This window comes from Sinomonas sp. ASV486 (assembly GCF_030908215.1).
GTDB lineage: Bacteria > Actinomycetota > Actinomycetes > Actinomycetales > Micrococcaceae > Sinomonas > Sinomonas puerhi.
This window is the reverse complement of record NZ_JAVFJK010000009.1, coordinates 1-55,484: the sequence shown is the minus strand read 5'-3', so window position 1 is coordinate 55,484 and position 55,484 is coordinate 1. Positions and strand designations below refer to the sequence as shown.

Annotated in this window: 55 protein-coding genes and 1 pseudogene (1 of these 56 running past the window's edge); 15 read left to right on the top strand and 41 right to left on the bottom strand. The window is 69.8% G+C overall.

From position 1 onward, the window contains the following. The 9 genes and pseudogenes from RBS60_RS13570 to RBS60_RS13530 all read right to left on the bottom strand — a co-directional run. Window positions 1-1,139, bottom strand: partial view of a Gfo/Idh/MocA family oxidoreductase gene (locus tag RBS60_RS13570; protein ID WP_307958104.1) — the 5' portion only. 43 nt of this gene lie to the left of the window's left edge; only the first 1,139 of its 1,182 coding nucleotides appear in the window; it begins with the start codon at window positions 1,137-1,139; its stop codon lies beyond the left edge, outside the window. Between the two features lie 24 nt (window positions 1,140-1,163). Next, window positions 1,164-1,985, bottom strand: a complete 822-nt coding sequence (locus RBS60_RS13565; RefSeq protein ID WP_307958103.1) for a sugar phosphate isomerase/epimerase — start codon at window positions 1,983-1,985, stop codon at window positions 1,164-1,166. A gap of 12 nt (window positions 1,986-1,997) precedes the next feature. Then, window positions 1,998-3,119 (bottom strand): Gfo/Idh/MocA family oxidoreductase, encoded by a 1,122-nt coding sequence (locus RBS60_RS13560; protein ID WP_307958102.1) that lies wholly within the window; start codon window positions 3,117-3,119, stop codon window positions 1,998-2,000. Window positions 3,120-3,121: 2 nt separating this feature from the next. Further along, entirely contained in the window at window positions 3,122-4,108 is a 987-nt protein-coding gene (locus tag RBS60_RS13555; protein ID WP_307958101.1) for an ABC transporter permease, read from the bottom strand. Between the two features lies 1 nt (window position 4,109). Then, entirely contained in the window at window positions 4,110-5,615 is a 1,506-nt protein-coding gene (locus RBS60_RS13550; protein ID WP_307958100.1) for a sugar ABC transporter ATP-binding protein, read from the bottom strand. 63 nt (window positions 5,616-5,678) lie between these two features. Then, complete coding sequence (locus tag RBS60_RS13545) at window positions 5,679-6,833, bottom strand: substrate-binding domain-containing protein (protein WP_307958099.1); 1,155 nt, start codon at window positions 6,831-6,833, stop codon at window positions 5,679-5,681. A 114-nt stretch (window positions 6,834-6,947) separates the two neighbouring features. Then, window positions 6,948-7,439, bottom strand: a complete 492-nt coding sequence (locus RBS60_RS13540; protein ID WP_307958098.1) for a hypothetical protein — start codon at window positions 7,437-7,439, stop codon at window positions 6,948-6,950. Window positions 7,440-7,633: 194 nt separating this feature from the next. Continuing rightward, on the bottom strand, window positions 7,634-8,692 hold the full coding sequence (locus tag RBS60_RS13535; protein WP_307958097.1) for a LacI family DNA-binding transcriptional regulator: 1,059 nt from the start codon (window positions 8,690-8,692) through the stop codon (window positions 7,634-7,636). A 161-nt stretch (window positions 8,693-8,853) separates the two neighbouring features. Further along, window positions 8,854-9,125: pseudogene (locus tag RBS60_RS13530) on the bottom strand (IS3 family transposase); the annotation flags it as partial. A gap of 69 nt (window positions 9,126-9,194) precedes the next feature. On the opposite strand from RBS60_RS13530, the gene RBS60_RS13525 reads away from it, so the two are divergent. Beyond that, the gene (locus RBS60_RS13525; RefSeq protein WP_307958096.1) at window positions 9,195-9,371 is read left to right on the top strand and encodes a hypothetical protein; all 177 of its coding nucleotides are present in this window, start codon (window positions 9,195-9,197) and stop codon (window positions 9,369-9,371) included. A 202-nt stretch (window positions 9,372-9,573) separates the two neighbouring features. On the opposite strand, the gene RBS60_RS13520 is transcribed toward RBS60_RS13525, so the two are convergent. Then, a complete protein-coding gene (locus tag RBS60_RS13520) occupies window positions 9,574-9,864 on the bottom strand; it encodes a hypothetical protein (protein WP_307958095.1) in 291 nt (96 codons plus the stop codon). A gap of 171 nt (window positions 9,865-10,035) precedes the next feature. Here RBS60_RS13520 and RBS60_RS13515 point away from each other — a divergent pair, with 171 nt between their 5' ends. After that, window positions 10,036-10,389, top strand: a complete 354-nt coding sequence (locus tag RBS60_RS13515; protein WP_307958094.1) for a YceI family protein — start codon at window positions 10,036-10,038, stop codon at window positions 10,387-10,389. Between the two features lie 381 nt (window positions 10,390-10,770). Here the strand turns inward: RBS60_RS13515 and RBS60_RS13510 are convergent, their stop codons facing one another. Next, a complete protein-coding gene (locus RBS60_RS13510; protein ID WP_307958093.1) occupies window positions 10,771-11,733 on the bottom strand; it encodes a LysR family transcriptional regulator in 963 nt (320 codons plus the stop codon). Between the two features lie 127 nt (window positions 11,734-11,860). On the opposite strand from RBS60_RS13510, the gene RBS60_RS13505 reads away from it, so the two are divergent. Continuing rightward, window positions 11,861-12,928: an FUSC family protein gene (locus RBS60_RS13505; protein ID WP_307958092.1), complete on the top strand. Its 1,068-nt coding sequence runs from the start codon at window positions 11,861-11,863 to the stop codon at window positions 12,926-12,928. Between the two features lie 22 nt (window positions 12,929-12,950). Here RBS60_RS13505 and RBS60_RS13500 read toward each other — a convergent pair whose 3' ends face one another. The 14 genes from RBS60_RS13500 to RBS60_RS13435 form a co-directional block, all read right to left on the bottom strand. Continuing rightward, the gene (locus RBS60_RS13500; RefSeq protein ID WP_307958091.1) at window positions 12,951-14,450 is read right to left on the bottom strand and encodes a CoA-acylating methylmalonate-semialdehyde dehydrogenase; all 1,500 of its coding nucleotides are present in this window, start codon (window positions 14,448-14,450) and stop codon (window positions 12,951-12,953) included. A gap of 34 nt (window positions 14,451-14,484) precedes the next feature. Then, complete coding sequence (locus tag RBS60_RS13495) at window positions 14,485-15,492, bottom strand: Gfo/Idh/MocA family oxidoreductase (protein WP_307958090.1); 1,008 nt, start codon at window positions 15,490-15,492, stop codon at window positions 14,485-14,487. Then, on the bottom strand, window positions 15,489-16,445 hold the full coding sequence (locus tag RBS60_RS13490; protein WP_307958089.1) for a sugar phosphate isomerase/epimerase: 957 nt from the start codon (window positions 16,443-16,445) through the stop codon (window positions 15,489-15,491). Before RBS60_RS13490 ends, RBS60_RS13495 begins: the two co-directional genes overlap by 4 nt. Beyond that, window positions 16,442-17,224 carry an SDR family oxidoreductase gene (locus RBS60_RS13485; RefSeq protein WP_307958088.1) on the bottom strand — a complete coding sequence of 261 codons (783 nt, stop codon included), beginning with the start codon at window positions 17,222-17,224 and terminating at the stop codon, window positions 16,442-16,444. Before RBS60_RS13485 ends, RBS60_RS13490 begins: the two co-directional genes overlap by 4 nt. Window positions 17,225-17,226: 2 nt before the next feature. Then, the gene (gene iolG / locus RBS60_RS13480) at window positions 17,227-18,255 is read right to left on the bottom strand and encodes an inositol 2-dehydrogenase (RefSeq protein ID WP_307958087.1); all 1,029 of its coding nucleotides are present in this window, start codon (window positions 18,253-18,255) and stop codon (window positions 17,227-17,229) included. A 51-nt stretch (window positions 18,256-18,306) separates the two neighbouring features. Next, window positions 18,307-19,281, bottom strand: coding sequence for a hydroxyacid dehydrogenase (locus RBS60_RS13475; RefSeq protein WP_307958086.1), 975 nt, complete (start codon window positions 19,279-19,281; stop codon window positions 18,307-18,309). A 101-nt stretch (window positions 19,282-19,382) separates the two neighbouring features. Beyond that, entirely contained in the window at window positions 19,383-20,366 is a 984-nt protein-coding gene (locus RBS60_RS13470) for a LacI family DNA-binding transcriptional regulator (protein WP_307958085.1), read from the bottom strand. A gap of 41 nt (window positions 20,367-20,407) precedes the next feature. Then, entirely contained in the window at window positions 20,408-21,625 is a 1,218-nt protein-coding gene (locus RBS60_RS13465) for a Gfo/Idh/MocA family oxidoreductase (protein WP_307958084.1), read from the bottom strand. Further along, the gene (locus RBS60_RS13460) at window positions 21,622-22,425 is read right to left on the bottom strand and encodes an aldolase/citrate lyase family protein (RefSeq protein WP_307958083.1); all 804 of its coding nucleotides are present in this window, start codon (window positions 22,423-22,425) and stop codon (window positions 21,622-21,624) included. Before RBS60_RS13460 ends, RBS60_RS13465 begins: the two co-directional genes overlap by 4 nt. Continuing rightward, window positions 22,422-24,392 carry a 3D-(3,5/4)-trihydroxycyclohexane-1,2-dione acylhydrolase (decyclizing) gene (gene iolD, locus RBS60_RS13455; RefSeq protein ID WP_307958082.1) on the bottom strand — a complete coding sequence of 657 codons (1,971 nt, stop codon included), beginning with the start codon at window positions 24,390-24,392 and terminating at the stop codon, window positions 22,422-22,424. The genes RBS60_RS13460 and iolD overlap by 4 nt, the downstream gene beginning before the upstream one ends. A gap of 28 nt (window positions 24,393-24,420) precedes the next feature. Beyond that, window positions 24,421-25,869 (bottom strand): aldehyde dehydrogenase family protein, encoded by a 1,449-nt coding sequence (locus RBS60_RS13450; RefSeq protein ID WP_307958081.1) that lies wholly within the window; start codon window positions 25,867-25,869, stop codon window positions 24,421-24,423. 17 nt (window positions 25,870-25,886) lie between these two features. Next, window positions 25,887-26,798, bottom strand: coding sequence for an ATP-binding cassette domain-containing protein (locus RBS60_RS13445; protein ID WP_307958080.1), 912 nt, complete (start codon window positions 26,796-26,798; stop codon window positions 25,887-25,889). Between the two features lie 27 nt (window positions 26,799-26,825). Then, window positions 26,826-27,893 carry an ABC transporter permease gene (locus RBS60_RS13440; RefSeq protein ID WP_307958079.1) on the bottom strand — a complete coding sequence of 356 codons (1,068 nt, stop codon included), beginning with the start codon at window positions 27,891-27,893 and terminating at the stop codon, window positions 26,826-26,828. Window positions 27,894-27,956: 63 nt separating this feature from the next. Beyond that, window positions 27,957-28,946 carry a substrate-binding domain-containing protein gene (locus tag RBS60_RS13435; protein WP_307958078.1) on the bottom strand — a complete coding sequence of 330 codons (990 nt, stop codon included), beginning with the start codon at window positions 28,944-28,946 and terminating at the stop codon, window positions 27,957-27,959. A 225-nt stretch (window positions 28,947-29,171) separates the two neighbouring features. On the opposite strand from RBS60_RS13435, the gene RBS60_RS13430 reads away from it, so the two are divergent. Beyond that, window positions 29,172-30,029, top strand: coding sequence for a sugar phosphate isomerase/epimerase family protein (locus tag RBS60_RS13430; RefSeq protein WP_307958077.1), 858 nt, complete (start codon window positions 29,172-29,174; stop codon window positions 30,027-30,029). Between the two features lie 97 nt (window positions 30,030-30,126). Further along, window positions 30,127-31,158 carry an acetylxylan esterase gene (locus RBS60_RS13425; protein WP_307958076.1) on the top strand — a complete coding sequence of 344 codons (1,032 nt, stop codon included), beginning with the start codon at window positions 30,127-30,129 and terminating at the stop codon, window positions 31,156-31,158. Window positions 31,159-31,266: 108 nt separating this feature from the next. On the opposite strand, the gene RBS60_RS13420 is transcribed toward RBS60_RS13425, so the two are convergent. The 3 genes from RBS60_RS13420 to RBS60_RS13410 form a co-directional block, all read right to left on the bottom strand. Further along, entirely contained in the window at window positions 31,267-32,154 is an 888-nt protein-coding gene (locus RBS60_RS13420) for a hypothetical protein (protein ID WP_307958075.1), read from the bottom strand. A 116-nt stretch (window positions 32,155-32,270) separates the two neighbouring features. Further along, entirely contained in the window at window positions 32,271-33,728 is a 1,458-nt protein-coding gene (locus RBS60_RS13415) for an MFS transporter (protein WP_307958074.1), read from the bottom strand. After that, window positions 33,725-34,216 carry an SRPBCC family protein gene (locus RBS60_RS13410; RefSeq protein ID WP_307958073.1) on the bottom strand — a complete coding sequence of 164 codons (492 nt, stop codon included), beginning with the start codon at window positions 34,214-34,216 and terminating at the stop codon, window positions 33,725-33,727. Before RBS60_RS13410 ends, RBS60_RS13415 begins: the two co-directional genes overlap by 4 nt. Window positions 34,217-34,425: 209 nt before the next feature. Between RBS60_RS13410 and RBS60_RS13405 the strand changes: the two genes are divergently transcribed. From RBS60_RS13405 to RBS60_RS13395, 3 genes are all read left to right on the top strand, one after another. Then, window positions 34,426-35,847 carry an aldehyde dehydrogenase family protein gene (locus tag RBS60_RS13405; RefSeq protein WP_374049282.1) on the top strand — a complete coding sequence of 474 codons (1,422 nt, stop codon included), beginning with the start codon at window positions 34,426-34,428 and terminating at the stop codon, window positions 35,845-35,847. A gap of 174 nt (window positions 35,848-36,021) precedes the next feature. Then, on the top strand, window positions 36,022-37,362 hold the full coding sequence (locus RBS60_RS13400) for a protein kinase domain-containing protein (RefSeq protein ID WP_307958072.1): 1,341 nt from the start codon (window positions 36,022-36,024) through the stop codon (window positions 37,360-37,362). Further along, window positions 37,359-37,772: a hypothetical protein gene (locus RBS60_RS13395; protein ID WP_307958071.1), complete on the top strand. Its 414-nt coding sequence runs from the start codon at window positions 37,359-37,361 to the stop codon at window positions 37,770-37,772. Before RBS60_RS13400 ends, RBS60_RS13395 begins: the two co-directional genes overlap by 4 nt. A gap of 18 nt (window positions 37,773-37,790) precedes the next feature. On the opposite strand, the gene RBS60_RS13390 is transcribed toward RBS60_RS13395, so the two are convergent. Further along, window positions 37,791-38,339, bottom strand: a complete 549-nt coding sequence (locus RBS60_RS13390) for an SRPBCC domain-containing protein (RefSeq protein WP_307958070.1) — start codon at window positions 38,337-38,339, stop codon at window positions 37,791-37,793. A 229-nt stretch (window positions 38,340-38,568) separates the two neighbouring features. Next, window positions 38,569-39,258 carry a GntR family transcriptional regulator gene (locus RBS60_RS13385; protein WP_307958069.1) on the bottom strand — a complete coding sequence of 230 codons (690 nt, stop codon included), beginning with the start codon at window positions 39,256-39,258 and terminating at the stop codon, window positions 38,569-38,571. 388 nt (window positions 39,259-39,646) lie between these two features. On the opposite strand from RBS60_RS13385, the gene RBS60_RS13380 reads away from it, so the two are divergent. The 4 genes from RBS60_RS13380 (at window position 39,647) to proC (ending at window position 43,458) form a co-directional block, all read left to right on the top strand. After that, window positions 39,647-40,609, top strand: a complete 963-nt coding sequence (locus tag RBS60_RS13380; RefSeq protein WP_307958068.1) for an amino acid ABC transporter permease — start codon at window positions 39,647-39,649, stop codon at window positions 40,607-40,609. Next, window positions 40,609-41,415, top strand: a complete 807-nt coding sequence (locus RBS60_RS13375) for an amino acid ABC transporter ATP-binding protein (RefSeq protein WP_307958067.1) — start codon at window positions 40,609-40,611, stop codon at window positions 41,413-41,415. The genes RBS60_RS13380 and RBS60_RS13375 overlap by 1 nt, the downstream gene beginning before the upstream one ends. 117 nt (window positions 41,416-41,532) lie before the next feature. After that, window positions 41,533-42,504, top strand: a complete 972-nt coding sequence (locus RBS60_RS13370; protein ID WP_307958066.1) for an ABC transporter substrate-binding protein — start codon at window positions 41,533-41,535, stop codon at window positions 42,502-42,504. A gap of 126 nt (window positions 42,505-42,630) precedes the next feature. Beyond that, window positions 42,631-43,458 (top strand): pyrroline-5-carboxylate reductase, encoded by an 828-nt coding sequence (gene proC, locus RBS60_RS13365; RefSeq protein ID WP_307958065.1) that lies wholly within the window; start codon window positions 42,631-42,633, stop codon window positions 43,456-43,458. 17 nt (window positions 43,459-43,475) lie between these two features. On the opposite strand, the gene RBS60_RS13360 is transcribed toward proC, so the two are convergent. From RBS60_RS13360 to RBS60_RS13345, 4 genes are all read right to left on the bottom strand, one after another. Beyond that, window positions 43,476-44,297: an oxidoreductase gene (locus RBS60_RS13360; protein ID WP_307958064.1), complete on the bottom strand. Its 822-nt coding sequence runs from the start codon at window positions 44,295-44,297 to the stop codon at window positions 43,476-43,478. A 179-nt stretch (window positions 44,298-44,476) separates the two neighbouring features. Continuing rightward, window positions 44,477-44,803: a rhodanese-like domain-containing protein gene (locus tag RBS60_RS13355; RefSeq protein WP_307958063.1), complete on the bottom strand. Its 327-nt coding sequence runs from the start codon at window positions 44,801-44,803 to the stop codon at window positions 44,477-44,479. A 65-nt stretch (window positions 44,804-44,868) separates the two neighbouring features. Further along, window positions 44,869-45,666 (bottom strand): sulfite exporter TauE/SafE family protein, encoded by a 798-nt coding sequence (locus RBS60_RS13350; RefSeq protein ID WP_307958062.1) that lies wholly within the window; start codon window positions 45,664-45,666, stop codon window positions 44,869-44,871. Beyond that, on the bottom strand, window positions 45,663-45,968 hold the full coding sequence (locus RBS60_RS13345; RefSeq protein ID WP_307958061.1) for a rhodanese-like domain-containing protein: 306 nt from the start codon (window positions 45,966-45,968) through the stop codon (window positions 45,663-45,665). The genes RBS60_RS13350 and RBS60_RS13345 overlap by 4 nt, the downstream gene beginning before the upstream one ends. Window positions 45,969-46,103: 135 nt before the next feature. Between RBS60_RS13345 and RBS60_RS13340 the strand changes: the two genes are divergently transcribed. Together RBS60_RS13340 and RBS60_RS13335 are read left to right on the top strand one after the other, a co-directional pair. Continuing rightward, window positions 46,104-46,361, top strand: coding sequence for a metal-sensitive transcriptional regulator (locus tag RBS60_RS13340; RefSeq protein ID WP_307958060.1), 258 nt, complete (start codon window positions 46,104-46,106; stop codon window positions 46,359-46,361). 123 nt (window positions 46,362-46,484) lie between these two features. Continuing rightward, window positions 46,485-47,768, top strand: a complete 1,284-nt coding sequence (locus tag RBS60_RS13335) for an aminotransferase class I/II-fold pyridoxal phosphate-dependent enzyme (protein WP_307958059.1) — start codon at window positions 46,485-46,487, stop codon at window positions 47,766-47,768. A gap of 104 nt (window positions 47,769-47,872) precedes the next feature. Here the strand turns inward: RBS60_RS13335 and RBS60_RS13330 are convergent, their stop codons facing one another. The 7 genes from RBS60_RS13330 to RBS60_RS13300 all read right to left on the bottom strand — a co-directional run bounded on the left by RBS60_RS13330 (window position 47,873) and on the right by RBS60_RS13300 (window position 55,236). Continuing rightward, window positions 47,873-49,333, bottom strand: coding sequence for a DUF5129 domain-containing protein (locus tag RBS60_RS13330; protein ID WP_307958058.1), 1,461 nt, complete (start codon window positions 49,331-49,333; stop codon window positions 47,873-47,875). 43 nt (window positions 49,334-49,376) lie between these two features. Further along, window positions 49,377-50,447 (bottom strand): aldo/keto reductase, encoded by a 1,071-nt coding sequence (locus RBS60_RS13325; protein ID WP_307958057.1) that lies wholly within the window; start codon window positions 50,445-50,447, stop codon window positions 49,377-49,379. 138 nt (window positions 50,448-50,585) lie between these two features. Beyond that, entirely contained in the window at window positions 50,586-51,350 is a 765-nt protein-coding gene (locus RBS60_RS13320; RefSeq protein ID WP_307958056.1) for a maleylpyruvate isomerase family mycothiol-dependent enzyme, read from the bottom strand. A 1-nt stretch (window position 51,351) separates the two neighbouring features. Next, complete coding sequence (locus tag RBS60_RS13315; protein WP_307958055.1) at window positions 51,352-52,248, bottom strand: fumarylacetoacetate hydrolase family protein; 897 nt, start codon at window positions 52,246-52,248, stop codon at window positions 51,352-51,354. Next, a complete protein-coding gene (locus RBS60_RS13310) occupies window positions 52,245-53,402 on the bottom strand; it encodes a cupin domain-containing protein (RefSeq protein ID WP_374049281.1) in 1,158 nt (385 codons plus the stop codon). Before RBS60_RS13310 ends, RBS60_RS13315 begins: the two co-directional genes overlap by 4 nt. A gap of 375 nt (window positions 53,403-53,777) precedes the next feature. Further along, entirely contained in the window at window positions 53,778-54,770 is a 993-nt protein-coding gene (locus tag RBS60_RS13305) for an NADPH:quinone reductase (RefSeq protein WP_307958054.1), read from the bottom strand. A gap of 64 nt (window positions 54,771-54,834) precedes the next feature. After that, window positions 54,835-55,236, bottom strand: coding sequence for an RNA-binding S4 domain-containing protein (locus tag RBS60_RS13300; protein ID WP_307958053.1), 402 nt, complete (start codon window positions 55,234-55,236; stop codon window positions 54,835-54,837). 64 nt (window positions 55,237-55,300) lie between these two features. On the opposite strand from RBS60_RS13300, the gene RBS60_RS13295 reads away from it, so the two are divergent. Next, complete coding sequence (locus RBS60_RS13295; RefSeq protein ID WP_307958052.1) at window positions 55,301-55,447, top strand: hypothetical protein; 147 nt, start codon at window positions 55,301-55,303, stop codon at window positions 55,445-55,447. The last annotated feature ends 37 nt before the right edge of the window (window positions 55,448-55,484 follow it).

Genomic DNA, 55,484 nt, shown 5'->3' with positions numbered 1-55,484 from the left:
TCCTTCTCGGCGGATGCGATGATCGCGTCATCGATGAGTGCGGTCTGGTAGCCATCCCCGAAGTTCGGGCTCACGCTGGTGCCCTCGGCGATGGCCTTGAAGAAGTCGTGCGCCTCGATGATCTTGGTTTCGCCATAGCCGATGCCCAGCGCCGGAATCGGCCACAGGCCCTCTCCATAGGGGTGGGCGGGCCCGGTGTAGACGGTCCGGAAGCCGCGGCGGTCGGCGCCGTCGTTCGCGAAGCAGACCTGGAGCTCATCCCGGCGTTCGTAGTTGAAGACGATGCTGCCTTCGGTGCCGTGGATTTCGAACGTGATGAAGTTGTTCCGCCCCCAGCCGTTGCGGGTGGCCTCGATGGAGCCGACGGCCCCGTTGGCGAAGCGGACCATAGTCATGACCTCGTCGTCGACGTCCACATCGCCGCGCGGCCCGTCGCCTCCCAGAACGTTCCCGAGCGCGTCTGCGCCGCCGGACTGCAGAGGTCGGTCAGGGATCCAGGTCGAGAGGATCGAGTTGACGGAGGCGAACTCGCCCACGAGGTAGCGGGCCATGTCGATGACGTGCGTCGCGATGTCGCCGAGCGCCCCGGAGCCGGCGACGGACTTCTGGAAGCGCCACGACAGCGGGGAGTTGGGGTCGGCGCTCCAGTCCTGGAGGTAGGTGCCGCGGAAGTTGAGGATGCGCCCGATCGCGCCTTCCTCGATGTACTTCTTGGCAAGGGCGACGGCGGGAGTGCGCCGGTAGTTGAAGGCCACCATGTGCACGATGCCGGCGTCCTTGACCGCGTCGTACATCGCCTTGGACTCCTCGCCGGTGCGGGCGAGAGGCTTCTCGCAGATGATGTGCTTGCCCGCCTGGGCTGCGGCGATCGCGATCTCGGCATGGAGGTGGTTCGGCGTCGCGATATCGACGACGTCGATCTCTGGGTCCTCGATGATCTGGCGCCAGTTCGAGGTCGACTGCTCGAAGCCGAAGCGCCGGGCGGCCTCGGCAGCGAGGCCTTCGTTCGCCTCGGCGATCGTCTTGCGGACAGGCATGGCCGGGGCCGGCCAGAAGAACATGGGCATCGCCGAGTATGCGAGCGAATGGGCCTTGCCCATGAAGCCGCCTCCGATGAGGCCGACGTTGAGATTCTTCATGACGTGTTCCTATTCGATGGGGGGTCAGGAATGGAGGAGGGAGTCCAAGTACTTCTTGCTGATCTCGGCGGCGGCGCGGGGGTCTCCGTCGTACTCGTCGAGCTCGACCATGAGCCAGCTGTCGTAGCCGCTCTCCTTGATGGCCTGGACGATGTCCGGGAGGTCGAGCTCGCCTTCACCGAGGGGCAGGAACGTGAACGGGTCCCTGCGGAGGTCTTTCAGGTGCACATGGCGGAGGCGCTCGGGGTATTTGCGGATCATGGCCGCGGGGTCGGCACCGCCGGCGGCCATGTGCGCGGTGTCCGGGCAGAAGCCGATCCTGGTGAGCGGCATGAGGCGCTCGAGCTCGTCCGGGCCTTCGACGATGGTGGTGAGGTGCGGGTGGTAGCTGGCGGAGAGGCCGGATCCTTCGGCGATGTCGGCGACCCGGTCGAGGGCTTCGCCGAGGCGCTGGTAGTCCTCGTCCCTGGTTCCCGCGGCGCGCCGCGCGCCGCCGCCGACGACGAGGCGTTCGGCTCCGAACATGGCCGCCAGTTCGGCGGACCGCTGGATGCGGTCCAGCTCGTCGGGGAGGATGTCGGCGTAGATGAAGTTCGCTCCGGTGTAGACGCTCACGAGCGAGACGCCCGCCTCCTGGAGGAGGCCGCGGAGCTCCTCGGGCCGGTCGGCGTACTCGGCGAGGTTGCCGTCGAACATCTCCACGCCCTCGTAGCCGACCGCGGCGATGTCCTTCACGGCCCGGTCCATGGACCCGTGGGTCATGTAGAAGAGGTCCTTGATGCTCGTCACCCCGACCGGGTGCCCGACGACCCCGCCCCAGGTGATGGTGCAGTATCCGAGTTTCATTGGCTGGCCCTTTCAGATGATGGTGGAAACCTTGTCGTAGGCGGGAACGCTGACCCATCCGCCGCCCTGCGCTGAGTCGATGAGCGCCTGGGTGAGCTGCGCCGCGCGTAGCCCGTCGGCGAAGGTGGGCAGCCCGTCGGGGGCCCCGCCGCGCACAGCGTCGTAGACGTCGGCGACGAAGGCGTTGAAGCTGTCCTGATAGCCCTGCGGGTGGCCGGCGGGGAGCCTGGCATACCGCCTCCCGGCCGGGGTTGTGAGGGTGTCCGGGCCCACGGCCACCCGGGTGGCGGCCGCTGTCCGTCCCAGCCAAAGCGTGTCCGGCTGCTCCTGGTCGAAGCTCAGGGAGGCCTCGGTCCCATCGAAGGAGAACCAGAGCCGGTTCTTCCGGCCAGGGGTGACCTGGCTGACCACGACGGACCCTGCGGCGCCTTGGTCGGTTTCGAACAGCACGCTCGCGCCGTCCTCGGTGGTGACTGGGCTGGGGCCTCCCTCGCCGGGCCGCTCGGGGAACGCCCGCGACGTCGATGCGACAAGCCGGGTGATCCGCTGCCCGGTGACGAATTCCATGAGGTCGCACCAGTGGACGCCGATGTCGGCGAAGGCCCGGGACGCCCCTCCCCTGGCCGGGTCGACGCGCCAGTTCGTTGCCTGGGGGCTGGCGAGCCAGTCCTGGAGGTAGGAACCGTGCAGGAGCCAGAGGCGGCCGGCGTCCCCGCGGCGCGCGAGGTCTCGCGCTTCGCGGACGGCAGGGTAGAACCGGTAGACGAACGGCACCGCGGCGACGCTTCGATGGCGCCTAGCCAGGTCTGCAAGCTCCGCGGCATCCTCAACCGAGGTCGCGAGTGGCTTCTCGCAGACGACCGCCTTGCCCGCGACGATAGCGAGCTTCGTGTAGTGGGCGTGCGTCGCGTTGGGGGTGCAGATGTGGACGACGTCGATATCGTCGCGCTCGATGAGGGCCTCCGGCGATGCTGCTGCGTGCATCGCCCCGAGTGCGGGAGCAGCGCGCTCGGCGCTCGCCGTCGTCCGGCCGGCGACGGCGCTCACCGTGCCGCCGGCTGCCCGCACCGCGTGCGCGTGGACCTCTCCGATGAATCCCGTGCCGATGATCCCGGAGCGGAGTGCGGCGCCCATGGCTACTTCTTCCGGGCCAGGGCGACGGCCAGGATGATGATCGCCCCGCGCACGACCTGCTGCTGGCTGCTGTCGAGCCCGGCGAGGATGAGGCCGTTGTTGATCAGGCCGATGAGCAGCGAGCCGAACAGCGTTCCGATCACCGTGCCAGAGCCGCCGAACAGGCTGGTCCCTCCGAGGATCACGGCGGCGATCGCCGAGAGCTCGTCCCCCGTGCCCCACTGGAAGCGTCCGGACTGGAGGCGACCTGCGTAAAGCATCCCGGCGATGCTCGCCACGATGCCGGAGATGAGCAGGACCTGGAACTTGATGCGCTTGGTGCTGATGCCGGTGAAGTCCGCTGCCGTGCGGTTGCCGCCCGTCGCGAGGACCTGCCGGCCGAACTTCGTGCGGGATAGGACGACGGCGCCCACCGCCACGAAGAGCGCGGACCACAGGACCAGGCCCGGGACAGGGCCGATGTTGCCGGAGCCGAAGATCGTGTTGAAGGTGTCGTCGAGGATCGGCTGAGGAGCCGACGCCGTGATCCACTGCGCGGCCCCGACCGCGATCCCCATCATGCCCAGGGTCACAAGGAACGAGGGGATGCCCAGGAGGCTCACGAGGCCGCCGTTGATGGCCCCGACGATGACGCCCATGGCCAGGCCGGCCAGGATACCCGGCAGGAGGCCCCAATGGGAGATCGCCATCGCGGTGGCGACGCTCGATAGGCCGGCGGTGGACCCGACGCTGAGGTCGATCTCGGCGCACGAGATGACGTAGGTCATCCCGACGGCGATCACTGTGATGGTCGCGGTCTGCCGGAAGATGTTCAGCAGGTTCACCGCGGACAGGAAGCCCTGGTCGCGCAGGAGGATCGCGAAGAACGCGAACACCACGACGAAGCCGATGTAGATGACGTAGCGACGCCAGTCGAGCTTCCTCAGCGTCTCGCCGAAGCTCGGCGATGTCGCCGTCTCGATGGGGGCTGCGGGGGCTGTCTTGCTCATGTCAGACTCCCTGGACTGCGAGTTGGAGTGATTCCTCGTCGGCTATCTCGCCGCGAGGCAGGTCTTGGATGATGGAGCCTTCCTTGAGGACGAGGACTCGGTCGCTCACCGCAAGGAGTTCGGGGTATTCGGAGGAGATGACGATCACCGCTTTGCCGGTGCTCGCCAGGTCCCGGATCATGTCGAGGATCTCGCTCTTCGTGCCGATGTCGACGCCGGCCGTCGGCTCGTCGAGGATGAGCACCTCAGGGTTGGTGCCCAACCACTTGGCGATGACCACCTTCTGCTGGTTTCCGCCGGAGAGGAGCCTGACGGGGCGGTTCGGGTGGGCGACCTTCACCGCGAGCTTCTCGATGAGCGACGACGAGAGCTTCTTGCCCTCACCGATGTCCAGGAGCGGGCCGCGGCTGATGTTCCCGAGGAGGGGGAGCAGGAGGTTGTCGCGCACGGAGTGGTCCAGGACGAGGCCCTGGGCGCGGCGGTCTTCCGGGATCAGGGCGAGTCCTGCCGCGATCGCCTGCTTGGGCGAGGAGATCGTGACCTTCTTGCCCCTGATGAGGATCTCGCCGCTCGTGGCCTTGTCGATACCGAACAGCGTGCGGGCCAGTTCGGTGCGCCCGCTGCCCATGAGGCCTGCGAGTCCGAGGATCTCCCCGGGCCGCAGCGCGAACGAGACGTCCCGGACCTTGGGTCCGGAGGTGAGCCCGCGGACCTCGAGGAGCGGGACGCCGTCGTGCGTCGCATGCTCACGCTCGCGGTAGGCGAGCTGCCCCTCGATCTTCTTGCCAACGATGCCCTCGACGATCTGCTCGGGCGTCACGCTGGACAGCGGCTCCGTGAGCAGCCGCCGGCCGTCGCGCAGGATCGTGATGCGGTCCGCGATCCGGTACACCTCGTCCATGCGGTGGGAGATGTAGATGATCGAGATGCCGCGGGCCTTGAGCCGATCGATGAGCTCGAAGAGCGCCTCGGTCTCGTGTCTGGCCAGGCTCGCAGTCGGCTCGTCCATGATGAGCACCTTCGCGTTCTGAGACAGCGCCTTGGCGATCTCCGTGAGCTGCCAGTACGCCGTTCCGAGGCGGGAGACCTCGGCCTTGGGATCGACGCGGACCTCCATCTCCTCGAAGCTCTGCTTGGCTCGGCGGACGGCCTCGCGGTCATTGATGAGGCCGCCGGCCAGCGGCTCGGAGGCGAGGAAGATGTTCTGCGCGACCGTCAGGCTCGGCACGAGGCTGAATTCCTGGAAGACCATTCCGATCCCGGCGGCCTTCGCCCCCTGGATGGAATTGATGGCTGTCGGCCTCCCGTCGATGAGGATCTCGCCGGCATCTGCCTGGTAGACGCCCTGCAGGATCTTCATGAGGGTGGACTTGCCGGCGCCGTTGCCCCCTGCAAGCGCATGGACCTCGCCTCTGCGGACTTCGAAGTCGACCTCCTTCAGGACCGGAACCCCGTTGAAGCCCTTGGAGATGGACCGCATCTCGACGGCATTGTCTGGCGTGTTCATGGGTTGTCCCTCCCGGGCGGGGGCATCAGCCCCCGCCCGACTGCTTCTGGTGCTTCTGGCCCGCTACTTCTTGTAGGAGCTCTGGAGGTCCGCGGGGGCGTCTGCGTGGTAGACCTGCTTCCACGCGTCCAGGACGTTCGAGTGGTCCACTGGCAGTGCGCTCAGCGCCACGTAGGCCGGCTCCTGCTTGCCGAGCAGGGCTCCGGCAGCGATCTGTGCCTCGGTCACGCCCTGGTCGAACGGAACCTGGGCGCCGAGGCCGACTACGAGGTCGTTCTTCGCGAGGGCGATGGCCACGTTCTTGCCAAGGTCCTCGGTCGCGATCTTGAGGTCCTGGCGCCCCGCAGCGCGCGCCGCCGCCATGACGCCCTCTGCCGGGACGTCCCACACGGCCCAGATGCCCGCGAGATCCGCGTGCTTGCTCAGCATCGCGTTCGCCCCGGCCTGGGCGTCGCCGGCGAAGTCAGGGCCGGCGATGCCCTTCTCCTCGACGATCTGGATGTCCGGGTAGTCCTTCGCGATGGTGTCCTTGAAGCCCTGGTGCCGCTGCTGGGTCACGAAGAAGTCGGCCTGGTGGAAGATGACCCCGATCTTTCCCTTGCCGCCGAGGGCCTTGGCCATCTCGTGGGCGGAGACGACGCCGTTGCCGTAGTTGTCCGCGGAGACATCGGAGACGTAGTCCTTGCCCGCAGTGAAGCCCTGCGGGACGTTGTCCATGAAGACCAGCTTGGCTCCGGCCTGCGCGGCCTTGCGGTAGGCCGACGCGGTGGCAACGGGGTCGGTGGGGATCGAAACGATGATGTTCGGCTTCTGGGTCATGACGGTCTCGAGATCGGAGACCTGCTTGTCCGGCTTGAAGTCGGCGTCCGTCGTGGCGATGACCTTGATGCCGAGCTTCTCGAACTCGCTCTTGAGGCCGGCGGTCTGGGCTGTCGCCCAGTCATTGCCGCCGTAGTGCATGACGATCGCGGCCGTGGCGCCCATGGCCTTGACCTTCGCGATCTCGTCGGATGTCAGGGTCGTGGCCGAGGCGGGCGAGGGTGTCTCGCCGTTCGGGCCCTTGCTGAGCACCTGCCCGGTGACCTGCCTGAGGGCGGTCTCGGCCTTCTGGGAGACGCCGGAGTCCGTTCCTCCGGCGGCGCTCGTTGATGAGCTGCACCCGGCAGCCGCGAGGGTGATTGCGGCGGCCGCCGCGAGGGACGCTGTTCTGCGGATCATGGGTGATCTCCAGTCCTGTCGGGAGGGGAAGGGTTGTGCTGGACCGCGACGCGCTTTGGGGGTCATCCCCCTGAGCGGTCTGGATCCGGTGGTAGGAGTTCGGTTCTGGGACGCTCAGGCGAGTGCAAGCGCCAGAGCGGGAGGGACCGGCGAGAGGATGAGCCCGCCGGCGGTCGAGGCTGCACGGATCGCCGCAGCCTTGTCAGAGGCGTTCAGGAACGCCTCGGCATGTGGCTTGCCGAAGAAGAGCCCGAGACTGCAGGGACCGTGGTGGGCGTGGACCCATGCGACCGCCTCCGAGGAGACGCTGGCCAAGTCACCGGGAGATTCGAGATCCCCCGGATCCACGGTCTTCACCGATGCGAGAGAGCCCGACCCGTCCGCTGTCAGGACCAGGCTCGCCCACAGGGCTCCGTCTTGGAGGACACCCACGACAGCCGAGGAATTGCGGGGGACGAACGCATCCACACCTCTGGCGATGTCGTTGTCCGAGCCGTGGGCCGCGAGCATCAGCTGCGCTGCGTTGGCCCACTGCCCGGCGTCGACTTCGCCGACCCGGACCCCGGATGGGAGCCCGAGGGACTGGACCGAGTTGTCGGCTTCCACCGTGGCTCCTCCTTTTCCTTGAGACCTACCGTGAACGTTCACGGTCCATCTATCGTGAACGTTCACGGGGTGGTGTGTCAAGGGTCACTTTTGACTCGTGATGATCGGAGCCATCGAAAGCAGGGGCCTAGACGCACGCTCCCCCGCTTACCCAGGGAGCAAAAGCGCCTCGTCCTGGTTTCGGTGCATTCGGCTCAAGGGCTGGTCTGGCGAAGACGCGCTGGGATGGTGCTCGCCCTCACGACAAGAGTTGGGACGCTCGGGGTCCTGTCGACCTCGCGCCCCTCGACAGCCGCCAGGAGCGCGTCGATGCTGGCCTGGGCGAGCGCCGGGAAGTCCTGGCGGACAGTTGTCAGCGGCGGAAGAAAGTAGTCTGAGCCCTCTACGTCGTCGAAGCCCACAATGCTCACATCCTCGGGAACCCGGACGCCGTTCTCAGCGAACGCCCGGATCAGGCCGAGCGCGGTGTGGTCACTCACAGCGAAGATCGCCTGTGGCACCCTTCCCTCGGAAACCAGGCGCAGCCCAGTCTCATAGGCGAACTTCGGGCTCCAGTCGCCCTCGACGCACAACCCGGGTTCCAAGCCGGCATCCCGCATCGATGCCTCCCAGCCGCGCTTACGGACACGGCCGTCGAACCATTCCATCGAACCTGCAATATGGGCGATGTCCTTGTGGCCGAGGTCGATGAGGTGCTGGGTCGCCATGCGGGCGCCCAGTTCCTGGTTCTCGGAGTAGGTGAAGACGTTCGGCGTGGAGGAGGCCCCGGCTGCGATCATCTCGACCGGCACCCGGACGTCGGCATTCCATACGGCGGCAGCCATGGCAAGGCGTGGCGCGATGACGATGATGCCGTCGACGCCCACGTCGTCCAAGGCGTCCAGTGCCTTCGGCACGCTCTCCTGGTACGGCTCGTCGACGGTCACAACTGTCGATGCGTAGCCGTTCTGCCGCGCCAGGCTCTCAAGTGCCATGAGCGTCCCTACCGGCCCGAAGCGCGGAGAGCCGTCTGTCAGGATCCCGATGACCGTCGAACGACTAGTGACGAGCGCCGTGGCCGTCCGATTGCGGCGGTAGCCGATCTCCTTGATCACGCCGAGCACCCGGTCCCGGGTCGCAGCACTCACGTCCGGGGCGTTGTTGATGACTCGGGAGACGGTCTGATAGGAGACACCGGCGATCCTGGCCACATCGTTGATGCTGGGCTTCCGCCGTCGCGGAACAGATGCTGGGCGCCCCGATTCCTGTGCCAACAGCCGCTCCTCTCCGAAGACGTACCACCAAAGGAAAGCCTGCCAACCCTACAGCTAGACGCTAGCAGAGCAATGCCGGGTCAGCGCCGACGCACCCCGGACACCCATGCTGCTTGCGGCCCCTTTGGCTGCTCCACAACCCTTGGCGCGCCACCTTCTGCTTCGCGGTTCTCCTGTTCCAGCTCCCTGATCCGCCGGGCGTCGGCGGTGCTCACACGCGGCCCCGCGCCGGTCGTCGATGTCCGGCCTGCCAGACCAGCACCGATTCGGGGCCGTGGCGCAGCTGGGCCGCGACCCGCTGCACCGTCCCGTGCTCGGTCCCCCAGCTCCGCGCGCATGTGTCCGCACCATCCGCACCGCGGCAGCCTTCTCCTCCGGGCGAATACCGACGTGCCATCGGTTTCCCAGACCCGACTCGTTGCCATGACTCCATCCTCGTTTCCAAGGTCAGGAGTCTCCATCAAGCCCAGAGCGCTTCACCGGCGACTCGCTGGAGATCACCGTGCCGAGCTCCGGCGGCTACGGCGACCCGATCAAGCGCGGCCCCGAGAAGGTCCTCTCGGACGTGCTCGACGGCTTCACCAACCTCGAGGCCGCCGAGCGCGACTACGGCGTGGCGGTCGACGCCGCGCGAACCGCCGCGCTCCGCGCGGGGCACGCCGTCACAGCAGGGCGCTAGCCCGCTCCGCGCGGACCCTCACGGGCCGCGCACCCTCGAACCGCATCGGATGGACGATGTTCACCGGACGGAGCCGGAAGGCATCCGGGGGCAGGCGCAAATGAGCCGGTCGAAGACATGTCTCTGGCGCTTGCCGACCCGCGCGACCAGAGCGTGCGGATGCGCGGGGAGCGAATCACATCTCATCCTGAACGCGGCCGGATCAGGACTGCCGTGTTGGGGCGAAGTCCGTGCCGACAACCGGACCGGCTCCAATGAACTCCGATGCCGCGGCCATGAGCGGGCTCAGCAGGCGCCCCACGTGGGGCCCGAGCACGGACACGCCCGCGTCGGCGTCCTCGGCGCTTTGCCAAACGTTCATGACGAATTCCCGGCCGCCGCCGAGATCGACGGTGATGCTCCCGATGAAGCCCGCTTGGGCCGCGTGGATCCTGTTGAATTCGCGCAGGTCATCCTGGGCCGCGCCCAGTTTCGCCGGATCGAATGTGTTCACCCTCAGTATCGCGTGCACCACGCACCTCCTGGGTCCAGCACCGCTGCTGCTGCCCCTTTAGCAGGGCAGCGGCGCTTCGGGTATCCACTCCCAAGCCTAGCCGCGGGTCGCGGCAGTTCGTCGTTCATCTCCCCGGCTCCGGGGACCACCAACCACGTCCTCTCTCCTCCGGTGGGCACCTTCGAGATCGACCCCATCCACACCTTCGTGACCTTCCGCGCCCAGCACCTCGTGGTGGGACGCGTGCGTGGTCGCTTCGAGGCGGTGCGCGGCACCATCGTCGTGGCCAAGGACCTGACGGAATCGAGTGTCGAAGTCACCGTCGCGACCGCCTCGGTCAGCACGATGAATCCCATGAGCGATGAGGACCTGCGCTGGCGCTTCAAACGTCCCGTGCGGCTGGTGAGGACAGATGATGCTCCTAGCCGACGGGATGACCGTGTGAGCAATGATCCTGCCCATGCGGTATCTCATGCCCCTGAAGACAGGTTCTCTCGGGTGGGAGCGGCCGGTCGTGGTCACTGATACTGAAGACCCGGTCTATACCGTCTTCCTCGCGCATCAGCCACTCCCCCAAAAGAATCCCGTGATGCTTCTCCGGGCTGGCCGGCCTTTCCGGCTTGTCCGATTCGTGCGTTCGATGCCCAAAAGGATTCTTCGCCATGACACTCGCGACCTTCGATAGGACTGCCCCTGCCATGTGGAGAAAGGAAGGGGTGCCACGAGGATAGCCTCCGCTCGGGACGGCGGCAATCACTGAATACACCGGCATTTGGTCGGCGCGCATTGATACGCCGCACCCACCCCGAGATTCTCGTCATGGTTTCCCGACGGCCTCAACATTGAGCTTACTGGGAAGTCGGTACCGGTGAAGTCCGGCCGGGCGAGCCGGCCCCAAGCGGCCGATCACCCGCCAGCGAGGGGCGCCCCAGCGTCGTCGTCCGTCCGGAGCCCACGGAGGAGGCCCCGCAAGTGAGGCGCCCGGGCAACCTCGGAAAACGCGCGGGCAAGGACCGATCCGGGCTCGCCGCCGCCCGTGAGGAGCGCGACGGCGGCGGCGGTGGGCGGGTCGCCGAGCGGGACCACCCGGGTTCCCTCAGGCGCGCGGAGGGTCCGCAGCCAGGATTCGGGGAGGATGCTCGCCCAGCGCCCGGCGCCCACGTGGGCGAGCAGCGCCGCGATCGAGTCGGCCTCGAGCCGCGGCGTCACGGTGAGCCCGCGGGCAGTGAAGGCGTCGTCAACAATCTGGCGCCCCTGCATGCCGCTGCTCAGCAGGCACAGGGGCAGCTCGGCCGCGTCCGCCCAGTCGATGCCGTCGGGGGCGCCCGGCAGCAGGCCGCTGCCGACCACGAGCACCTGCCGGTCCTCGTACAGCGGCGTGAGCTTGAGGCCCTGGGTGTCCTGCCCGTCGGGGTGGACCACGCCGGCGTCGAGGTCGAAGGAGCGGATCCGGCCGATGATCTCCGCCGAGCGCAGGCTCGTCTCGAGCTGCACCGTCACGAGGGGGTGCTCGGCGCAGAAGGGGTCGGTCAGGAGAGCGACCGTGGCCGCCGCGGCAGGGATCACCCCGACCCGCAGCTCGCCGGTGAGTCCGGTCCGGAGTGCGGTGACCTCCTGCTTGAGCGCGTCCTGGTCCGCGAGGATGCGGCGAGCCCAGTGGACGAGTCGCTCGCCTTCCGGGGTCAGCCCCTCGAACGAGTGCCCGCGCTGGACGAGCGGGACCTGGAGCTCATGCTCAAGCTTGCGGATCGCCTCCGAAAGCGCCGGCTGCGAAACGAAGCACGCACTCGCCGCGCGGGCGAAGTGCTTCTCTCGGGCCAGCGCCACGAAGTACTCGAGTTGGCGGAACAGCATGAGCCATTGCACCACGCCCCGGGCTCCACGGCCCCACGTTGATAGGCGGCGCCGATCAACCGGTCGGAACTTCCGCTTGGACGCGGGAACCGGAGGTCGGCGAGAGTTGCAGGGCAGTCAACGTCCAGGAGAACAGGTGCCGATGATCCCGATGCCACTCGCCGCGGCGCGCCGGCTCTCTCCGGACGACGGCGCCTGGCAGCACGCGTGCCGCGTGGCACTCGGGCTCGTGGTTCCGGGTCTGGTGCTCGTCGCCGTCGGCAGGCCAGACCTGATCATCTACGCCGTCTTCGGCTCGTTCACGGGCATGTACGGGCGGGGCGAGTCCCGACGGACGCGCTTCCGCCACCAGACTCAGGCCGGCGCGATCCTGCTGGCCGGTGCTGCCCTCGGCATCTTCATCGCGGCCGCCCACGCGGCGCCCTGGGTTCTGGTCGCATACGCGGTGCCGTTCACGTACGCTGCGGCGGTCGCCGCCGACAGCCTCGGCCTCAACCCCCAGGGCCCGTTCTTCGGAACCTTCGCGCTCGGCGCCCTCGCCACGGTCCCACCGGACCGCGTCGCGCCGTCGACCGCCGTCCTGATCTGTGTCACCACCGCACTGTTCTCCCTCGCACTCGGGCTGCTGGGCGGGCTGTCCGTACGAGCGCCCGTGCGACACGACACGGAGCCGGGGCGCACCCGACTCGCCCTGGCCATGGCCCACGCGGGCCGCTACGCCCTCGCGACGGCAGCTGCTGGATCAGCGGGGGTGCTCCTGGGCGTCGACCATGCCAACTGGGCGATCGCCTCGGCCATCGTCCCCCTCGCCGCCGCGGACCCAGGCCGCCACCTGCGGCCCGGGCTCGGGAGCGTGGTCGGGCGCAGCGCCCACCGCGTCCTGGGGACCTTCGCGGGTCTGGGCGGGACCGCGGCGCTTTTCGCCGTGGGGCTCGACGGCGCCGCGGCGGCCCTCGTGGTCATGGCCCTGCTGTTCCCCACGGAGTTGTTCATGGCCCGCCACTACGGGCTTGCCCTCGGCTTCTTCACGCCCTTGATCCTGATGATGACCCAGCTCGCGGCCCCGTCCGAGCCCCTCCCCCTCGTCACGTTCCGGGCGGTCGACACCCTCATGGGCGTCTCGGCCGGGATCCTCGTCGCCGCGCTCGCGACCACCGCGGCCAGGCGCACGACGGCGCCGCGCACGTCCCGTCCGCAAGTCACCTCCTGAGTGTCACCTCCTGCGGGTGCGCCTAGTTGGAGGGGAAGTTGTAGGAGGCGTCGGAGGCGTGGGTGGGTTCGGGCCAGCGCTGGGTGACGACCTTGGCGCGGGTGTAGAAGGCGACGCCTTCCTCGCCGTAGATGTGCTTGTCGCCGAAGAGGGAGTTCTTCCACCCGCCGAAGGAGTGGTACGCGACCGGGACGGGGATCGGGACGTTGACCCCGATCATGCCCACGTGGACCCCGCGGTGGAACTTGCGCGCGTTGGACCCGGAGGAGGTGAAGATCGCGGTGCCGTTGCCGTACGGGTTGGAGTTGATCAGCTCGATGGCCTCCTCGACCGTCTCGACGCGGACCACGGACAGGACCGGGCCGAAGATCTCCTCGGTGTACGCGCCCATGTCCGTGCCGACGTTGTCGATCACGGTCGGGCCGAACCAGTTCCCGCCCTCCTTGCCCGCCACGGTGAACTCGCGCCCGTCCACGACCAGCCGGGCCCCGGCCGCGGCGGCGTCGGTGACGATGCCCTTCATCCGGTCCCTGGACGCGGCCGTGATGACCGGGCCCATCTCCGCCCCCGGGTCGGTGCCCTCCGCCACGCGCACGGCCTCGGCCCGCTGGGCGACCTTGCCCACCAGCGCATCGGCGGCGTCCCCGACCGCCACCGCGACCGAGATCGCCATGCACCGCTCCCCCGCGGAGCCGAACGCGGCAGCGGCCAGGTGGTCCGCGGCGTTGTCCAGGTCCGCGTCCGGCAGGATGATCGCGTGGTTCTTCGCCCCGCCCAGGGCCTGGACCCGCTTCCCGTGCGCGGTCGCCGTCTCCTGGACGTACCGCGCGATCGGGGTCGACCCCACGAAGGAGACAGCATCCACGTCGGGGTGGGTCAGGAGCCCGTCCACGGTCTCCTTGCCCCCGTGCAGGACCTGGAACACCCCGGCCGGCAGGCCCGCCTCGGCCCACAGCCGCGCCAACAGCATCGACGCCGACGGGTCACGCTCGGACGGCTTGAGGATGAACGCGTTGCCCGTGGCGATCGCCACCGGCGCCATCCACAGCGGCACCATCACCGGGAAGTTGAACGGCGTGATCCCCGCGACCACCCCGACCGGCTGGCGGTAGGAGAACACGTCGATCCCGGTCGAGGCCTGGTCCGAGTACGCGCCCTTGAGCAGCTGCGGGATCCCGCACGCGAACTCCACCACCTCCAGGCCGCGCCCGATCTCGCCCTTCGCATCCGAGATCACCTTCCCGTGCTCCGCGGTCACCAGAGCCGCGAGCTCCTCCACATGGGACGCGACCAGCTCCCGGAACCGGAACAGCACCCCGGTGCGCTTGGCCAGGGAGATGTCGTTCCACGACTCCGCGGCCTTGCGCGCCGCCGCGACAGCCGTCTCCAGATCGGCCGCGTCGGCCAGGCGCAGCTCGCCCGTCTGCTCGCCCGTGGCCGGGTTGAACACCGGCTGCGTCCGCTCACCGACACCGTTGGACTCCACGCCATCGAGGAAATGCGGAATGGTCTTGACACTCATGATCTAACTCCTGTTGTGAGAGAAGTGGATGGAATCAGCCGACGACGGCGTCGGCGGGGATTACTGCCTGCGGCTGGCCGGAGGCGAGGGAGGCGTGCAGGGCCACGCGGACGGCAAGGCTGCGCTGGGTCAGCTCCTGGAACGGCATGGTGGGGCCGTCGGAGCGAGTCCACTCGCTGAACTGCTCGATCTCCGCCTGGAACGCGTCGCCGGTGAAGGCGAAGGTCTCGGCCGCCCCTGACCTGCTGGCCACGGTCACGTTCGCCGTTTCCGTGGGGTCGGGGTCGAAGGCCTTGTCGAGCGTGATGTGGCCGAGCGTTCCGATGATCTGCAGCGTGTTGGTCAGCGGGCCCTCGAAGCCGCAGTCGATCGTGGCGAGCACGCCGCCGTAGTCGAGGATGGCTGCCATGCTCGTTTCCACGGGATCAGAGTGGCTCGTGCCACGCGCGTAGACGGACCGCGGCGGCGCATCCATGAGACGGTTGAGCGCGTCGACGCCGTAGCACCCGATGTCGTTAAGGGCGCCGCCGTCGAACCCCGGCTTGAGGCGCGGCTCGCCGGGCTGGCGGTCCATCGCGAAGTGGAAGCGGGCATGGATCGAGACGACGTCGCCGATCCGGCCACTGTCGAGCAGTTCGCGGACTTTGGCGTGCTGGGGGTGGAAGCGGTACATGAAGGCCTCCATGACCTTGACGCCCCGCCTCGCAGCGGCCTCGGCGAGGTGAGCGAGCTCGTCCGCGGAGGCAACGAGCGGCTTTTCGCACAGGACGTGCTTGCCCGCCTCGACCGCCCGCAGCGCCCATTCGGCGTGCAGACTGTTGGGGAACGGGACGTACACGGCCTCGACGCCTGGATCGGCGAGCAGTTCCTCGTGGGAGCCGTACGCCGCCGGGATGCCGAAGCGTCCGGCCACCTCCTCCGCTCGCCCGCTCGTGCTGCTGATGGCCACGACAGCTGCGCCGCTCGCACGGCCTGCCGCAGGCAGGAAGCGGCTCTGTGCGATGCGCGCCGTCGTGAGCACGCCCCAGCGGACGGTGCTCACGCCGCCCCGCCGCGCGGGGAGCCGCCCGCGAGCGCCCCGCCGTCGTGCGCCGTGCCCTGCGCCGTGCCCTGCGCGGCGCCTTCGAGCGAGCGCAGAAACGCGACGGAAATGCGGACGTCCGACGCCGGTCCGTCGCCTTCGGGGGCGGCGTCGAGGATGGTGTCCTGCTCCATCGTGAACCACCCGCGATAGCCAGAGGCCGTGAGGCTCGCGACGATGTCCGCGATGCCGACGTCGCCCTGCCCGAGCGGAACGTACATGCCGGCCTTGACCGCGTCCGTGTACGTCAGCTCGCCGGCCTGAACCCGAGCGGCGAGCTCGGCCCGCACGTCCTTGAGGTGGGTGTGGCCGATCCGCGAGGCGAACTCGCGGGCCAGCGCGCGGGGGTCTGTGCCGCCGATGAGCAGGTGGCCCGTGTCGAGGCACAGGTCCGCGGACGTGTCGTCGAGCACCCGGCGGACGTCCGCGGCGGACTCGACCATGGTGCCCACGTGGGGGTGCAGGACGGCAGCGACGCCGCGGTCCGCGGCGGCCCGAACGATCCGATCGAGGTTCCGGCCGAAGAGGGTCCAGCCCTCGGCGTCGAGCTCGTGCCGCTGGTCGTAGCCCTCGACTCCGGTCTCGGCCGCGAGGACCATGACCTGCGCACCGGCGGCCTCGTAGGCGTCGAGCTCGGGCTGCACGGCCTCGAGGGGGTCCTTGCCGGCGTCGTGCAGGATGACGGGGAAGAAGCCGCCAATGGCCTGGAGTCCGTACCGGGAGAGGACCTCGGCACGCGGGCCGGGCTCGGTGGGCAGGAACCCGGCGGGCCCGAACTCGGTCGCGGTCACGCCGAGCTCGGCCATCTCGGACAGGACGCGGTCGGCGTCGAGCTGGTAACCCCAATTGGGGACCTCGCACACGCCCCACGAGATCGGGGCGGCGGCAAGGCGGGAGCTGATGTTCGTGTTCATTCTGAACCTCCGATGACGTTCTGGTCCCAGTCGATGACCGATCCGGTGACGACTCCACTCCGCTCGGAGAGGAGGAAGACGGCGAACTCGGCGATCTCGTCGACCTGGCCGAGCTTGCCCATGGGCACCGAGGCATTGGCCTTCTCGAGCCAGTCCGATTCGGCGCCGTGGAACTTCTTCTGGGTGGCCGCCTCGCCCTCGGTGGCGGTCCAGCCGATGTTGAGTCCGTTGATCCTGATGCGGTCCCAGCGGTGGGCGTGGGCCGCGTTGCGCGTCGCGCCGGCGAGGCCTGCCTTGGCCGCGACGTAGGGGGCGAGGTAGGACTGGCCCCCGTGCTCCGCGATCGAGATGACGTTGACGATCGTCCCCGGCGACTTCCGGTCCACGAGGTGCCGGATCGCCTCCGCCATGATGAAGAACGGCGACTTGAGGTTGACGGCGATATGGGCGTCGAAGAGGTCCGGCTCGGTGTCGAGAAAGGTGCCTCGGGTGGTGAGGCCGGCGGCGTTGGCCACGCAGTCGAGCCGCCCGAACTCGCGGATGGCGGCATGCACCGACGCGCGTGCCTGCTCGACGTCGGCCAGGTCAGTCGGGACGAAGAGCGCGCGCGTGCCGAGCTCCTCGAGCTCGGCCCGGGCCTTCTCCCCCGCGGCCGCGTTCCTGCCGGTGATGACGACGCCGGCTGCGCCCTCCTCGGCGGACCGGCGGGCGATCCCGGCTCCGAGGCCCTGGGTCCCGCCGCTGACGAGGACGATCTTGTCCTGCAGCTGTCCGGCCATGGTCAGTCCCTTCCGGCAGAGACTGGCTGGACCGCGACGGACCGGCCGGTCGCTGCCGACTCGGTCGCGGCGTTGGCCAGGATGAGGGCGGCCACGCCGTCGTCGAAACTGGGCGAGCTCGGTGCGCCGGTGCGGATGGACGTGGCGAAGGCCGCGAGTTCCGACTGGTACGCCTGTGCATAGCGCTCGAGGAAGAACGGCTGGTACGCCTCGGCCGCCTCGGTTCCGGCGGCGCCGTACTTCCGCACGGTCGTCGGGGTCACGTTGCCCGCCGCGAGCGCGCCGTCGGCGCCGAAGGCCTCGAGGCGTTGGTCGTAGCCGAACGCGCAGTGCCGCGAGTTGGTGATCGTGACGATCTCGCCGCCACGGCCGCGCAGGGTCACGACGGCGGAGTCGTAGTCGCCGAGCTCCTCGATGTCGCCGCTGAACACGTTCGTCCCAACGGCCGTGACCTCGGTGATGTCCGGGACGAAGAACCGTGCCATGTCGAGGTCATGGATCGTCATGTCGCGGAAGATGCCGCCGGATCCAGCGATGTAGTCCCGCGGGGCCGGGGCGGGGTCGCGGCTGATGATGGTGAGCTGTTCGAGCCGGCCGACCTCGCCGGCCGCGACACGGGCCTGCACCGAGGCGAACGCCGGGTCGAAGCGGCGGTTGAATCCGAGCATGATCGGCACGGACGTGCCGCTGATGCGTTCGCGGCAGGCCAGCGCGGTGTCGAGGTCCAGGTCGATGGGCTTCTCGCAGAGGGCGGCGATTCCGTGGCGGACGGCCTGTTCGATGAGGCCCACGTGGGTGCTCGTGGGCGAGCCGATGATCACTCCGTCGAGGCCGGGCTCGGCGAAGACCTCGTCCGCGCTCTCGACGGCGCGCGCGCCGGTCGCTGCGGCGAGGCGCCGGGCACCGTCGATGAACGGGTCCGCGATGAGTGCGAGCTCGAGGTCGGGGTGGGCGGCAACGTTGCGTGCGTGGACCTGGCCGATCCGACCGGATCCGAAGAGGGCGAGGCGCAGGCGGCGATCAGTGGACATGGTGGGGGCCTTTCAGGAGGGTCGCGACGGTCGAGGGGATCTGAGTGGGGGTCATGGCCGTGCCACCGCGGGGGGCGTCCGGCCGGCGAGGACGTCGAGGGCGCCCTGGACGGCGTCCCGCACGGTGTGGGCCATGCCCTGGCGCGTGAAGCCCATGAGGTGAGGAGTCAGGGTGACGTTCTCGTGGTCGAAGACGGGGTGGTGTGCCGGGGGTTCCGGGTCGAAGACGTCGAGCCCCAGGCCGGCGAGGGTCCCCGCGCCGAGGGCGGCGTGGGCGGCGTCGAGGTCCACGAGCCCGCCGCGGCTGCAGTTGATGAGGGCGCTGCCGGGCCGCATGAGCGCGAGCCTCCGCGCGTCGATGAGGTTCGTGTTCTCGGGAGTGAGCGGGACGTGGAGGGTCACGAAGTCGCTCGCGGCAACCAGGTCGTCCAGAGTGTCCGCACGGATGGCCTCCGGGACGTCGACGTACGGGTCGAACGCGAGGACTCGCAGGTCGAAGGCTTGCGCGATGCGCTCGACGCGGCGGCCGATGCGGCCATAGCCCACGATTCCCAGCGTGAAGCCGTCGAGGTCGCCAACGGCGCCGGCGGCGCGCTCGTCCCACCGGCCCTCGCGCACGAGCGCGGTGAGGGGCCGGATCCGCTTGACGAGGGCAAGGAGATGGGCGAACACGCCCTCCGCGACCGCCGCCGTGTTGCTTCCCGGGGTGATGACCACCGGGATCCCGCGCCGCGCGGCCTCGGCGACGTCCACGAGGTCGGTGCCCACGCCGGTGCGGGCCAGCACCTTCAGGGCCGGCATCCGGTCCAGGAGCGGCCCGTCCACGGTGTACGCGGCACGGACGATGGCGGCGTCGGCGACGGCGAGGTCCTCCTCGCGCGGCTCGAGGACGAGGCGCTGGTGGGCGGACAGCAGGGGCTCGACGAGGGCCGGCTCGAGGGGGCCGAGCGCGACGATGGTCTGGGGCGTGGTCGCGTGGGCAACCGGCTCGTGTCGGCTGGTCTGGGGTTGGGAGGTGGGAGACATCGGTGTCCTCAACAGAAGGTCGGTGGAGCCGCGCACGACGGCGGGTGCGCGGCCGGCGCTCGGCCGCCACGCGGCGTCGTGCGTCCGGAAGGTGAAAAGGGTCAGAGGCCGATTCGGCTCGAGTTGCGGACCACGAGGCGCGGGGTGACAGGCCGGTGAATGAAGGAGTCGCCGCCATCGCCGGAGATGCGGTTCAGGAGCGAGGTTGCCCCGAGCAGGCCGATGGTGGCACTGTCCGGGTCGACGGTGGTCAGGGACAGGCGCGGCATCGCACCGAGGGAGATGTTGTCGTAGCCAGTGATTGCGACCGAGGCCCCGCGCTCGTCGGCCGCGGCCATGGCTCCGAGTGCGGCCAGGTCGTTGACGCACACGAGCGCCGTCGGCGGCCGACCGCCGTCGCCCGCGAGCGCCCGGCACGCGGCCGCGTATCCCGACTCCTGGGAGAAGTCCGCCGGCAGGACCTTCGCGTAGCGGCCGAGGCCGTGACGTTCCATGGCCTCGGTGTACGCATCGGACCGCTCCCGGGCGACCGATCCGCCGGACCCGCCGAGGTGCACGATCCGCTCGTGCCCCAGCCCCACGAGGTGCTCGACGACCATGGACGTCCCGGCCGCGTCGTCACCACGGACGATGTCCGCCGTGTCGATGTAGTCCGGGCCGCCGCCCGCGAACACGACCGCGCCCGCCCCGATCGCCTCCCTGAACGGCGCCGTGTCCGGCACCGACCCGATCACGAGGAGCCCCGCGACCCGCAGGTCGCGGTACGCCTGCAGCAGAGAGGTGTCCACGCCGTCGCCCGCCCGCGAGGAGGTCACGGCGCTGAACAGGACCGTGTGGCCGGCGTCCTCGAGGACGGGGCGGGCGGCGTCGACGACGTCGAACGCCCACGGGTTGTGCAGATCGCTGACCAGCACCCCCACGGTCCCGCTCGCGCGCGTTGCGAGGGAGCGGGCGGCGATGTTGAGCTCGTACCCCATGTCCTTCATCACTTCCAGCACCCGCAGGCGGCGCTCCTCGCTCACCCGTGGCGAATTGCGCAGCACGAGCGAGACGAGGGACTTCGAGACGCCGGCCCGTTGGGCCACGTCCCGGATAGTCGGCCTTCCTGCGGAGACGGCTGGCATGGCTAGACCCGGGCCGCCGTGGTGCCGTCGAGGTCCTCGACCTTCTGCCACTGCCCGGTCCCCGCGGAGACCTCTGCTGCGGTGACGAGGGCCGCGGCGGATGCGGCGTCGTGGATGTTGGAGTTCTCCTGGACCCCTCCGGTGACGGCGACGAGGAACTTCTTGGCCTCGATGACCTTGAGGTCGTCGAACCCCATGCTGTTGCCCGGGCCGGGCTGGAAGTGCGAGTAGTCGCCGTACTTGGGGCTCGCGTTGACCGTGGTGTAGCCCTGCTCGTCGTTGGACCGACCCAGGCAGACCTTGAGCTCGTTCATCCGCTCGAAGTCCCACATGAGCGACCCCTCAGTGCCGTACACCTCGATGCGGTAGCCGCACTCGGGCCCGACGGCGACGCGGGACGCCTCAACGGTGCCGACCGCGCCGGCGCCGCGGGCGGACGGGCCGAAGCGGACCAGGGCTGCGGCGTAGTCCTCGTTCTCCACGTCCCCCATCTCCCCGTTCTCGATGACAGCGAAGTGCGTTCCCGTTCCCATGGCCAGCTTGGGCCGCTGTGCGTACACGGTGCTCGTGAGGGCGGTCACCTCGGCAATGGGGCCGACAACATACTGGCACAGGTCGGTCGCGTGGCTGAACAGATCGGCCAGGACGCCCGTGCCGGCGAGCTTGCGGTCGAACCGCCAGGAGAGGGCTCCGTTGGGCTCGGAGGCGTAGCCGGAGAAGAAGGAGGCGCGGACATTGGTGATCCGGCCGAGCTTCCCCTCCGCCACGAGCCGGCGCGCGTGCTCGACTGCAGGGGCGTGGCGGTAGTTGTAGCCGATCGTGGTCACGACGCCGGCCTCGACGGCGGCGTCCCGCACGGCGGCGGTCTCCTCGTACCCGCGGCCCACGGGCTTCTCGATCCAGAAGTGCTTCCCCGCCTTCGCGGCAGCGATCCCGATCTCGGCGTGGAGGAAGTTCGGGGCGCAGATCGAGACGACGTCCACGTCCGGGTGGGCGAGCACCTCCCGGTAGTCCGCCGTGCCCTCGGCGAAGCCGAGGACATCCTGGGCGAACTTCACGCGGCTCGGCTCGGTATCGGCCGCGATGACGAGCTTCGGCTCGATGCCGAGCTCGGGATAGACGTACGGGAGGGCCGTGTAGGCGCGGGCGTGGAGCTTGCCCATCCAGCCGATGCTGATGAGTCCCACGCCGATGGTGCGGGGGGCGGGTGCGGTGGTCATGCCAGTGCCTTTCTCTGCAGGTCAGGGGTGCGGGCCGCCGCGAACGCGTCGCGGAGTGCGGCGGCCATGAGGGTGGAGTCGGAGCCGACCGCGACGAACCGGAAGCCGGCCTCCGCGTAGCGGGCGGCAGCAGCGCCGTCGAGCGCGAGGATGCCCGCCGCCTTGCCGTGGCGCTCCGCGGCGGAGACCACGCGGGCGAGCGCGTCCGTGTAGACCGGGTTGTCGAACTCGAGCGGCACTCCGAGCGAGTAGGAGAGGTCGAGGGGCCCGGCGAAGAGGACGTCGACGCCGTCGATCGCCGCGATCTCCTCGGCCTCGGCGAGGGCGCCGAGGGTCTCGATCTGGACGATCCCGAGGCCCTGCTGCTCGGTGGCCGCGAGGGGGGTCCGGTCCATGCCCCAGCGGCAGGCCCGGTTGTAGGTGGCCACGCCTCGGTCGCCGCCGAGCACCGGGTAGTTCAGGTGCCGCACGAACTCGCGCGCCTGGGCGGCACGCTCGAGGCGGGGCACCATGACGCCGGCCGCTGCCTGGTCGAGGGCCCTGCCGATCCGGATCCGCTCCGCGCTCTCGACGCGGACAACGGTCGGAACGCCGTACGCGGCCGCGGCGAGGACGCCGTCGCGCACGCTGTCCTCGGTGCCCGAGCCGTGCTCGAGGTCGATGAGGATCCAGTCTGCCCCGGCCGCGGCGCAGACCTCGGCCGCCCCCGAGGAGGCGAGCCCCACGAAGGTGCCGACCGTCGACTCCCCGGCCCGCAACCGGTCGCGAAGGGCGCCGGGGGCGATGTTGAGGGCGCTCATCCGAACCACCTCTGGCCGCCGCGGGCGTCCTCGTACTTGGCGCGCAGGTCGCGGACTGCCTGCTGCTCGGAGACTTCGGCGGGGGCCACGTCCCACCACACGTCCCCGCCGGGCAGGTCGACGTGCGGCACCGTCGGAACGACGATGACGACGGGTCCGCGGGTTCCGCGCGTCGAATCGAGGGCCTCACGGACCTCGGCGGCGGTCGTGGCGCGCAGGGCCGTTGCGCCGAGGCCCTCGGCAATCTGGCGCAGGTCGACCTTGAGGTAGTCGCCCTCGAGGCGTGGCGCTGACGCCGTGCCGTCGGGCTCGGTCGAGGCTGTCTCAGTCACGGGTCCGCTCTGGGTGCGGTAGCGGAACTCGTTGCCGAACTCGCGGCCGTTCCTTCCCATCTGGAGGCGGTGGATCACCTGGTACCCGTGGTTCTCCGAGACGACGACGGTCACGTCGAGGCCTTCCTGGGCGGCGGTGAGGATCTCGGTGGGGGCCATGAGGAAGGTGCCGTCGCCGATGAACGAGGTGACGCGCCCGCCGTCGGCCCCCTCAGCGAGGCGGACGCCCATGCCGGCGGCGATCTCGTAGCCCATGCACGAGAAGCCGAACTCGAGGTGGCACGCCCGCCCGTCGGTGGCGTCCCAGACCTTCTGGAGGTCCCCGGGAGGGCCACCGGCCGCAGCGATGATCGTGTCGCCGGAGCGGGCATGCTCCTGGAGGAGGCCAATGAGCTGCGGCTGGGTCAGGACCGCCCCGGTGACCGGGGCCTCCGGGTGGTCCTCCGCGCGGTAGGCGGTGTCGGCGTCGAGCCACTCTGCGCGGATCGGCTCCCAGTCCCGGGCGGCCGTCCGGACCGTGTCCTGCCACTCCTCGGAGGTGCTGTGCCCTTCGAGTGCCGAGGCCAGGGCCTCGAGCCCGAGGCGCGCGTCGGCGAGGATGCCCACGGCGCCCTGCTTCCGTGTGTCGGCGTCGGTCACGTTGAGCGCGGCGAACCGTACCCCGGGGTTCTCGAAGATCGACTGCGAGCCGGTGGCGAAGTCGGTGAGGCGGGTCCCGACGCTCAGCACGAGGTCTGCCTGCTTCACGAGCTTGTTGGAGGCGAAGTTGCCCTCGAGGCCGACGCCGCCCACCTGCCACCATTCGTCCTTGGTGACCGCGCCCTTGCCGCCGAACGTCTCCACGACGGGGACTCCGATCTGGCCGGCGAGGGCCTCGAGCGCGGCGTGGGCGTCCGAGTAGTGGATGCCGCCGCCCGCGATGACCACGGGCCGCTCGGCCGTCCGGATCATCTCCGCGACCTCCGCGACCTCCTCCGAGTCCGGCAGGGCGCGGCGGATCTTCCAGTCCCGCGGTTCGAAGAACTCGGCAGGGAAGTCGTAGGCGTGCGACTGGATGTCCTGCGGGAGCGAGAGCACGACGGCGCCCGCATCAGTGGGGCTCGTGAGCACCCGCATGGCCTGTGGCAGGGCAGCGAGGAGCTGCTCGGGCCGGGTGATGCGGTCGAAGAACCGGGAGACGGGCCGGAAGGCGTCATTGACGGTCGCGTCCGCCTCCGTCGGGTGCTCGAGCTGCTGGAGGACGGGACCCTGGTGGCGGGTCGCGTAGGTGTCCCCGGGCAGCAGGAGCAGCGGGATCCGGTTGACGGTCGCGAGGCCCGCGGCGGTCACGAGGTTGAGCGCCCCGGGGCCGATCGACGCCGTGACCGCCAGGACGGACCGGCGGCGCGAGGCCTTGGCGTACGCGGTGGCGATGTGCGCGAGGTACTGCTCGTGGCGGCCCTGGATGAACGGCAGCTCGTCGGAGAGCTGGTCGAGGGCCTGGCCGAGCCCGGCGACGTTGCCGTGGCCGAAGATCCCGAGGGCCGCAGGCACGAGGCGCTGCCGGTGCCCGTCGGCGACGGAGTGCTGCACGGAGAGGTACTTGACGACCGCCTGGGCGACGGTGAGCCGGACGGTGTTGCGGGGAATGGGCATGGTGGTGGCTCCAGTCGGGTGCGGGTGGTTACCAGGGACGGCCGTGGAGGATGACCGTCTTCTCTTCGGTCATCTCCTCCACCGCGGAGCGGATGCCCTCCTTGCCGATCCCGCTGCCCTTGAGGCCGCCGTAGGGCATGAGGTCGGCCCGCCAGAGGGGCGTCCAGTTGATGTGGATGTTGCCGGCGTCGATCTGGCGCATCGCGCGGATGCTCCCGGACACGTCGGACGTGAAGATGCCGGCGCCGAGCCCGTAGTCGCTGTCATTCGCGAGCGCGATCGCGGCCTCGATGTCGGGGGCGGAGGTGACCGCGACGGCCGGACCGAACAGCTCGTTGCGGCTGAACGGCGAGGCCGGGTCGACCCCGGCGACGACGGTCGGTGCCACGACTGCGCCGCTGCGCGAGCCACCGGTGAGGACGCGGGCGCCTCCGCTGCGGGCACCCAGGATGGCGTTCTCGACCCGGGTCGCCTCTGCCTCGGAGATGAGCGAGCCGAGACGGGTGTCCGCGTGGGAGGGATCTCCGACGGCGATGGCTTCGACCTTGGGGACCAGAGCGTCGAGGAAGTCCGCCTCGACGGACTTGTCCACGATGACGCGCTGCACAGAGATGCAGACCTGGCCTGCGTTGATGTAGCCGCCCGCGGCGACGGCCGACGAGGCGAGTTCGAGGTCGGCGTCGGGGAGGACGATGACGGGGCACGCGGCTCCGAGCTCGAGGGAGAGCTTCTTGACGCCTGCGATATTGCTGATGCGCGTGCCCGTGGCGGTGGATCCTGTGAAGGAGACCTTGCGGACGCGCGGGTCGGTCACGAGGACGTCGCCGATCTCGGCGCCCGAGCCGGTGATGACCGAGAGCGCCTCGGGTGCGAGCCCGGCGTCAACGAAGCACTGCGCGAGCTTGAGGGCCGTGAGCGGCGTGGAGCGGGCCGGCTTGAGGACGACGGCGTTGCCCGCGGCAAGGGCGGGGGCAATCTTGTGCAGGACGAGCAGCGCGGGGTAGTTGAACGGCGTGATCGCGACGACGATGCCGCACGGCTGGCGGAGCGTGAACCCGATCTTGTCCTGCCCGGTGCCGGGATTGGCGTCGAGCGGGAGCGTCGACCCATAGAGCTGAGTGCCCTCGTAGGCAGCGAGCCGGATGATCGAGCCTGAACGGCCTGCCTCGCCGCGCGCCTCCGAGATCGGCTTCCCGGTCTCACCGCTGATCGTCTGGGCGATGTCCTCGGCGCGCTCATCCGCCAGGGCGGCCGCGCGCAGGAGGATGTCGGTACGGACATGCGCGGGCAGGGCGCGCTGGATCCGCGCTCCGATCTCGGCGGCGTCGAGCGCCGCCTTGGCGTCCGCGGCGCTGGCCACAGGAACGATGCCGACAACGCGTCCGTCGAACGGCGAGCGGACCTCTTCTTCCTGACCGCTCGTGGCGCCCTGCCACGCTCCGGCGATGAGCATCTGCATGGTGTTCTCCAGCTTCATAGGGATCCGGGGCCGGATCAGTGGTGTGCTTCGGCTTGGACGGCTTCGGCTTCGGCTTTGGCTTCTTGGAGGGCTTGGGTGTGGCCGCCGAGCTGTTCGAGTTCGTGGGCGAGTTCGGCGAGTTCGGCGCCGCCGGCCATCTGGGCGGTGAGTTCTTCCAGGGTGATGTCCTTCTTGTCGTAGTAGCCGATGGAGCGGCCGCGCTTCAGGAGCAGGAAGCGGTCCCCGACGGGGAAGGCGTGGTGGGGGTTGTGGGTGATGAAGATGACGCCGAGGCCGCGGTCGCGGGCCTGGAGGATGTAGCGCAGGACCACGCCGGACTGCTTCACGCCCAGGGCGGCGGTGGGCTCGTCCAGGATCAGGACCTTGGCCCCGAAGTACACGGCCCGGGCGATGGCCACGCACTGCCGCTCGCCGCCGGAGAGCTGGCCGATGGGCTGCTCGACGTCGCGCAGGTCGATGCCCATGGCCGCCAGCTCGGTCCTGGTGGTCTCCTTCATCCGGTTCACGTCCATGCGCTTGAACGGGCCGAACCCGGTGGTCAGCTCGGAGCCGAGGAAGAAGTTGCGCCAGATCGGCATGAGGGAGACCACCGCGAGGTCCTGGTAGACCGCGGCGATGCCCGCGTCCAGGGCCTCCCTCGGGGAGGAGAGCCTGCGTTCCTCGCCCATGATGGTGAAGGTGCCGGCGTCGTGCTGGTGCAGGCCGGCGATGATCTTGATCAGGGTCGACTTCCCGGCCCCGTTGTCGCCCAGGACGCAGGTGACGCGGCCGTTGTCCACGGCCATGGTCACCTCCCGCAGGGCGATGACGTTGCCGTAGTGCTTGCCCACGCCGTCCAGGCGCAGCAGGTGCACGGGCCGGTCGGTGAGGGGGTCGGTCTCCCCCGCCTTGGCCAGGATCTCCTGGTTGCTGATGTGCTCTGCCATGGTGGCCATCTCCTGTGCTTCGTTCTCTCAGGCGCGCTCTGCGCGCTTCTTGACGATGAGGTTCACGATCGTGGCCAGCAGGAGCATCAGGCCCAGGAAGAACTTGAACCAGTCCGGGTTCCACTGCGCGTACACGATGCCCTTGTTGGCCATGCCGAAGATGAACGCGCCGATCGCCCCGCCCACGGCCGAGCCGTACCCGCCGGTGAGCAGGCACCCGCCGATGACCGCGGCGATGATGTAGAGGAACTCGTTGCCCACGCCCTCCCCGGACTGGACCGCGTCGAACGCGAACAGGTTGTGCATGCCCAGCAGCCACCCGCACAGCCCCACCCCCATGAACAGGCCGATCTTGGTCGCGGTGACCGGGACCCCGACCGCCCGGGCGGCGTTCGCGTCCCCGCCCGCGGCGAAGATCCAGTTCCCGACCTTCGTGCGCAGCAGCACCCAGGACGCGACCACCACCAGCACGATCCAGTACAGGATCGTGATCTTGAACTCGACCCCGCCGATGTTCACCGAGGACGCGAAGACCGCCTTGGCCGCGCCGAACCCGTCCATCTGGGCGATCGAGGGCGAGGACACCGCCCCGCCGATCAGGCGGGTCAGGGCCAGGTTCAGGCCCGTGAGCATCAGGAACGTGGCCAGGGTCACGATGAAGGAGGGCAGCTTCGTCTTGACCAGGATCCACCCGTTCACGAACCCGATCCCCAGGGAGACCACCAGGGCCAGCAGGACCCCGACCCACACGTTCATCCCGAAGTTCCAGGAGAACAGGGACGCGGTCAGGGCCGAGGAGATCACCGCGACACCCGAGGACAGGTCGAACTCGCCCCCGATCATCAGCAGCGAGACCCCCACCGCCATGATCCCGATCGTGGAGGACCCGTACAGGACCGTCGCGAGCGCGTTGGGCTGCAGGAACGTCCCCGAGACCGCCGCGAAGAAGATGAACAGCACGACCGCGGCCGCCAGCGCCCCGACCTCCGGACGGCCCAGGAGCTTCTGGAACGGGCCACGACGCCCGACCCGCTCGTCTTTGGCAGCCGGCGCGGGCGCCGGCCCCGGCGTCGAGGGAAGTGTTGCAGTTGCCATGGAAAGAACTCCTTCTCAGTCGGGCCGCGCGGCGTTCCCGCCGCACGGCCCCGATCCTTGGAACTAGCGGACGCCCTGCTGGACGAACTTGAGGACGTCGGAGATGTTGGACTTGTCCACGATCGCCGGCCCGGTCAGCACCGGCTGGCCACCACCGACCTTGAACCCGCCGCGCTTGTTCTGCCAGAGCGCGTCAACCGACAGGTAGCCCTGCAGCCACGGCTGCTGGTCCACCGTGAAGAGCACCTTGCCGTCGCTGATCGCCTGGGCCAGGGCAGGGTTGAGGTCGAAGCTCGCCACCTTGACCGAGCTATTCGCATCCGCCACCGCCTTGAGGAGGGTGACCGTGTACGGGGCGCCGAGGCCGACGATCACATCGGCGTCCTTCGTGGCCTGCAGCTTCGCCGTCGCCGTGGACTGCACCGAGGTCATATCGGCTCCGTTGACGTAGAGGATCTCCGTGCCCGGGACCTTCTCCTTCACGCCCGCGCACCGGGCCTCGAGCTGCACCTGCCCCTGCGACATGATCACGCAGATGGGGTGCTTGTAGCCGTCCGAGGCGAGCTTGGTGCCCACCGCCTCACCGGCGAGCTTCTCGTTCGAGCCGAAGTGCGTGAACGCGCCCATCTGCGCGGAGACGTCGCCGCCGGCGTTGAAGCTCACGAGCGGGATGCCCGCGTCGGCAACCTTCTTCAGCACATCCTTCATGGCGCCCGGGTTGGCGATGGTGACCGCGATGCCATCCACCTTCTGGTCGATCGCCTGCTGCACCAGCTGGGACTGTCGCCCGGCGTCCGAGTCATTCGTGTAGAGAATCTCGACGTTGTCCTTCGCCGCCGCCTCCTCGGCACCCTTGCGCACGATGTCCCAGAACGTGTCGCCCGCCTCGGCGTGCGTGATGAGGGCAACCTTCATCCTGGGAGTCGAGACGGCCTGGCCGCCTCCTGAACCTGCGGTCGCGTCGGCCTGCTTGCCGCCGCCCGAGCAGGCCGTCACGGCGAGGACTGGGATCAGGGCAAGGGCGGCCAGGCCGCGGTGCCACGTCTTCTTCACGAGCTCTCCTTTGATGTTCGTGCGCTTCACATCCCGGGAAGGATCTCGGGGGCTCCGGCCTCACCGGATCGGCGGGAATGTGATGCGGGTCTCTTTATGGACCGGTCCAACCATAGGCCGCGAAAGTTTCGGATGTCAATGGACCGGTCCACTATTTCTGTGCCACACTCATCAACAACCCCCGAGTGACTCACACCACAGGCCTCAGGCCCCGAGAGGATCCCCATGCCATCCACTACCGAGCGGTTCGTCGCAACCTGCTGGACAAGCGCCGGCGATGCCGCCCCACTTCGCAGCCCAGAGACGAGTCCAGTCCCCCTCCCCGAACGGATCGAGGCGCTTGCGGCCACTGGATGGTCCGGGTTCGGTCTCGTTCTGGACGACCTCAAAGCCGCGCAGTCGTCGATGGGCTTCGCGGCGCTGAACCGCCTCGTCCGCTCCCACGGGCTGACGCACGTCGAGGTCGAGCTCCTCGCGCGATGGTGGGAGCCCCGCGAAGTCTGGGGCACGGACTGGGACCTTCTCCTCCACGCCGCCGAGGCACTGCACGCACCGTTTGTGAAGATCGGCAGCGACTTCGGCACTCCCCCGGCCGACCTCGGGTTCATGGTGGAGCCCCTCAGGACGCTCGCCGGGGAGGCCGAGAAACGGGGAACGAGAGTCGCCCTCGAACCCGTGGCCTTCACGCTCGTCGACACGATCCCCCGCGGCGCCGATCTGATGCGCCGCGTGGATCACCCGGCGTGCGGCCTGATCGTGGACTTCTGGCACGTGTACCGCAAGGGAACGAGTCTGGCAGAACTCCGCAGTTCCCTCACGGCGGACCAGATCTTCGGCGTCGAGCTCAACGATGCCCACAACGAGATCCAGGGCACGCTGTTCGAGGACACCCGGGACCATCGCTGCTACCTCGGACAGGGGGACCAGGACGTTGCGGGCTTCATCCGGACCATGCAGGACATCGGGTTCAAGGGCCCGTGGGGTGTCGAGATCCTCTCCGAGGAACACCGGGCTCTGCCGGTTCAGACGGCCTTGGCGGCCGCCATGGCAACGACCCGTCCATTCTTCGAGTCCGATGAGTGACGGGCAGTCGCGCCCCCGCGGGGGACACAGCACATCCCACCTCCCTCCAGTAAGCTCGGTCACATCCGTCCCCGACGTCCGGAGGAACCGCACGGCCATGCCCGCCCTCGACTTCCCCCTCGAAACGCTCCGCTCCTATCGCGGTTCCGCCACGGCGCCCGCGGACCTCGGGGACTTCTGGGACGCAACGCTCGCCGACGCGCGCAAACCGCCGCTCGACGTCGTGCTCGAACCGGTCGAGACGGGGCTCGCCCTGATCGACACCTTCGACGTCACCTTCACCGGCTTCGGAGGCGCCAGGATCAGGGGCTGGCTCCACGTGCCGGCCGGCCCGCGGGGCGACGTGCAGGCACAGCCGCTGCCCGCCGTCGTGCAGTACGCCGGCTACTCGGGCGGCCGCGGGCTCCCGCATCAGGACACCGTGTGGGCGCAGGCCGGCTGGGCCATGCTCATCATGGACACCCGCGGGCAAGGCTACGGCGGGATCTCCGGCGACACGCCCGATCCGCATCCCAGTGCCGGCGGCATCGCGTACCCCGGGCTCATGACGCGCGGGATCCAGGACCCCGAGGACTACTACTACCGCCGCCTCTACACCGACGCGGTGCGCGCCATCGAAGCTGCGCAGGCCCTCGACGCCGTCGACTCCGCCCGCATTGTGGTCCATGGCGTCTCACAGGGTGGCGGCCTAGCGATCGCCGCGGCCTCACTCGCCGCGCGCGCCGGGATCGGCGGCGTCATCGCATGTCTGCCGGACGTCAATTTCCTCTCCGACTTCCGCCGCGCGCTCGATGTCGCCACGGCGGGTCCGTACCCCGAGATCGAACGCTTCCTCGTGCGGCACCGGGAGATGGCCGCCACCGCGCTGCGCACGCTGGACTACTTCGACGTCTCACTGCTCGCGAGATGGGCGACGGCGCCCGCCTCCTTCTCGGTCGCGCTGCGGGACGAGGTCTGCCCGCCGTCGACCGTCTATGCAGCGTTCAACAACTACGGCGAGGACTCGCCCGAGAGGGCGCGGCCGGCGAAGGACATCACGGAGTGGCCGTTCAACAACCACGAGGGCGGCGGCGAGCACCAGGTAGCGGCACACCTGCGCCGCCTCGCGGAGCTGCGCAGCAGCACCTGACCCCCAGGATGTGCGGTCACCTACCGCACAGACGGGTCACCCGCAGAACCTGACCCCCCGGAGCTGACTTCCAGAAGGGCCACCCGCGGCCTGGCGCGGAGGCGTGCGTCACGCGTGCAGGGCGCTCCCCACGCGCTCGACCAGCGTCTCGAACCGCCGCCGGAGGACTTCCTGCCGTGCCGCGGGCCAATGCGAGTAGGCGAGGCAGATGCTCAGCAGCCCATGCCCTCGCACGTCGATGTACGCGTGCACCTCGCCGTCGGGCGTCCGGCCGAAGTCCACGCCCGTCGGCGCGTCGGCCCCTCCGAAAGACTCCGGGACGAGGAACACGGCCTCGGCGATCTCGTCGAGCCCGAAGGCCACGGACCCTCGTTCGAGTGCCCCCTCGGGGAGCAGGCTGGCCGTCTCCGCGGAGAGCATGCCGTCGGAGAGGACGAACACGAGCCCGCCCGGCGTGCTCACGAGGGCCCCGTTCAGTTCGACGGCCTCGGACCCGCGCCGCGCAGCGAGCAGGAACCCCGGCAGCACCACGGACTCGTCCATGTACAGCCCGTGGTCGTACCGGGGGTCTTCGGCGGCCGCGCGCGCGAGCGCCGCCTTCAGCATGAGAGCCTCGGCCTTCGCCGCAGAGGCGAGCATCGGGTCGTCTGCGGCGGCGTCCTCCGACTCGAGCACCATCTCCTCGAGGGCCTGGATGGCCGACGGCATGTGGCTGAGCACGAGGCGCCCCGCCTCCTCGGCGCCGAACAGCAGCGCCGCGGCACCGAGAATCGTGACCAGGGCCTCGCGGGAGTCCATACCCCCGGCCAGCTGGGCTTCGAGCCATGTCGTCACCCGCAGCGCGCCCTGCTCATCGAGCACGCAGGCTGCCGCCTCCCCGCTGCGCTCCCCCGGAGCGGCGGTGCTGGCGTGCGCGAGAACTGCGGCCAGCCCCTCGGGGACGCCGGACTCGACGAGCCGCTGTGCCAGCGACAGACATGATGGAGTGAGACTCACGCTTCAAGCCTGTCAACCGGAATGAGAGGAGGTCAACCCGGGTCCGCACGGCGCGCGAAAGATGACGCCGTCCCGGCCACCCGCCGATCACCGGCCGGAAGGACAGGACTCCGCGCTCAGACAGCCCGCCGGCGCGGCAGGAAGAACAGGCTCGCGGCCGCGGCGAAGCACAGCAGGGAAGCGGAGAGCCACGCGGTCATGTAGGTCCCGCTCACTTCGCGTCCCCACCCGGCCAGGAACGCGCCCACCCCGGCGCCGACCATGTGCGAGGCGAACACCCACCCGAACACTACTGAGCTCTTGGCCGCGCCGAAGTGCTCGCGGCACAGCGCCACGGTGGGCGGCACGGTCGCAACCCAGTCGAGCCCGTAGAAGACGATGAAGATCCACAGCGGCGGCTCGACGTCCGGCGCGAGCAGCGCGTTGACGGTGAGCAGCGAGGCCCCGCGCAGCGCGTAGTACGCGACGAGCAGTATCCACGGCCGCACACGGTCCGTGAGCCAGCCGGAGGCGACAGTGCCAATCACGTCGAACACGCCGATGAGCGCAAGCAGCCCTGACGCTGTGGTGGCGGGCATGCCGTGATCGTGCGCGGCGGGGATGAAATGGGTCTGCATGAGCCCGTTCGTGCTCCAGCCGCACACCCAGAACGTGAACAGCAGGATCCAGAAGGCCCTCGACCGCAGCGACTCGCGCAGCACCGAGAGAGCCTCCACCGCCGCGTTCCGGCGCACGACGGCGGGCGCCTCCTCACGCTGCACCGCCTTCTCGCGCTGCACGACCTCGTGCGGTGTTTCTCCGCGCTGCTCCGCGTCCTCATGTCGCGCCTCTCCGCGCTTCCCCTCTCGCAGCGCCGTCCCCGCACCCATCGGCGAGCTCTCCAGCTCCGGCGAGCTGGCGGCGTCGTGCGCAGGTGCGGGCGCGACGGCGGGCGACGCACCGTACGGCGCAACCCCCACCTCCGCGGGCGAGTTGGCGAACGGCCAAGCGAGCAGCGGCACGATCGCGAGCGCGAACACGGCGACAAGCAGCGCGGCGGTGCGCCAGCCCTCGTGCGCGGCCAGCTGCACCACGGCGGGCAGGAAGACCAGCTGTCCGCACGCGTTCGCGGCCGAGAAGAAGCCCATCACGAGCCCGCGCCGGGCCGCGAACCAGCGGTTGGCAACGACGGCGCCGAAGACGAGCGCGAGCATCCCCGTTCCCACGCCGATGAACACACCCCACAGCGCCCACAGCTGCCACGCGGCGGTCATGAGAGTGGTCAGACCACTCCCGGCCGCGACGAGGACGAGCGCCGTCGCCACGACCTTGCGCAGCGTGAACCGCTCCATGAGTACTGCGGCAAACGGCGCCACGAGGCCGTATATCACGAGGTTCGCCGTCACCGCGCCCGAGGTCTCGGCCCTCGTCCAGCCGAACTCGGCCTCGAGGGGCTCAAAGAGCGCGCCGGTCGTCGAACGGAAGGCGGCCGCGGCCACGAGCGCGAGAAGCGTCACGGCGGCGACGAGCCACGCGCGGTGCACGCCCCGACGCACGACGCCGGCCGGCTGGGTCTGCTGTCTGGTCTCGGTCACGCGGTGCCCGCCTCGGGGGTGCGCGCCTCAGGGGTTTCGCTCTCGGAGGTTCCGGTCTCCGAGGTTCCAGTCTCAGCGGTTCCGGCCTCGGAGGCTCCGGCCTCGAGGACGTCCTTGAGGGTGTCCAGGTCGGCCTGGACGGCCGCGGCGTCGGCCTCGAAGGCCTCATCGGTCACGCCCTCCGCACGGCGGAGGTGGAAGACCGCGAGGCTGTGCGCGCCGTCGGCGAGGATGCGGAACTGGTTCAGGACCACGCTCCCATCGGGCAGCATGACCTCGTGGTCGAGGATCCCGGCGGCAGTGTCGCCCACGAACCTCACCTCGACCGCACCCATCGGGGAGTCCGCGATCCAGCGGCCGTTCTCCGCACGGACGCCCGCCGCAAGGCCCGCGGCCCAGCGCGGGAGGTTGGCGGGATGGCCCGCGAAGGCAAAGACGGCGCGGGGCGACAGGGCGATCGGGACACTCAGGTGGCGGAACTCGGACACGGACAGAAGCGTACGCCAGCGGCATCCCCGCGAGCGGGGAGACCAACGGGGAGACGAGCGGGTCGGGCCGCGGTCCCGAGGCCGGTCGGGCCGGTCGGGCGCTCGCGAACCGTGCACCCTCGGACAAGCACCGGGCGCGCGTGGTCAAGCACGGCGGTGGCGCCTCGCCGGATGCTTGAACGAACACCGGACTCGATGAGGAGGACTTCATGGAAACGCTCGAGCACGCAGATACCCTGCTGGGATCGGTCGAGGCGCCCGAGGGCACGCCGCGGCAGGAGATGCTGGACCCGGCCACCGGGGAGCGGGTGGGCTTCGCGCCGCTGCAGAGCGTGGCGGACCTCGAGGCGGCCATCACGGCCGCGAGGGCCGCCCAGCCGGGCTGGGCGGCGCTGGGGCACGCGGCGCGCTCGGCGTCGCTGCTGCGGGCCGCGGACGCGGTCGAGGCAAACGCCGAAGAGCTGGCCCGGATCCTCTCCCGCGAGCAGGGCAAGCCGCTCAACGGCCCCAACGCCCGCTTCGAGGTCGGCGCGTGCGCGGCCTGGCTGCGCGCGACGGCCGCGACCGTCCTCGAGCCCGAGACCGTGGTCGACGCCGACGGGACCAAGGCGGTGCTGCACTACCGCCCGATCGGGGTCGTGGGTGCGATCGGGCCGTGGAACTGGCCCATGATGATCACCGTCTGGCAGATCGCCCCGGCCCTGCGCATGGGCAACACCGCCGTGGTCAAGCCCTCCGGCATGACCCCGCTGTCCGTCCTTGCCCTCGTCAAGGTCATCAACCAGGAACTGCCCGAGGGCGTCCTGCACGTGGTCCCCGGCCGCCGGGACGTGGGCGCGGCCCTGGCCGAGCACCCCGCGATCAGCAAGGTCATGTTCACCGGCTCCACCGCCACGGGCAAGTCGATCATCCGCTCCTCCGCGGACACCGTGAAGCGCCTGACCCTCGAGCTCGGCGGCAACGACGCCGGCATCGTCCTGCCCGACGCCGACCCGAAGGCCATCGCCGAGGGCCTCTTCTGGGGCGCGTTCATCAATACCGGCCAGACCTGCGCCGCCCTCAAACGCCTCTACGTGCACGAGGACATCTACGAGGACGTCTGCGCCGCCCTTACCGAGTACGCCGCGAACGTGCCGATGGGCGTGGGCCTGGACGAGCAGAACGTCCTGGGCCCGCTGCAGAACAGGTCCCAGTACGAGATTGTCGCCGGCCTCGTCCAGGACGCGAAGGACGCCGGCGCCCGCGTCCTCCTCGGCGGAAACCCAGACGAGAACCAGCCCGGCTACTTCTACCCCACCACCCTCGTCGCGGACATCGACAACGACAACCCCCTCGTGGCCCAGGAGCAGTTCGGCCCCGCCCTGCCCATCATCAAGTACACAAACGTGGACCACGCCGTCGTCATGGCCAACGCCCTGGAAGTCGGCCTCGGCGCCTCCGTGTGGGGCACCGACCCCGACCAGGCCCACGCCGTCGCCGCGCGCCTCGAAGCCGGCAGCGTCTGGATCAACAACCACGGCGCGGTGAACCCCATGGCCCCCTTCGGCGGTGCCAAGCAGTCCGGCTACGGCCTCGAATTCGGCACCGAAGGCCTCAAGCACCTCGGCCAACCCCAGGTCATCCACGGTTAATATGCATTTGTAGTTATATTCTGCCAGAGGACTATTTCCTTCTGGCCGGGGAGCTGGGCCCCACCGCGCGGAACGTGCGCGGCGGGGCCCTTCCCATGCCGCAATACGGAGCGAGCACCCCGGTGCGTCCACTAGGCTAGATCGGGTGTGACGACGGGCGAGGAAGGGCAACACGTGGCCGAGAGTGATATCGGGCTCGACCCTACCTTCGTCGGCGGCAGGTATCGGCTCCTCGAGGTCGCCGGCAGCGGCGCCATGGCCACGGTGCACCGGGCCCATGATGAGGTTCTGGGGCGCGACGTGGCCGTCAAGACCTTCCGTACCCACGCGCCGGACCCCCGCCACGAAGAACGTCGCCGTGGCGAGATGCAGGTGCTCGCGCGCCTCAACCACCCGAGCCTCGTGCGCCTCTACGACGCTGGCACCGACACCCAGGACGACGGGACCACTCAGGTCGCCTACCTCGTCATGGAGTTCGTCGACGGCACGGACCTGCGCCAGCGCCTTGCCTCAGGCGCCCTCACGTCCGACGACGCGCGCCTCCTGGCGCTCGACCTCGCCGGCGCCCTCGCGTACGTGCACGCGCTCGGGATCGTGCACCGCGACATCAAGCCCGCGAACATCCTCGTCCCCCACGCCGACCCGAACCACCGCCGCAGGCCTGTCAAACTCACCGACTTCGGGATCGCCCGCCTCACCGACGCCTCGAGGCTCACCCTCACGAACACGACGATCGGCACGGCCAACTATCTCAGCCCAGAGCAGGCGCGCGGCGAGAAGGTCGGACCGGCGTCGGACATCTACTCGCTCGGGCTCGTGCTCCTCGAATCCCTCACGGGCTCCATGGAGTTCACGGGCGGGGCGGTCGAGGCAGCCGTCGCGCGGCTCCTCCGCGATCCCCGCATCCCCACTCACCTCGGCGGCCCGTGGGCCTCGCTCCTCCCGCGTATGACGGCGCGCGACGCCGCCGACCGGCCCGACGCCACCGAGATTGTCCGGGTGCTCCGCGGGGAGGCCCCGGCCGACGGCGGGGCGCCGACTCGCGCCATCGAGTCCCCGGACCCTGCGGATGGCGGGCTCACCCAGGCGCTCGCGCCCGCCGTCGTCGAGGGCGCAGGCACGCGCGTGATGCCCTCGGCGGCCGCGGCTCTGCACACGGCCCCAATGAGCCGGCTGGGCGCGGAACAGGATGGCCAGCAGACCCGTGCGTGGCGCGCTGCCCCCCTCGTCCCCGAACTCCCCCAGGACCCGCCCGCGGTACCGGGCCACGCGCCGTCGTCCGCCCGGCCCCGTGGCGGATCCGGCGCCCGTGCGGCCCGCAGGCCACGACGCGGACTCTTCTGGGCCGCCGTCACGGTCGGGATCCTGGCCGCGCTCCTCGTGATCGTGCCGCTCGTGCTCCGGGCCGTGCTTCCCGCACAGCCCGCGAACCTGCCGCCCCTTCCCGCCTCCCCCGCTGTCTCCGGGCAGCTCGGGACGCATCTCGACCAGCTCGAACGGAGTCTCAGGCCATGACGGCACGCACCCTCTGGCTCGGCGCCGTGGCCGCAGGACTCGCGGCCACCCTCCTGAGCGGCTGTTCCCCCGCACCGGCCCTCGACGCCGGGGTTGCCTCGAAGCTCGCCAGTGCGGCGCAGGAGCTGCGCACCGAGGCCGCGACCGGACGGTACGCGGACGCGCTGGCGAAGCTCGACGCGCTCGAGCGCGAGGCGCGGAACGCGTCCTCGAACGGCACGATGAGCAGCGACCGGTCGTCGCAGGTCCTCGGAGCCATCGCGAGCGTGCGCAAGGACCTGCAGGCCCTTGCCTCGGCCCAGTCCGCCCCGACCGCGACCCTGGATCCGACGCCCACCCCCGAGCCCACGAGGCCCAAGGCCAAAGGCAAGAAGACGCCGGACCCTACCCCGCCGCCAGAGGACAACTGACCCCACGGGCTCCGGCGCTCAAGCGTCGCGGCCCGGGATCGGTGCGCCGCTCGGGAGGCCAGCGGCGACATAGCCGGCATAGAGCTGACCCCAGTCGTCCGGCCGATCGGCGGTCCCCGGCCCCGAGTGCGGGGCGGTTGAGGCCAGTCGCTCGAGCTTCTTCGCGAGTTCCCGCAGGCACACGTGCCACCCGGCGGCATTGCGCGCGGCCGCGGTGCTGTCTGCAAGCCAGTCCCGGAGCGTGAGCTCGCACTCGTCGTCCGAGCCCTCGACAAGGAATTCCATGAGGTCGCCGCCCCAGGCGAAGGCCCAGCGCCGGGGCGGGTCCCAGTCGACGATCTGGTCCGTGCTGCCGCCCGCCGCGTCGTTCGGGTCGCCGCTGAAGGTGACCGTGCCGGCGTCATGCGCGATCTGCACGCGCGAGGGAAACCAGCCGGCGAGACCGTCCTCGGTGCTCACGGCCGTCCACAAGTCCGCGGCCGGGACCGGATAGGACCGGATGAACGTCACGGCGCCGCGTCCCTCGACCTCGGCATACTCGCCGTCGAGCTCCTCGAGTCCAGACATTTGCGCGCCCCTTCCGTACGGTTCCCGGCCACCGGGGCCCTTCTGCATGCTAGGCACGCACGACGGCGATGGGTCAAGGTCCGCTCTCACTGTCATCGATCAGCGTAAATATGATCAAAGATCTTACATAGAATTTGATCAAAAGTGATCATCCGACGTGTATAAGCCAGACCAGATGATCGCGGAGATTCGCCCGGATCGTCGCTCGGATTGCGCGGCAGGAGGCCGCTCAAACGGCACTGGTCTGGGCAGCGAGGAGCTTCCTGATGCGGTCCGTCGCGTTGGCGAGTGAGGCGTCATTGACCGCTGCCGCGGCGACGGGGTCCCGATGTCGGGCGGCCACTATCAGGTCCTCCTGATAGCGCCACAGAGAATCGTCCCCCGCCGCGGACAGGGTTCCGTCGGCGCCCACGATCTTGTACGCGCGGCATTGCTGCCAGAGGTTGCGGATCATCCGGATGAGGAGCGGGTTGCCGGCTCTTCCGTAGAGGATCTCGAGCAGTGCCTCGTCGTGGTCGAGGAGGGCGATGACCTCATGCTCCCTGATCGCCGTGAGCATCAAGTCATACTCCGCCTGCATCCGGTCGCCGTCCTGGGCCGTGACGTGCGGTGCGCCCAAGCGTGCGGCCTCGACCTCGAGAAGCCGCCGCATGTCGTAGACATGGAGCAGCTCTTCGAGAGTGAGGGTCTTCACGACCGCGCCCTTGTGCGGCTCGCGCGCGACCATGCCGGACACCTCCAGCCGGCGGATGGCTTCCCTCACCGGCATCGCACTCGTCCCGACCTGGTCCGCCAGCTCGCGCACGGTCAGCCGGGAGCCCCCGGGCAGCTCGCCGCTGAGAATCGCCTGATGGATCGTTTCGTACACCTGATCAGTCAGGAGCACAGGCTCGACCCTCTTGGCTATGGCTATGGACATGGATCAAATATACAAACTGGGTTCCGGCCAAAGGCAAGACCCAGAGCCTCTTTGGACCACTTCTCCAGATTCTCTTGATCTTTGATCCAAAGTAGCCCACTATGAGGAAGGTCACACCGCCGACCCGGAGTCCTCTGGAGAGGCACTGATGTTCTCCCACCCGGCAGGCGGCAGTGCACCGCATACCCGACCTCCGTGGGGAGCTCCGATTCCCCAGAAGGGCAACTCCCATGAAGAACGTTGTTAGCGCACGGGGCTGCACCGTCGGCCCGTCCCCCGGTTGGAATCCCAGTCACGCGAACACGCCCGGACTCGGGCTTGGATCCGTGCACGCGAAGCCCGTCGCCACAGGCCGCTCCCGGCCCAGCCGAGGGGCCGGTGGAGACCGATGAGCACGGTCAACGACGCGCGGCCGGCCACCGAGGCGTCCGACGACATCCGGGTGGCGCATCGCGCCCACTGGGGCTGGTGGATCCTCTCTGCGCTGGTCCTCTTGTTCGCGGGCGGCATCGTCCAGATGCTGTTCACCAATCCGAACCTGCAGTGGGACGTTGTAGCGAGCTGGTTCTTCAGCCAGAGCATCGTGTTCGGTCTCCTGCGGACCCTCGAGCTGACAGTCCTGTCGATGCTCTTCGGCATCTTGCTCGGCATGCTCACCGCCGTCATGCGGCTCTCGCCGATCCGGATCCTCTCGACGGTCGCATGGTTCTACACGTGGTTCTTCCGGGGAACGCCACTCCTGGTCCAGCTGATCTTCTGGTACAACCTTGCGGCACTCTTCCCGACGATCGATGTGGGCATTCCCTTCATCGGTCCGACGATCTGGGCGGGCAACGCCAACCAGATCGTGACCCCCTTCATGGCCGCCCTCCTCGGGCTCGCACTCAACGAAGGCGCCTACATGTCCGAGATCGTCCGGGGCGGCATCCTCTCGGTGGACCAGGGCCAGCTCGAGGCCTCGGTCGCGCTCGGCATGCGCACATCACGCGCGCTGCGCCGCGTCATCCTCCCCCAGGCGATGCGCGTGATCGTGCCGCCGACGGGCAACCAGGTCATCGGCATGCTCAAGTCCACCTCGCTCGTGAGCGTGACCTCGATGCCGGAACTGCTGTACTCGGCACAGCTCGTCTACAACCGCACCTTCCAGACCATCCCGCTGCTCATCGTCGCGAGCATCTGGTACCTGATCGTCACGAGCGTCCTGAGCATCATCCAGTACTACATCGAGCGCCACTACGCCAAGGGCGGCCGCCGCGCGCTGCCGCCCACCCCGTGGGAGAAGCTCAAGCGCACGATCGCAGGAATCGTTCCCGCCCAGACCAAGTCAGCCACTGCAACCAGGAGGGCCTGATGACCGCCTCATCCACCACCCCGGCCGCCAGGCAGACCGGCGCGCGCGAGGTCGTCCTCCGGGTCACCGGACTCAAGAAGCGCTTCGGCCCCCTGGAAGTCCTCAAGGGCGTCGACCTGACCGTCGAGCGAGGCGAGGTGATGTGCATTATCGGGCCTTCGGGCTCGGGGAAGAGCACGCTGCTGCGCAGCATGAACCACCTCGAGGAGATCGACGGCGGCCGGGTCGAACTGGACGGCGAGCTCGTGGGCTACCGACAGCACGGACACAAGTACGTCACCCTGCCGGAGAAGTTCCTCGCACGCCAGCGGACCAAGATGGGCATGGTCTTCCAGTCCTTCAATCTGTTCCCGCACATGACCGTCCTGCAGAACATCATCGAGTCCCCGGTGGGGGTGCTCAAGCAGGATTCGAAGGAGGCCAAGGCCACCGCCATGGCCCTCCTCGAGAAGGTCGGCCTTGCCGAGAAGGCCCACCACTACCCCCGCCAGCTCTCAGGAGGCCAGCAGCAGCGCGTTGCGATCGCCCGTGCCCTCGCGATGAAGCCCCGCGTCATGCTGTTCGACGAGCCCACCTCCGCGCTCGACCCCGAGCTGGTCGGTGAAGTCCTCGACGTGATGAAGGACCTCGCCCGCGAGGGCCTGACGATGGTCGTGGTCACCCACGAGATGGGTTTTGCCCGGGAGGTCGCCGACTCGGTGCTCTTCATGGACGGCGGGGTCGTCGTCGAACGCGGACACCCGCACGACGTCCTGCTCAACCCCCAGATGCCCCGTACGAGGGAATTCCTCTCCAAGGTCCTCTGACCCACCCGCCGCTCCTACCCGCCCGCTCCTACCCGCCCCGCACGCACCTCCCCGGCCACGACGACGATGTCCGACCGACTCCGCACGACCGACCAGACTCACTCGAAAGGTTCTTCCATGTACCGACGCCCTTCCCTGCACGCCTCCCTCACCGTCGCGGCAGTCGCAGCCGTCGCCGCCCTGGGACTGTCCGCCTGCTCCGATCCCGGCTCGACGTCCAACGCCGGGAGCAACAGCTCGGCCAACGCCTCGGCCGCCGGCGCATCGAATGTCACCACGACGTGGGGGCTCAAGCCAGTCGACTCAGTGACGGCGCTCGTGCCGGCGGACGTCAAGGACAAAGCCATCCAGAATGGCATCTACAACGACTTCGCGCCCCAGGACTTCGAGGAGAACGGTCAGCTCGTCGGCATCCAGCCCGACATCGTCCTCGCGCTCAGCGAGGTCATGGGCGTGAAGGTGAACAACGTCTCTGTCGGCACGTTCGACTCGCTCATTCCGGGCCTCAGCAGCGGCCGGTATGACATCTCGTCTGCCGACTTCGGCGTCACCAAGCCCCGCCTCGCCCAGGTCGACTTCGTGTCGGAGTTCGCCGTCGGCACCTCCTTCGCCTCGAAGACCGGAAGCGGCATCACCGTGGAGAGTGCCACCGACCTGTGCGGCCACTCGGTCGGCGTCCTCTCCGGCTCCTACTTCATCGACCAGGTCAACCAGGCCAGCGCCGACTGTGCCAAGGCCGGCAAGGCGGCCGTCACGCTGCAGACCTATCCCGACGACGGCGCGCGGCTCCTCGCCGTCTCCAACGGCCGCAGCGAGCTCACCGCCACCACGACCGACGCCATGGCCTACGCGATCAAGTCCCAGAGCCTCCCGCTCACCCTCCAGAAGTTCGTCTACCAGCCGCTCGAACTGGGCATCGCCCTGAAGAAGGGCAGCACCCTCGGCCCGGCGATGCAGGCAGCGATGAAGGAGATCGTCAGCAACGGAACCTACGCCAAGATCCTGAAGAAGTGGGGCGTCAGCGACATCGCGTACGGCTCCGCCGACAAGGTCACGCTGTACACGAACGCCTCCCAGCTGCCCGGCTGATCCAGGCCCCGCACCCATCACGTCCCGTACCACCACGGACGCTGACCCATCCCCTGTCCCTGCGTCCCGCATCCCCGCTCCCGGATGCGGGGCGCAGGCATGATCGTGAGGAACACCTTGGCTGCAATGGATCACCTTGCCTTCCTCGGGTGCGGATCGATGAACGAGGCCATCCTGGCCGGACTCCTCGCCGCAGGCCTCCCGAAGGAGGGCGCCACCGCCACCGTCCGGCGACGCGGGCGCGCCGAGGAGCTGGCAAGCCGCTACGGGGTCACCGTCCTCGCGGCGGACGACACCTCTGACGCGAACCGGCGGGCCGTGCGCGATGCGTCGCTCGTGATCATCGGGGTCCGGCCCGTCGACGTGTCAGCGCTCGCGACCGAGATCGCCCCGGCTCTGCCCCGCTCGGCCGTGGTCGTGAGCGTGGCGGCGGCGGTGACGATCGGCCAGCTCGAGCATCTGCTGCCGCCGGGTCAGCCCGTGGTCCGTGTGCTGCCGAACAGCCCTTCGCGTCTCGGCAGCGGTGTGATCGCCGTCTGCGGGGGCACGGGCGCCTCCCGGGAGCAGGTCGACCACGTGAAGGGGCTGCTCGCGGCTCTGGGGCTGGTCGTCGAGGTACCGGAGGAGCACATCGACGTGGTGAGCGCCGTGAGCGGATCCGGTCCCGCCTACGCGTTCTATCTGGCTGTGGCGATGGCCGACGCCGGCACCCGGCTGGGGCTCGATCGCGGCCTCGCGGCCGACATCGCCCGCCAGACGCTTGTCGGCGCGGGCCGCCTGCTGGCCGAACCGGGTGCCGATCCCGCGGTGCTCCTCGGTCCCTTCGTTGGCCCGGACACGACGACCGGGGGAGCGATCGACGTCTTCGACGAGCGCGGCCTGGGCACCATCATCGCCGATGGTGTGCGCGCGGCCCACGAGCGCTCAGAGGCGCTCGCCCGCAGGCTCGGCTGAACGACGTCCCGAACCGGTCAGTGCCGGTAGATGGCGCGCACCAAGAGGTCGAACGCGCGATCGGGGAGGATTCGCCGGAGCGCCATGAGGAACTTGGCGCCGCGGCCGACCGGGTATCGTGGGGCCGGCCTCCGGGACTGCACGGCATGGAGGATCGTGTCCGCGACGACTGCGGGCGGCGAGCCCACCCCCGGGCGGTCTGCGGTCTGGAGGACGCCGGCCACCCGGCGTGCCGAGTTCGCGTACGGGCCACCTGCGGAGGCCGCCAGAAGCGTGGTCTGGGCGATCCCGCTCCACTCGGACAGTATCGGGCCCGGCTGGATCACGACCACCCTGATGCCGAACTTCCGCAGCTCGATCCGCAGCGAGTCGGAGAGCCCCTCCACAGCGAACTTCGTCGCGTGGTACCAGGATCCGAGCGGCTCGTAGAACTTCCCGCCGATCGAGGAGACGTTCACGATGGTCCCGGAGCGTCGCTCGCGCATGCCCGGCAGGAGAAGCTGGGTGAGGCGCGCAAGCCCGAAGACGTTGACGTCGAACTGGCGGCGCGCCTCATCGATCGGGACGTCCTCGAGGGCGCCGAACGACCCGTACCCGGCGTTGTTCACGAGGACGTCGACGCGCCCGGCCTCCGCGAGGACCTTGCGGACGCCGTCGGTGAGCGAGGCGTCATCGGTGACGTCGAGCGCGAGGATGCGGGCGCCGTCGTGCGCGAGGCCCTCCATCCGCTCGACCCTGCGTGCCGCCGCGTAGACGGTGTACCCCGCGCCCAGGAGGGAGCGGACGGTGGCCTCGCCGATCCCGCTCGACGCGCCCGTGACAAGAGCAACCTGCTGCATGGCGCCCACGCTACCCTGCGGCTGCACCCGACGGAGCCGCCGCCGCGCGTGGACCGATGCTGGGACAAGGAAACCCCGCCGAGTATCGGGACATGGTGGGAAGGGGGGAGCCCACCATGCCCCGATACCCTGCGGGGTGTTCCGAGTTTACCCAACGGCTGCTGGGAAAACCATGGCTTTCAGTCGAGGCCGGCCGCGCGCCATGCGCCCATGCCGCCGCGCACCGAGTAGGCCGTGATGCCCGCAGCCGCGAGCTGACGGGCCGCAGCGGCCGAGCGGATGCCGGACGCACAAATGGCGACGACGGGGCGGTCCTTGCGCAGGCCGGTGATCCGTGTCGGGAGCGCGTCGAGAGGCATGTGGTGGGCGCGGCGTGCGTGGCCGAGGCGCCACTCGGCCGGCGTGCGGACGTCGGCGAGGACGGCTCCCTCGCGGACGAGGTCCTGGGCCTGCTGCGCGGAGACGGTGGCGTACGGCTTGGCGAAGAGCTTGCTGAGGAATCCCATGGCGGACCTTTCGGGTGGGTGGAGTGTGGAGTGTAAGGACGGGGCTGTGCGGTGGGGGCAGCGGCTCAGATGGCCAGCAGTCCGGTGGTGCCGACGATCGCGGTTCCCATGCCCACCGCGGACAGCAGGACCACGAAGGCCCGCTGGAGGATGTTGGGCGGAAGCCTGCGGCCGAGACGGGCTGCGACCAGGGAACCGACAATCGCGGCCGCGGCCAGGAACACGACGGGCACACCGGTGCCAGCCGGCTGGAAGAGCTGCGCCCCGTGCTGGCTGAGCCCCGCGATCGAGTTGACCGCAATGACGGGCAACGACGTCGCCGCGGCGGCCCGCAGCGGCATCCTCAGGGCAATCAGCAGCACGGGCGTCAGGAGGAAGCCGCCGCCCACGCCGAGCAGACCGGTCAGGAAGCCGACGGCGATGGCGGCGAGGGCGCTGGGCGCCCAGCAGCGCAGCCGCTCCGCGGCGCTCCCTGTCGAGCAGGTGAGCTCGCCCTCCGCCGTGGGCTTGCGCCGGTACGACGCGACCGCTGCCGCCACGGCGAGCGCAGCCACGCCGAGGAGCAGGTACGGTCCGGGGATTCCGCGGCCGACGGCGGCACCGGCCATCGCAGCCGGCGCACCGAGGACGGCGAACGTGGCCGCGATGCCCCAGCGCGTGTGCCGGGCCGCCCCGCCGATGAGGGCGACCACGGCGGCGGATGCGACGACGAGCAGCGACGCGGCAACGGCGTCGTGCGGCTCGAGACCGAGGAGGACGAACGCCGGGACGGCAAGGATGCCCCCTCCCGAGCCGAAGAGACCGATCACGGACCCGACCGCCAGTGCGGCGAGGACGGGGAGTGCGGCGGCGAGCACCGTCACGCCGGGAACACGAGCGGGCGGCCCTCGGCCTGCCACTGCATCATGCCGCCAGCCACGCTGACGACGTCGTAGCCGAGCTGCCCGAGGGCCTCGGCAACGCGTCCGCTGCGGTTGCCGGAGCGGCACACGACGTGGACCGGCCGCGACTTGTCGATCTCGTCCAGACGACCGGGGATCTGGCCCATCGGGATGTGGCGCGCGCCCGGGATCATGCCGTCGGCGACCTCGAAGTCCTCACGGACGTCGATGATCTGGACGGTGTCGGCGGCTTCCGCCGTCTGGGCGGTGGTGGTCTCGATCATGCGTGGCTCCTGGGAGGGGTCCGGTCAATCTGTGCGTGATTCGAGTATCCAATACCCCTAGGGGTATGTCAAAATACCCAGAGGGGTACACTGGAACGTGCCTCTCGGGGCACCCAACCACAGAAGGAAGAACCCATGAACGTGGAACCCGAGTCCATGAAGGCGGCCATCAACCGGCTCAAGCGTGCGCAGGGACAGCTCAATGCCGTAGTCCGCATGCTCGAAGAGGGCCAGGACTGCAAGTCGATCATCACCCAGCTCTCCGCGGTCTCGAGCGCCGTGGACAAGGCTGGCTTCGCGATCATCGCCACGAACCTGCAGCAGTGCCTCACCAACCCCGAGCGCGGCGGCGATGTGGCCGAGCTCGAGAAGATGTTCCTTAGCCTGGCCTGAGCCTCTGCTGGCTCTCTGCCATCCGGCAATTGTCGGCCAACCGTGGGTACAGACGGCCGGGACCCACGGTCAGCCGACCATCGCTGGGGTAGCGGAGCCGAACGGCGTGAGAGGCTGGTGCGCATGAGCCTCCGCCGCCTCGCCGCCTCGTCCCGCTCCCAGGTGCCGCCGTTCGCGGTCATGGACATCCTGGCCCGCGTCGACGCGCTGCGGGCCGAGGGACGCGACGTCGTGAGCCTGTGCGCGGGGGAGCCCTCGGCCGGGGCCCCGGGTGCGGTCTCGGCACGGGCTGCCGAGATCCATGCCTCCGGCAGGCCCCTCACGTACACCCCCGCCCTCGGCACCGCGGAACTGCGTGCTGCGATCGCGGGGCACTACCGCCGCTGGTACGGCCTCGACGTCGATCCCGGGCAGGTCGCGGTGACCACGGGCTCCTCCGGGGCGTTCATGCTCTCGTTCCTCGCGGCCTTCGAGGCCGGCGACCGCGTGGCGCTCGCCCGTCCGGGCTACCCCGCGTACCGGAACATCCTCGCGGCGCTCGGGTGCGAGGTCGTGGAGGTCGACGCCGGCCCCGAGACCCGCTACCAGCCCACCCCCGCGATGCTCGACGCCGCGGCCTCCGAACGCGGGCCGCTCGCCGGCGTCGTCCTCGCCTCCCCCGCCAACCCGACCGGGACCATGGTCAGCCGCGCGGAGCTCGCGGCCCTGACGGACTGGTGCGCGGCGAACGGGGCGCGGCTCGTGAGCGACGAGATCTACCACGGCATCACGTACGCCGGCGCGGATCCGGCGGATCCGGCGGATCCCGCGGATCCCGCGGATCCCGTCGATCCCGTCGATTCCGTCGATTCCGTCACCGGCGACGAGCACAGCACCCGCGGGGTGTGCGCGTGGGAGCTGGACCGGGAGGCGATCGTGATCTCGAGCTTCTCGAAGTACTGGGGCATGACGGGGTGGCGGCTCGGCTGGATGCTGGTGCCGAAGGAGCTGGTGAGCGCGGTGGACGCGCTGGCCGGCAACGTGGCGCTGTGCCCGCCGGCACCGTCGCAGCTCGCGGCAGTGGAGGCCTTCACCCCGGATTCGTACACCCAGGCCGACGCGTGGGTCGCCGGGTACGCCCAGACGCGCCAGACGCTGCTCGACGCGCTTCCGGCCCTCGGCTGGGGCCCGGCCGCCCCTGCGGACGGCGCGTTCTACCTGTATGCCGAGCTCGGCGCCCAGCTCGAACGGTTTGGGGACTCGCGGGAATACTGCCGCGCACTGCTCGAGGCGGAGGGCGTGGCCCTCGTTCCGGGCACAGACTTCGACGCCGTCCACGGCGGGCGTGCGGTCCGGCTTTCCTTCGCGGCCGGGCAGGTGGCAGTCGAGTCAGCGATCGAGCGGATCCTGCGCTTCCAGAGGGCGTAGGCCCGCTGGGAGCTCGGCTGCTCGGTCTCCGGGCGCTCCGATTCGGCACCGGATCGGTGCCGGACCCGCGGCAGAGGTCGGGCTCAGGATCCGCGCTCCGCTGCTCAGAAGCCGGACGAGCTCCCCGAGCCCGAGAAGCTCCCTCCGCTGCCGCCGTAGCCCGTGGTCGAGGATGACCGTGCCGAGTCCACGGCGGAGTAGCCCGAGTTGATCCCGCTGCTGAAGCTCACAATGCTGATCACGGGCAGCTGCGGGTACGCGACGTCGAGGATGCTGCCCTGGGTGCGGTGCGTGGTCCTCCACGTCTGCCTCGACGCGTCGAGCTTCTGGCGCATGAGATCCCGCTCTTTGTCGGTCTTCGCGTGGTCGCGGATCACCGCCTCGGCGTGGAGGTCGAGGGCCTCGCCGAGGCGCTCTCGGACGCGCTTGAGCCCGTCGAGGGCGCCCTCCGGCATCACGGAACGGTCCTCGAGGCCTGCACCGAGCCGCTCGAGGTCCGCACGTGCGCGGGTGGCCTCAGCGCGGACCGCCTCTGCGGTCTCGGGCGAACCGGCGGTGTGCTTCGCCCGGAGCATGCCGTCGATCCCGTCCAGCTGGTCCGTCAGCTCCGCCGTCTGATTGCGCCAGGCCGCACGCCACCGCGAGTCCATCGTGAGGATCGAGTTCGTGTCGGCGATCGCATCGTCGAGGCCGTCGAGGGTCTCCGCGATCTCCTCATAGCGCCGTGCCTCCTTGACGTACTTCGAGGTTGAGCGCTCCCTGGGCCGAAGGCCCGTGAGCTGGTCCCTCAGCTCGGTCGCCTCCCGATGCTGTGCCCTGAAGCTGTGCCAGCGCTCGAGGACTAGGCCGCCGTACGAAGACGATTCCGGAATGGTCGAGGCATTGAGTTCGGTCTCGTCGAGCTTGAGCGTCACGGACGAGTACGAGCGATCGCCCGCTTCCAGGGCCAGGGCGAACTTCCTCCGCCGCCAGCCCCGTACCCCGATCCAGGTGCCGACGCCGCCGAGGACCACGAGCCCGACAGCCCCTTCGGTGATGAAGGCGGCCGGAGAGAGGTACCACGGCCGCCCAATCCGGGACGCGGCAGACTTCACCCCGGCGATCGTCCCATCGGTCCACTGGGCCGTCCGGAACAGGTCCTTCGTATCGTCCTGGATCGCCTTCTCCTGGCCCGGGCCCACCTTGCGATCCTCGCCGAAGTATGTCCCGACCTTCCGGCCGGTGGTGTCGAGGGCGAAGATGAACAGCCCGTCGGCCCACTTCTGCCCGTCCGCACTGATCCACTCAGGGTGGTTCGCCCGTGCGAACTGCAGCACGGCCTCGTTGAGGTTGTCACTGGCCTGTCCTGCACGCGTGAACACGACAACCTTGGTGGGCACATAGAACGAGATCCCGGCGAGCGCGGGATCAAGCTGCGGTCGGTACAGTGCGCCGGCCGTGTCCTCGACCACCACCTCGCTCGGCGACACGGCGAGCGCGGCAGGCGGGGCCAAGCCTCCGAGCACAGAGGCGAGAACCGCACCGGCGAACATAACAGCCGCGGCGAGCCCCGACAGCAACTTCATGGCGTTCCCCCGGTTGAGCGCGGCCCGTGGTGAGCCGACAACGTCAGCCTAGGCACCGCCGTCGTGCGTCCGCATCGGCCCTTGGGCCTATGTGGACAACTCTCCAATGCGGCGCTAGGAGACCGGGAACTCCTCGGTGTCCACGTCGGCCTGCGCGGCAGCCGAGTAGCGCCCGCCGGCAACCGTTCCCTCGTTGACGAGCTCGTCGACGCGCGAGGACGTCCGCCGAAAGCTCGAGCGAACCGGCCGCGAAGTCCTCGTTGAGGTGGGCGGAGCTGCGCGTGCCGGGCAGCGCGATCACGTGCTCGCCGCGGGAAAGGACCCAGGCGATCGCGAGCTGCGCGGGCGAGCACCCGGCGTCGTCCGCGAGGGCGCCGAAGAGGTCGAGGAGCGCGAGGTTCGCAGGCCAGTGCTCGGCGTCGAACCGCGGCATCGAGCGGCGCAGGTCCCAGTCCGGCAGCCCGGACGGATCCCGCAGCACGCCGCCGAAGGCGCCCCGGCCCACGGGGCTGAACGCGACGAACGCGATGCCGAGTTCACGGCAGGCCTCGAGCGTGCCGAGCTCCGGGTTGCGGGTCCATGGCGAGTACTCGCTCTGCAGCGCGGCGATGGGGTACTCGGCGTGGCCGCGGCGCAGCACGTCGGTACCAATCTCGGAGAGGCCGACGGCGCCGATCTTGCCTTCGCGGACGAGCCCCCCGAGGGCTCCGACCGACTCCTCGATGGGGACGGTCCGGTCCCACCGGTGCAGGTAGTACAGGTCAATCCGGTCCGTCCGCAGCCGGCGCAGCGAGGCGTCGACGTGCGCACGGAGGGTTTCGGGCCGGCCGTCGATCACGCGGCGCCCCTCTGCTGAGGACATGCCGCCTTTGGAGGCGAGGAAGAACTCCCCGCGGCGGGACGCGAGCGTCTCCCCGAGGAGTATCTCGTTGGCCGTGGCGCCGTAGATGGTGGCGGTGTCGAAATGGGTGACGCCCTCGTCCAAGGCGTGGAGCAGGAGCTTGGCGGCGTCCTCGCGGGACGGAAGCGGGCCGTAGGCCTGGTTGAGGTTCATCCAGCCGAAGCCGACGGGGCCCACGTTCGTTCCGGCAATCGTGCGGGGAGTCAAGGTCATCCCCCGATCCTCCCATGGCAACCGTGAGGCCTGTGCGCCAGGCAGCACGCCCATGGCGCACGTGTGGCCGGCCCGCGGCTGCGCGGAGGGAGGCTCAGCCTCGAACGAGCGCCTCACCGTGAACGCTAGCGCGGATGCTCAGATCCAGCGAGGAGGCATGGGGACCTCTGCGAGCAGTGCGCCGTCGCGCGTCGCGGTGAGCGGCTGGCCTGGTTCGGTGCCGCGGCCGGCGGCCCAGCGGGCGACGGCGGCGAGCGGCCCGGTCACGACGGTCCCTGGCGCGTCGGGGTCGCCGAGGGTGAGCCCGTCCTCGGCGCCGAGGACGCGCACGGCGAGCCCGGCGGTCTCGGCGCGCTTCTCCCACGCTCCCCAGATGTCCCCGATCAGGCGGCGGAGCACCCCAGTGGGGATGTCCGCGAAGCGGGCGCCGTTGTCCAGGTCGACCGCGTGCAGCCATACCTCGCGGGTGCGCATCCACACGGTCTCGGACACGGGCACTGTCCGGCCCTGGGCGGTGCGGACCTCCTCGCCCCACCGGGCGTCGGGGAGGTCGCGCCACTCGACCGAGAGGTGGATCGCGGAGTGGTCGTACAGGTTGAGCAGCGCTGTGGGGGGCAGAGTCGCTCCGAACTCGATCTCCTCGTTCCGCGCCTCGGGCGAGGGGTACATCGGGGTCTCGATCCCGGTGGCGGCCCACTCGACGAGACGGGCGACGGCGCGGGCGTTGTAGCCCACGTGCGCGATGACGTGGCGGCGGGACCAGCCCGGCAGCAGGGACGGCTCGTCCGTGTCGGTGTAGGCGAGCTCGTTGAGCTTGCGGGCGAAGAACGCCGTGCCGCGCCGGACCGTGAGCAGCCCGGCGCGGGTCTCGGCGTCTGTCACGAGGTCGTGGCGGGCAACCATCTCAGGCGTTTCCGGAGGAGGCCGCCGCGAGATCGACGCCGGCTGGCAGCACCCCGGGCACGGCCGGACCCGCGGCCTGGGCGCGGGCGACGTTGCGGAGCTGCCCGATGCCCTCGATCGCCACGGTGACCGTCTGCCCGTCGGTGAGGTACACCTCGGGGGTGCGGGCGCGGCCCACACCGCCGGTGGTGCCGGTCAGGATGAGGTCCCCCGGGTTGAGGGTGATCATCTCGGAGATGTAGGAGACGAGGTATTCCGGCGTGAACACGAGGTCCCCGATGGACCCGGTCTGCATCCTGGCCCCGTCGACCTCGGTCGTGATCGCCGCGTCCGCGCCGAGCTCCTCCGGGGTGACCATGACGGGCCCGACCGGGGTGGAGGCCTCCCACATCTTGCCCTGGAGCCACTCCTTGGTGCGGAACTGGTACGTGCGCATCGAGATGTCGTTCGCCGCGGTGTACCCGGCGATGTACCCGGCCGCTTCGGCCTCGGGCACGCGGCGGGCCCGCTTGCCGATCACAACGACGAGCTCGGCCTCCCAGTCGATCGCGGGGTCCGCGGCGGGCAGCTCGATGTCGTCGTAGGGGCCGGTGAGGGTTTCGGCGAACTTCGCGAACAGTGTCGGGTGCGCGGGAAGGCCCCGGCCCATCTCCTTGATGTGCGAGGCGTAGTTCAGGCCCACGCACACCACCTTGGACGGGGCGGGGACCACGGCGGCGAGGTCGGCGCCCTGCACGGGGTGCCGCGCGCCGTCGGCCGCCGCCGCGATGTCCTTCCAGCCGGGCGCGGCCAGGAGCGCACCCAGGTCCGCGTACCCGGTCACTTCGACGAATGCGTCCCCGTCCTGGCGGGCGGCAGCGGTTGCCCCGGAGGGCAGGCGGAGGGTTGTGACCTTCACTGGTGCTGGTCCTTCGTGGTCGTCTGGCCTTCGATGAAGGTGCGGTTCAGGTGCAGGCGCTCGAAGATCGGCTGGTCGCCGAACGTGAACAGGTCGAACTGGGTCTCGGCCTCGATGGACCACGCGGCCCACGAGGGGACCACGATCATGTCGCCCTTCGTCACGGTGGTCCGCTCGCCGTTGAGCACGAACGCGCCCTGGCCCTCGAAGACCTGGTACACGCTCGAGCCGACCTCGCGGGTCGTGCGTGTCGCGACGCCGGGGCGGAGCCGGTGGAACTCGGCGCGGATCGTGGGGATGACGTCCCCGCCCGTGGTCGGGTTGGCGTAGCGGACTGCGGCGTGGCCCTGGCCCACCGTGGCCGGGTAGCCCTCGTCCTCGAGCGCGAGCTGCTCGGTCAGGGCCCGGTCGGTGTACTCCCACCGGTAGGCCCCGATCGGGGTCGCCGGGGTGTTCTCGAGCCGCGAGAGCGGCCGCAGGCCCGGGTGGCACCAGAGCCGCTCCGAGCGCGAGATGTCCGGGGTGGCCTCATCGGTCACCCGCTCGGTGCCGAACTCGAAGAAGCCCGCGTCCATGCCGCGCACGAACGGGATGTCCAACCCGTCGATCCACGCCATCGGCGCATCGGTGTCGTTGTGGTGGCCGTGGAAGTTCCACCCCGGCTGCGGCAGGAAGTCACCGCGGGACATGCGCACCGGGTCGCCGTTCACCACGGTCCACACGCCCTCGCCCTCCACCACGAACCGGAACGCGTTCTGCGAATGCCGGTGCTCGGGGGCAACCTCGTGGCCGCCGAGGTACTGGACCGCGGCCCACAGGGTCGGGGTCGCATAGGGAAGCCCACCCAGGCCCGGGTTCGCCAGGGCGATCGCGCGACGCTCCCCGCCCCGGCCCACCGGCACCAGATCCCCGGCGCGGGCGGCCAGCGGAAGGATCGTGTCCCACCGCCACACGTGTGGCACCGCCGCCGGAGACGGGACCATCGGCATCAGCTCGTCGATCTGCGTCCACAGCGGAACCATGTTCTCCCGCGACATCGTCGCGTACATCGCCGCCAGCTCCGCCGCCTCCCCAGGGGTCAGCTCGGACGCGACCATCACGTTCTTGACTGACTCGTGCGATGTCTCACGGGTCGTCTCTGGGAACGCGCTCATCATGGCCTCCTCGCCATTGAAGTTCTTGGCTCCGCTTCGAGGCTATGGGCGACGCTCACGGTTCGGCACTGATTTCTGCCCTGCGGAAGGTGTCCGGACGCGCCTACCGCGCCGGCTCGACCCTGCCGGAGACCTCGCCGAACGAGACGGTGGTCCCGCCAGGCCCCGGCGCGGTCGCCGCCATCGTCACGGTCTGGCCGTCCTCGAGGAACGTCATGGACCCTTCTGGGCGGGCATCCTGGCGGTCGCTGCGGTGACCACGGCCTTCAGCCCCGAGGGCAAGGACGGGCCATCGACTGAGGGCCTCGGCCTGCAGCTTTCGGGCGGACGGGTGGGGACCCTAGTGCTCCCCACCCGGCCTTGACCAGGCTCAGTTCACGGGACCACCAGCACCCGGCCACGGACGTCTCCGGATTCCAACGCCTCGTGGGCTTTGGCCGCATCGGCGAGGCGGAACGTTGCCCCGACCCGGGACACGAGGCCGCCTTCAGCCAGAAGGCTGTTGATAACCCTCGCCGCACCGGCCAGGTCCGAGACCGAGGCGTTGCTGATGGCGAATCCGCAGAGCTTGGCGTCCCGGGTGTACAGGGCACCCACGGGCAGAATCGGGGCTGCAGCCATGCCTGCCATCATGATCACGCGCGCGCCCTGGCGAAGGAGAGGCAGCGTCACCTCGAAGTCGTGGTGCCCGCTGTTGTCCCACCAGACATCAACGCCGGCAGGTGCGGCATGGCCGATCTTCACGGCGAGGTCCGGGTCCCGGTAGTCCAGCGTGACGTCCGCCCCGAGCGACCGGCACCACTCGCCGTCGTCCGCTGACGCCGAGGTGACCACGTGGGCACCCATGGCCCTCGCGAGCTGGATGGTCGCGCTCCCGACCGCGCCGCCGCCCCCGGCGATGAACACCGTCTCGCCGGGCTGCAGCGCTGCCTCCCGCACGAGGCCGATGTGTGCGGTTGCCGTGGCATGCAGCACGGGCGCCGCGTCGGAGGGGTCCACGCCGTCGGGCAAAGTGTAGAGCCGGTCGGCGCCGACCACCGCGTACTCGGAGAACGCACCCTGCCGCCCTGCGTGGCCCAGACTGTTGGTCCAGACGCGGTCCCCCGGGGAGAAGCCGACCACGCCCGGGCCTGTTGCCTCGACGGTGCCCACGAGGTCCCGGCCGATCACGAAGGGGAACGGCGTCTTGGTCTGGTACGCGCCGGACCGCACGAACAGGTCCACGTGGTTGACGGCGCTGGCCTCCATCCGCACGAGCAAGTCCGTCGGCCCCGCGTCCGGAACGGGCAGCCGCCCAACCTCGATCTTCTCCGCACCGCCGAGCTCACGTACAAACGCCGCCTGCATCGTCTGGGCTGCGCGCACCATCGCATCCTCCTTGTTGCCGTGCCTCGGTTCTTTCGGAGCATTCGGCGCTCTGCGGGGTTCACCCTCAGTCGCCGTGGGTCTCCCCCCGCAGCCTCTCCATCTCCCGCCGGTCCTTCTTGGTGGGCCGACCGGCCCCGCGATCCCGCTGCGGGAGGCCCAGGAACGGCGCGGGCGGCCGCTCGGGCGTGTGGTCGGTGTAGCACCGCGACGCGGCCTCGGCGCCGACGCGCTTGACGATCAGCACGTGCACCTCAAGGAGGCGCTCGAACCCGGGCTGGCGCACGCCGACGGTGTCGCCGGGGACCACCGTCTGTGACGCCTTGACCGGGTTCCCGTTGAGCCGCACATGCCCCGCACGGCACGCGGCGGTCGCGGCAGAGCGGGTCTTGAACGCTCGCACGGCCCAGAGCCAGGAGTCGATCCTGACGGCTGATGATGACGGGGCAGGTGCATTCGGAGGGGGCATGGTGCCAAGCATCTTACCGGCGTATTGTCGTGTGAATCGGGGGGATGACCAAAGGAGTTCTGACATGCCTGACAAGCAGCCTCACCAGCCTGAAGCCCACAAAAAGCCTTCAAAGTCGCTCAAGGAGCAGCGCGCGGCGAAGAAGGCCAGGAGGGCCATCACGCTCGACGCCGATCCCGTGGCGCACCTGCGCAAGCCGCGCAGCAAGTAGTATCGAAGAGCAACTGAAGCGCACGACGCCGGCGAGG

What these genes read in the sequence shown, in the direction of transcription:
- RBS60_RS13330 (WP_307958058.1), bottom strand. Translation starts at nt 49,333, where the DNA reads ATGAAGTTGCTGTCGGGGCTCGCCGCGGCTGTTATGTTCGCCGGTGCG.
- RBS60_RS13450 (WP_307958081.1), bottom strand. Translation starts at nt 25,869, where the DNA reads ATGAAGCTGGAGAACACCATGCAGATGCTCATCGCCGGAGCGTGGCAG.
- RBS60_RS13545 (WP_307958099.1), bottom strand. Translation starts at nt 6,833, where the DNA reads ATGATCCGCAGAACAGCGTCCCTCGCGGCGGCCGCCGCAATCACCCTC.
- RBS60_RS13490 (WP_307958089.1), bottom strand. Translation starts at nt 16,445, where the DNA reads ATGAACACGAACATCAGCTCCCGCCTTGCCGCCGCCCCGATCTCGTGG.
- RBS60_RS13375 (WP_307958067.1), top strand. Translation starts at nt 40,609, where the DNA reads ATGACCGCCTCATCCACCACCCCGGCCGCCAGGCAGACCGGCGCGCGC.
- RBS60_RS13440 (WP_307958079.1), bottom strand. Translation starts at nt 27,893, where the DNA reads ATGGCAACTGCAACACTTCCCTCGACGCCGGGGCCGGCGCCCGCGCCG.
- RBS60_RS13380 (WP_307958068.1), top strand. Translation starts at nt 39,647, where the DNA reads ATGAGCACGGTCAACGACGCGCGGCCGGCCACCGAGGCGTCCGACGAC.
- RBS60_RS13500 (WP_307958091.1), bottom strand. Translation starts at nt 14,450, where the DNA reads ATGAGTGTCAAGACCATTCCGCATTTCCTCGATGGCGTGGAGTCCAAC.
- iolD (WP_307958082.1), bottom strand. Translation starts at nt 24,392, where the DNA reads ATGCCCATTCCCCGCAACACCGTCCGGCTCACCGTCGCCCAGGCGGTC.
- RBS60_RS13340 (WP_307958060.1), top strand. Translation starts at nt 46,104, where the DNA reads ATGAACGTGGAACCCGAGTCCATGAAGGCGGCCATCAACCGGCTCAAG.
- RBS60_RS13430 (WP_307958077.1), top strand. Translation starts at nt 29,172, where the DNA reads ATGCCATCCACTACCGAGCGGTTCGTCGCAACCTGCTGGACAAGCGCC.
- RBS60_RS13370 (WP_307958066.1), top strand. Translation starts at nt 41,533, where the DNA reads ATGTACCGACGCCCTTCCCTGCACGCCTCCCTCACCGTCGCGGCAGTC.
- RBS60_RS13505 (WP_307958092.1), top strand. Translation starts at nt 11,861, where the DNA reads ATGATCCCGATGCCACTCGCCGCGGCGCGCCGGCTCTCTCCGGACGAC.
- RBS60_RS13555 (WP_307958101.1), bottom strand. Translation starts at nt 4,108, where the DNA reads ATGAGCAAGACAGCCCCCGCAGCCCCCATCGAGACGGCGACATCGCCG.
- RBS60_RS13325 (WP_307958057.1), bottom strand. Translation starts at nt 50,447, where the DNA reads ATGACCTTGACTCCCCGCACGATTGCCGGAACGAACGTGGGCCCCGTC.
- RBS60_RS13460 (WP_307958083.1), bottom strand. Translation starts at nt 22,425, where the DNA reads ATGAGCGCCCTCAACATCGCCCCCGGCGCCCTTCGCGACCGGTTGCGG.
- RBS60_RS13360 (WP_307958064.1), bottom strand. Translation starts at nt 44,297, where the DNA reads ATGCAGCAGGTTGCTCTTGTCACGGGCGCGTCGAGCGGGATCGGCGAG.
- proC (WP_307958065.1), top strand. Translation starts at nt 42,631, where the DNA reads ATGGATCACCTTGCCTTCCTCGGGTGCGGATCGATGAACGAGGCCATC.
- RBS60_RS13560 (WP_307958102.1), bottom strand. Translation starts at nt 3,119, where the DNA reads ATGGGCGCCGCACTCCGCTCCGGGATCATCGGCACGGGATTCATCGGA.
- RBS60_RS13405 (WP_374049282.1), top strand. Translation starts at nt 34,426, where the DNA reads ATGGAAACGCTCGAGCACGCAGATACCCTGCTGGGATCGGTCGAGGCG.
- RBS60_RS13425 (WP_307958076.1), top strand. Translation starts at nt 30,127, where the DNA reads ATGCCCGCCCTCGACTTCCCCCTCGAAACGCTCCGCTCCTATCGCGGT.
- RBS60_RS13385 (WP_307958069.1), bottom strand. Translation starts at nt 39,258, where the DNA reads ATGTCCATAGCCATAGCCAAGAGGGTCGAGCCTGTGCTCCTGACTGAT.
- RBS60_RS13300 (WP_307958053.1), bottom strand. Translation starts at nt 55,236, where the DNA reads ATGCCCCCTCCGAATGCACCTGCCCCGTCATCATCAGCCGTCAGGATC.
- RBS60_RS13305 (WP_307958054.1), bottom strand. Translation starts at nt 54,770, where the DNA reads ATGGTGCGCGCAGCCCAGACGATGCAGGCGGCGTTTGTACGTGAGCTC.
- RBS60_RS13355 (WP_307958063.1), bottom strand. Translation starts at nt 44,803, where the DNA reads ATGGGATTCCTCAGCAAGCTCTTCGCCAAGCCGTACGCCACCGTCTCC.
- RBS60_RS13390 (WP_307958070.1), bottom strand. Translation starts at nt 38,339, where the DNA reads ATGTCTGGACTCGAGGAGCTCGACGGCGAGTATGCCGAGGTCGAGGGA.
- RBS60_RS13550 (WP_307958100.1), bottom strand. Translation starts at nt 5,615, where the DNA reads ATGAACACGCCAGACAATGCCGTCGAGATGCGGTCCATCTCCAAGGGC.
- RBS60_RS13335 (WP_307958059.1), top strand. Translation starts at nt 46,485, where the DNA reads ATGAGCCTCCGCCGCCTCGCCGCCTCGTCCCGCTCCCAGGTGCCGCCG.
- iolG (WP_307958087.1), bottom strand. Translation starts at nt 18,255, where the DNA reads ATGTCCACTGATCGCCGCCTGCGCCTCGCCCTCTTCGGATCCGGTCGG.
- RBS60_RS13485 (WP_307958088.1), bottom strand. Translation starts at nt 17,224, where the DNA reads ATGGCCGGACAGCTGCAGGACAAGATCGTCCTCGTCAGCGGCGGGACC.
- RBS60_RS13565 (WP_307958103.1), bottom strand. Translation starts at nt 1,985, where the DNA reads ATGAAACTCGGATACTGCACCATCACCTGGGGCGGGGTCGTCGGGCAC.
- RBS60_RS13475 (WP_307958086.1), bottom strand. Translation starts at nt 19,281, where the DNA reads ATGTCTCCCACCTCCCAACCCCAGACCAGCCGACACGAGCCGGTTGCC.
- RBS60_RS13310 (WP_374049281.1), bottom strand. Translation starts at nt 53,402, where the DNA reads ATGAGCGCGTTCCCAGAGACGACCCGTGAGACATCGCACGAGTCAGTC.
- RBS60_RS13345 (WP_307958061.1), bottom strand. Translation starts at nt 45,968, where the DNA reads ATGATCGAGACCACCACCGCCCAGACGGCGGAAGCCGCCGACACCGTC.
- RBS60_RS13465 (WP_307958084.1), bottom strand. Translation starts at nt 21,625, where the DNA reads ATGACCACCGCACCCGCCCCCCGCACCATCGGCGTGGGACTCATCAGC.
- RBS60_RS13320 (WP_307958056.1), bottom strand. Translation starts at nt 51,350, where the DNA reads ATGGTTGCCCGCCACGACCTCGTGACAGACGCCGAGACCCGCGCCGGG.
- RBS60_RS13395 (WP_307958071.1), top strand. Translation starts at nt 37,359, where the DNA reads ATGACGGCACGCACCCTCTGGCTCGGCGCCGTGGCCGCAGGACTCGCG.
- RBS60_RS13445 (WP_307958080.1), bottom strand. Translation starts at nt 26,798, where the DNA reads ATGGCAGAGCACATCAGCAACCAGGAGATCCTGGCCAAGGCGGGGGAG.
- RBS60_RS13295 (WP_307958052.1), top strand. Translation starts at nt 55,301, where the DNA reads ATGCCTGACAAGCAGCCTCACCAGCCTGAAGCCCACAAAAAGCCTTCA.